Annotated in this window: 56 protein-coding genes and 1 tRNA gene (2 of these 57 running past the window's edge); 28 read left to right on the top strand and 29 right to left on the bottom strand. The window is 57.2% G+C overall.

Features of this window, described 5'->3' with window-relative positions:
* The 6 genes from ACR0AY_RS04245 to ACR0AY_RS04220 all read left to right on the top strand — a co-directional run.
* Positions 1-697: the 3' portion of an N-acetylmuramoyl-L-alanine amidase gene (locus ACR0AY_RS04245; protein WP_170512067.1), read on the top strand. The gene continues 524 nt to the left of window position 1, outside the view; the window shows 697 of its 1,221 coding nt (coding positions 525-1,221); its start codon lies beyond the left edge, outside the window; it ends in the stop codon at positions 695-697.
* A gap of 95 nt (positions 698-792) precedes the next feature.
* Complete coding sequence (locus ACR0AY_RS04240; protein ID WP_170396564.1) at positions 793-3,279, top strand: PBP1A family penicillin-binding protein; 2,487 nt, start codon at positions 793-795, stop codon at positions 3,277-3,279.
* Between the two features lie 89 nt (positions 3,280-3,368).
* Complete coding sequence (gene prfB / locus ACR0AY_RS04235) at positions 3,369-4,496, top strand: peptide chain release factor 2 (RefSeq protein ID WP_170396566.1); 1,128 nt, start codon at positions 3,369-3,371, stop codon at positions 4,494-4,496.
* Positions 4,497-5,204 carry a M50 family metallopeptidase gene (locus ACR0AY_RS04230; protein WP_480453750.1) on the top strand — a complete coding sequence of 236 codons (708 nt, stop codon included), beginning with the start codon at positions 4,497-4,499 and terminating at the stop codon, positions 5,202-5,204. It begins immediately after the preceding gene.
* Between the two features lie 118 nt (positions 5,205-5,322).
* Positions 5,323-6,720: an amidase gene (locus ACR0AY_RS04225; protein ID WP_170512975.1), complete on the top strand. Its 1,398-nt coding sequence runs from the start codon at positions 5,323-5,325 to the stop codon at positions 6,718-6,720.
* 28 nt (positions 6,721-6,748) lie between these two features.
* Positions 6,749-7,546 (top strand): DUF2189 domain-containing protein, encoded by a 798-nt coding sequence (locus ACR0AY_RS04220; RefSeq protein ID WP_170396570.1) that lies wholly within the window; start codon positions 6,749-6,751, stop codon positions 7,544-7,546.
* On the opposite strand, the gene ACR0AY_RS04215 is transcribed toward ACR0AY_RS04220, so the two are convergent.
* From ACR0AY_RS04215 to ACR0AY_RS04200, 4 genes are all read right to left on the bottom strand, one after another.
* Positions 7,543-8,238 carry a helix-turn-helix domain-containing protein gene (locus tag ACR0AY_RS04215; protein WP_170513057.1) on the bottom strand — a complete coding sequence of 232 codons (696 nt, stop codon included), beginning with the start codon at positions 8,236-8,238 and terminating at the stop codon, positions 7,543-7,545. The genes ACR0AY_RS04220 and ACR0AY_RS04215 overlap by 4 nt on opposite strands.
* A gap of 340 nt (positions 8,239-8,578) precedes the next feature.
* The gene (gene ilvN / locus ACR0AY_RS04210) at positions 8,579-9,139 is read right to left on the bottom strand and encodes an acetolactate synthase small subunit (RefSeq protein ID WP_170396580.1); all 561 of its coding nucleotides are present in this window, start codon (positions 9,137-9,139) and stop codon (positions 8,579-8,581) included.
* Complete coding sequence (locus tag ACR0AY_RS04205) at positions 9,136-10,407, bottom strand: glycosyltransferase family 87 protein (RefSeq protein ID WP_480453748.1); 1,272 nt, start codon at positions 10,405-10,407, stop codon at positions 9,136-9,138. Before ACR0AY_RS04205 ends, ilvN begins: the two co-directional genes overlap by 4 nt.
* Positions 10,408-10,480: 73 nt before the next feature.
* Positions 10,481-12,232, bottom strand: coding sequence for an acetolactate synthase 3 large subunit (locus ACR0AY_RS04200; RefSeq protein ID WP_170512979.1), 1,752 nt, complete (start codon positions 12,230-12,232; stop codon positions 10,481-10,483).
* Positions 12,233-12,657: 425 nt separating this feature from the next.
* Between ACR0AY_RS04200 and ACR0AY_RS04195 the strand changes: the two genes are divergently transcribed.
* Together ACR0AY_RS04195 and ACR0AY_RS04190 are read left to right on the top strand one after the other, a co-directional pair.
* Positions 12,658-13,503: a HalD/BesD family halogenase gene (locus ACR0AY_RS04195; protein ID WP_170512981.1), complete on the top strand. Its 846-nt coding sequence runs from the start codon at positions 12,658-12,660 to the stop codon at positions 13,501-13,503.
* A gap of 43 nt (positions 13,504-13,546) precedes the next feature.
* On the top strand, positions 13,547-13,933 hold the full coding sequence (locus ACR0AY_RS04190; RefSeq protein ID WP_255612071.1) for a bleomycin resistance protein: 387 nt from the start codon (positions 13,547-13,549) through the stop codon (positions 13,931-13,933).
* A 74-nt stretch (positions 13,934-14,007) separates the two neighbouring features.
* Here ACR0AY_RS04190 and ACR0AY_RS04185 read toward each other — a convergent pair whose 3' ends face one another.
* Together ACR0AY_RS04185 and ACR0AY_RS04180 are read right to left on the bottom strand one after the other, a co-directional pair.
* Positions 14,008-14,655: a response regulator transcription factor gene (locus ACR0AY_RS04185; protein ID WP_170512983.1), complete on the bottom strand. Its 648-nt coding sequence runs from the start codon at positions 14,653-14,655 to the stop codon at positions 14,008-14,010.
* On the bottom strand, positions 14,655-16,088 hold the full coding sequence (locus ACR0AY_RS04180) for a cache domain-containing protein (RefSeq protein WP_170396592.1): 1,434 nt from the start codon (positions 16,086-16,088) through the stop codon (positions 14,655-14,657). The genes ACR0AY_RS04185 and ACR0AY_RS04180 overlap by 1 nt, the downstream gene beginning before the upstream one ends.
* A gap of 246 nt (positions 16,089-16,334) precedes the next feature.
* On the opposite strand from ACR0AY_RS04180, the gene ACR0AY_RS04175 reads away from it, so the two are divergent.
* The 3 genes from ACR0AY_RS04175 (at position 16,335) to ACR0AY_RS04165 (ending at position 20,833) form a co-directional block, all read left to right on the top strand.
* Positions 16,335-17,417 carry a TRAP transporter substrate-binding protein gene (locus tag ACR0AY_RS04175; RefSeq protein WP_170396967.1) on the top strand — a complete coding sequence of 361 codons (1,083 nt, stop codon included), beginning with the start codon at positions 16,335-16,337 and terminating at the stop codon, positions 17,415-17,417.
* 117 nt (positions 17,418-17,534) lie between these two features.
* Positions 17,535-18,461: a TRAP transporter small permease subunit gene (locus ACR0AY_RS04170; RefSeq protein WP_170396594.1), complete on the top strand. Its 927-nt coding sequence runs from the start codon at positions 17,535-17,537 to the stop codon at positions 18,459-18,461.
* 17 nt (positions 18,462-18,478) lie between these two features.
* Positions 18,479-20,833, top strand: a complete 2,355-nt coding sequence (locus ACR0AY_RS04165; protein WP_170512985.1) for a TRAP transporter large permease subunit — start codon at positions 18,479-18,481, stop codon at positions 20,831-20,833.
* A gap of 53 nt (positions 20,834-20,886) precedes the next feature.
* Here ACR0AY_RS04165 and ACR0AY_RS04160 read toward each other — a convergent pair whose 3' ends face one another.
* The 5 genes from ACR0AY_RS04160 to ACR0AY_RS04140 form a co-directional block, all read right to left on the bottom strand.
* Positions 20,887-22,245: a dicarboxylate/amino acid:cation symporter gene (locus tag ACR0AY_RS04160; protein ID WP_170512987.1), complete on the bottom strand. Its 1,359-nt coding sequence runs from the start codon at positions 22,243-22,245 to the stop codon at positions 20,887-20,889.
* 244 nt (positions 22,246-22,489) lie between these two features.
* The gene (locus tag ACR0AY_RS04155; RefSeq protein WP_170396600.1) at positions 22,490-22,897 is read right to left on the bottom strand and encodes a VOC family protein; all 408 of its coding nucleotides are present in this window, start codon (positions 22,895-22,897) and stop codon (positions 22,490-22,492) included.
* A 6-nt stretch (positions 22,898-22,903) separates the two neighbouring features.
* Entirely contained in the window at positions 22,904-23,728 is an 825-nt protein-coding gene (locus ACR0AY_RS04150; RefSeq protein WP_170396602.1) for an arginyltransferase, read from the bottom strand.
* A 74-nt stretch (positions 23,729-23,802) separates the two neighbouring features.
* Complete coding sequence (locus ACR0AY_RS04145; protein ID WP_170402989.1) at positions 23,803-24,234, bottom strand: RDD family protein; 432 nt, start codon at positions 24,232-24,234, stop codon at positions 23,803-23,805.
* A gap of 65 nt (positions 24,235-24,299) precedes the next feature.
* Positions 24,300-24,722 carry a DUF2852 domain-containing protein gene (locus tag ACR0AY_RS04140; RefSeq protein ID WP_170396606.1) on the bottom strand — a complete coding sequence of 141 codons (423 nt, stop codon included), beginning with the start codon at positions 24,720-24,722 and terminating at the stop codon, positions 24,300-24,302.
* A 347-nt stretch (positions 24,723-25,069) separates the two neighbouring features.
* Here ACR0AY_RS04140 and ACR0AY_RS04135 point away from each other — a divergent pair, with 347 nt between their 5' ends.
* The 6 genes from ACR0AY_RS04135 to ACR0AY_RS04110 all read left to right on the top strand — a co-directional run bounded on the left by ACR0AY_RS04135 (position 25,070) and on the right by ACR0AY_RS04110 (position 31,326).
* Entirely contained in the window at positions 25,070-25,993 is a 924-nt protein-coding gene (locus ACR0AY_RS04135; protein WP_170512989.1) for a hypothetical protein, read from the top strand.
* Positions 25,994-26,105: 112 nt separating this feature from the next.
* Positions 26,106-26,495 carry a nuclear transport factor 2 family protein gene (locus ACR0AY_RS04130; RefSeq protein ID WP_170512991.1) on the top strand — a complete coding sequence of 130 codons (390 nt, stop codon included), beginning with the start codon at positions 26,106-26,108 and terminating at the stop codon, positions 26,493-26,495.
* The gene (locus ACR0AY_RS04125) at positions 26,492-29,284 is read left to right on the top strand and encodes a [protein-PII] uridylyltransferase family protein (protein ID WP_170513001.1); all 2,793 of its coding nucleotides are present in this window, start codon (positions 26,492-26,494) and stop codon (positions 29,282-29,284) included. The genes ACR0AY_RS04130 and ACR0AY_RS04125 overlap by 4 nt, the downstream gene beginning before the upstream one ends.
* Entirely contained in the window at positions 29,271-29,543 is a 273-nt protein-coding gene (locus tag ACR0AY_RS04120) for a hypothetical protein (RefSeq protein ID WP_170513003.1), read from the top strand. Before ACR0AY_RS04125 ends, ACR0AY_RS04120 begins: the two co-directional genes overlap by 14 nt.
* A gap of 41 nt (positions 29,544-29,584) precedes the next feature.
* A complete protein-coding gene (locus ACR0AY_RS04115) occupies positions 29,585-30,787 on the top strand; it encodes an RSP_2647 family RNA methyltransferase (RefSeq protein WP_170402977.1) in 1,203 nt (400 codons plus the stop codon).
* Complete coding sequence (locus ACR0AY_RS04110; RefSeq protein WP_170513005.1) at positions 30,784-31,326, top strand: RSP_2648 family PIN domain-containing protein; 543 nt, start codon at positions 30,784-30,786, stop codon at positions 31,324-31,326. The genes ACR0AY_RS04115 and ACR0AY_RS04110 overlap by 4 nt, the downstream gene beginning before the upstream one ends.
* Positions 31,327-31,394: 68 nt before the next feature.
* Here the strand turns inward: ACR0AY_RS04110 and ACR0AY_RS04105 are convergent, their stop codons facing one another.
* The 7 genes from ACR0AY_RS04105 to ACR0AY_RS04075 all read right to left on the bottom strand — a co-directional run bounded on the left by ACR0AY_RS04105 (position 31,395) and on the right by ACR0AY_RS04075 (position 38,242).
* The gene (locus tag ACR0AY_RS04105) at positions 31,395-32,084 is read right to left on the bottom strand and encodes a M48 family metallopeptidase (protein ID WP_170396642.1); all 690 of its coding nucleotides are present in this window, start codon (positions 32,082-32,084) and stop codon (positions 31,395-31,397) included.
* A gap of 84 nt (positions 32,085-32,168) precedes the next feature.
* Positions 32,169-33,971: a hypothetical protein gene (locus tag ACR0AY_RS04100; protein ID WP_480453746.1), complete on the bottom strand. Its 1,803-nt coding sequence runs from the start codon at positions 33,969-33,971 to the stop codon at positions 32,169-32,171.
* Between the two features lie 161 nt (positions 33,972-34,132).
* Positions 34,133-35,317 (bottom strand): vWA domain-containing protein, encoded by a 1,185-nt coding sequence (locus ACR0AY_RS04095; protein ID WP_170509378.1) that lies wholly within the window; start codon positions 35,315-35,317, stop codon positions 34,133-34,135.
* Positions 35,318-35,321: 4 nt separating this feature from the next.
* Positions 35,322-35,489 carry a hypothetical protein gene (locus ACR0AY_RS04090; protein WP_170396648.1) on the bottom strand — a complete coding sequence of 56 codons (168 nt, stop codon included), beginning with the start codon at positions 35,487-35,489 and terminating at the stop codon, positions 35,322-35,324.
* A gap of 6 nt (positions 35,490-35,495) precedes the next feature.
* On the bottom strand, positions 35,496-36,860 hold the full coding sequence (locus tag ACR0AY_RS04085) for a DUF2927 domain-containing protein (RefSeq protein ID WP_170509381.1): 1,365 nt from the start codon (positions 36,858-36,860) through the stop codon (positions 35,496-35,498).
* On the bottom strand, positions 36,857-37,306 hold the full coding sequence (locus ACR0AY_RS04080) for a GNAT family N-acetyltransferase (RefSeq protein WP_170509383.1): 450 nt from the start codon (positions 37,304-37,306) through the stop codon (positions 36,857-36,859). Before ACR0AY_RS04080 ends, ACR0AY_RS04085 begins: the two co-directional genes overlap by 4 nt.
* A 90-nt stretch (positions 37,307-37,396) precedes the next feature.
* Complete coding sequence (locus ACR0AY_RS04075) at positions 37,397-38,242, bottom strand: AAA family ATPase (protein WP_170406386.1); 846 nt, start codon at positions 38,240-38,242, stop codon at positions 37,397-37,399.
* Between the two features lie 385 nt (positions 38,243-38,627).
* Here ACR0AY_RS04075 and dksA point away from each other — a divergent pair, with 385 nt between their 5' ends.
* Both dksA and ACR0AY_RS04065 read left to right on the top strand, forming a co-directional pair.
* On the top strand, positions 38,628-39,050 hold the full coding sequence (gene dksA / locus ACR0AY_RS04070) for an RNA polymerase-binding protein DksA (RefSeq protein ID WP_074736317.1): 423 nt from the start codon (positions 38,628-38,630) through the stop codon (positions 39,048-39,050).
* Positions 39,051-39,122: 72 nt separating this feature from the next.
* On the top strand, positions 39,123-40,274 hold the full coding sequence (locus ACR0AY_RS04065) for an FAD-dependent monooxygenase (RefSeq protein WP_170509385.1): 1,152 nt from the start codon (positions 39,123-39,125) through the stop codon (positions 40,272-40,274).
* A 4-nt stretch (positions 40,275-40,278) separates the two neighbouring features.
* On the opposite strand, the gene xth is transcribed toward ACR0AY_RS04065, so the two are convergent.
* Positions 40,279-41,058, bottom strand: a complete 780-nt coding sequence (gene xth / locus ACR0AY_RS04060; protein WP_170406381.1) for an exodeoxyribonuclease III — start codon at positions 41,056-41,058, stop codon at positions 40,279-40,281.
* A 280-nt stretch (positions 41,059-41,338) separates the two neighbouring features.
* A complete protein-coding gene (locus ACR0AY_RS04055; protein WP_170509389.1) occupies positions 41,339-41,662 on the bottom strand; it encodes a HesB/IscA family protein in 324 nt (107 codons plus the stop codon).
* A gap of 76 nt (positions 41,663-41,738) precedes the next feature.
* Here ACR0AY_RS04055 and ACR0AY_RS04050 point away from each other — a divergent pair, with 76 nt between their 5' ends.
* Positions 41,739-42,896 carry a deoxyguanosinetriphosphate triphosphohydrolase gene (locus tag ACR0AY_RS04050; protein ID WP_170509391.1) on the top strand — a complete coding sequence of 386 codons (1,158 nt, stop codon included), beginning with the start codon at positions 41,739-41,741 and terminating at the stop codon, positions 42,894-42,896.
* Here the strand turns inward: ACR0AY_RS04050 and ACR0AY_RS04045 are convergent.
* On the bottom strand, positions 42,878-43,429 hold the full coding sequence (locus tag ACR0AY_RS04045) for a molybdopterin-binding protein (protein ID WP_170509393.1): 552 nt from the start codon (positions 43,427-43,429) through the stop codon (positions 42,878-42,880). The genes ACR0AY_RS04050 and ACR0AY_RS04045 overlap by 19 nt on opposite strands.
* Before the next feature lie 130 nt (positions 43,430-43,559).
* On the opposite strand from ACR0AY_RS04045, the gene argS reads away from it, so the two are divergent.
* The 6 genes from argS (at position 43,560) to ACR0AY_RS04015 (ending at position 49,172) form a co-directional block, all read left to right on the top strand.
* Positions 43,560-45,305 carry an arginine--tRNA ligase gene (argS, locus tag ACR0AY_RS04040; protein WP_170509396.1) on the top strand — a complete coding sequence of 582 codons (1,746 nt, stop codon included), beginning with the start codon at positions 43,560-43,562 and terminating at the stop codon, positions 45,303-45,305.
* A 39-nt stretch (positions 45,306-45,344) separates the two neighbouring features.
* Complete coding sequence (locus tag ACR0AY_RS04035) at positions 45,345-46,436, top strand: SPOR domain-containing protein (protein WP_480453744.1); 1,092 nt, start codon at positions 45,345-45,347, stop codon at positions 46,434-46,436.
* On the top strand, positions 46,433-47,440 hold the full coding sequence (nagZ, locus tag ACR0AY_RS04030) for a beta-N-acetylhexosaminidase (protein ID WP_170509400.1): 1,008 nt from the start codon (positions 46,433-46,435) through the stop codon (positions 47,438-47,440). Before ACR0AY_RS04035 ends, nagZ begins: the two co-directional genes overlap by 4 nt.
* Positions 47,430-48,224 carry a segregation and condensation protein A gene (locus ACR0AY_RS04025; protein ID WP_170509402.1) on the top strand — a complete coding sequence of 265 codons (795 nt, stop codon included), beginning with the start codon at positions 47,430-47,432 and terminating at the stop codon, positions 48,222-48,224. Before nagZ ends, ACR0AY_RS04025 begins: the two co-directional genes overlap by 11 nt.
* Positions 48,217-48,867, top strand: a complete 651-nt coding sequence (gene scpB / locus ACR0AY_RS04020; RefSeq protein WP_170396671.1) for an SMC-Scp complex subunit ScpB — start codon at positions 48,217-48,219, stop codon at positions 48,865-48,867. Before ACR0AY_RS04025 ends, scpB begins: the two co-directional genes overlap by 8 nt.
* Before the next feature lie 65 nt (positions 48,868-48,932).
* Entirely contained in the window at positions 48,933-49,172 is a 240-nt protein-coding gene (locus ACR0AY_RS04015; RefSeq protein WP_170396673.1) for a hypothetical protein, read from the top strand.
* A 3-nt stretch (positions 49,173-49,175) separates the two neighbouring features.
* On the opposite strand, the gene ACR0AY_RS04010 is transcribed toward ACR0AY_RS04015, so the two are convergent.
* The 8 genes from ACR0AY_RS04010 to ACR0AY_RS03975 form a co-directional block, all read right to left on the bottom strand.
* Positions 49,176-50,255, bottom strand: a complete 1,080-nt coding sequence (locus ACR0AY_RS04010) for a 2'-deoxycytidine 5'-triphosphate deaminase (RefSeq protein ID WP_170509404.1) — start codon at positions 50,253-50,255, stop codon at positions 49,176-49,178.
* Between the two features lie 61 nt (positions 50,256-50,316).
* A tRNA-Pro gene (locus ACR0AY_RS04005) sits at positions 50,317-50,393 on the bottom strand.
* Between the two features lie 61 nt (positions 50,394-50,454).
* Positions 50,455-51,045 carry a MerR family transcriptional regulator gene (locus ACR0AY_RS04000; protein WP_170509407.1) on the bottom strand — a complete coding sequence of 197 codons (591 nt, stop codon included), beginning with the start codon at positions 51,043-51,045 and terminating at the stop codon, positions 50,455-50,457.
* An 18-nt stretch (positions 51,046-51,063) separates the two neighbouring features.
* Positions 51,064-51,366, bottom strand: a complete 303-nt coding sequence (gene ihfA, locus ACR0AY_RS03995; RefSeq protein WP_008755922.1) for an integration host factor subunit alpha — start codon at positions 51,364-51,366, stop codon at positions 51,064-51,066.
* A gap of 96 nt (positions 51,367-51,462) precedes the next feature.
* Positions 51,463-52,434, bottom strand: coding sequence for a beta-ketoacyl-ACP synthase III (locus tag ACR0AY_RS03990; RefSeq protein ID WP_170509411.1), 972 nt, complete (start codon positions 52,432-52,434; stop codon positions 51,463-51,465).
* 24 nt (positions 52,435-52,458) lie between these two features.
* Complete coding sequence (gene plsX / locus ACR0AY_RS03985) at positions 52,459-53,544, bottom strand: phosphate acyltransferase PlsX (RefSeq protein ID WP_170396680.1); 1,086 nt, start codon at positions 53,542-53,544, stop codon at positions 52,459-52,461.
* Positions 53,545-53,568: 24 nt separating this feature from the next.
* On the bottom strand, positions 53,569-53,775 hold the full coding sequence (rpmF, locus tag ACR0AY_RS03980) for a 50S ribosomal protein L32 (protein ID WP_008756996.1): 207 nt from the start codon (positions 53,773-53,775) through the stop codon (positions 53,569-53,571).
* A gap of 205 nt (positions 53,776-53,980) precedes the next feature.
* Positions 53,981-54,517: a DUF177 domain-containing protein gene (locus tag ACR0AY_RS03975; RefSeq protein WP_170509414.1), complete on the bottom strand. Its 537-nt coding sequence runs from the start codon at positions 54,515-54,517 to the stop codon at positions 53,981-53,983.
* An 84-nt stretch (positions 54,518-54,601) separates the two neighbouring features.
* On the opposite strand from ACR0AY_RS03975, the gene ACR0AY_RS03970 reads away from it, so the two are divergent.
* Both ACR0AY_RS03970 and ACR0AY_RS03965 read left to right on the top strand, forming a co-directional pair.
* Entirely contained in the window at positions 54,602-55,078 is a 477-nt protein-coding gene (locus tag ACR0AY_RS03970) for an outer membrane protein assembly factor BamE (RefSeq protein WP_170509417.1), read from the top strand.
* A 98-nt stretch (positions 55,079-55,176) separates the two neighbouring features.
* Positions 55,177-55,866 carry the 5' portion of a GNAT family N-acyltransferase gene (locus ACR0AY_RS03965; RefSeq protein ID WP_170510766.1) on the top strand. It continues 45 nt past the right edge of the window, so only the first 690 of its 735 coding nucleotides appear in the window; it begins with the start codon at positions 55,177-55,179; its stop codon lies beyond the right edge, outside the window.

The raw sequence follows: 55,866 nt of genomic DNA, 5'->3' as shown, positions 1-55,866 counted from the left end.
ACGGGTCATGCTGGATCCCGGGCATGGCGGCATTGATCCCGGGGCAGAATTCGCTGATACCAATGAGAAAACACTGATGCTGACCTTCGCGCGAGAGCTGCGAGAGGCGCTGCTGCGTACCGGCGGTTTCGAAGTGGTGATGACGCGTGTTGACGATCAATTCGTCTCGCTCGAACGCCGTATCTCGCTGGCACATCAGGCCGGGGCCGACGTGTTTATCTCACTGCATGCGGATTCGCTTTCCGAAGGGCTGGCGCATGGGTCGGTCGTGTACACTCTTTCAGAGGAAGCTTCAGACGTTGCCAGTCAAAAGCTGGCCGAACGGCATGACCGGAGTGATTTGATCGCAGGTATTGATCTCAGCGGTGCAGACGATCAGGTCGCTGATGTGTTGCTGGATCTGGCTCGGCAAGAGACTGTGCCACGCAGTAGCGCACTGGCGCGCTCGCTGGTGGATGGAATGACGCAGCAGGGAGGCCCGATGAATCGTCGTCCGCTACGTTCTTCGTCGTTTTCGGTGTTGAAGGCAGCCGATATCCCATCGGTTCTGGTTGAGTTGGGTTTTTTGTCCAGCCCGCGCGATTTCAAGAACATCTCTGATCCAAACTGGCGCGCATCCATGGCGCATGGGCTTGTGCAGGGGCTTGAGAACTGGCGTCGGGACGATCTGGTGAAGCGATCTCTGATCGGACAATGACGCAGCGGCGCAAAACAGCCATTGTAGCCTTTCGTGTTTTGACCCTGCGCGGAGGCGACACTATATAGGCGTCATCGCGAGTAAAAGGCAGTAACGTGATCCGGTTCATTCTTTCGTTTTTCGGGGCGATTTTCAGCCTCGTGACCTTGGGTATTTTTATGGCCGCGCTGGTCGTTGGCGCGGTGTTCTGGATGTATGGCCGAGACCTGCCCAGTCATGAATCATTGGCACAATACAAACCACCGACGATCAGCCGGATTTACTCGGGTGAGGGCCAGCTGATCGACGAATTTGCGCAGGAGCGCCGCCTGTTTACGCCGTCCGAGGAAATTCCCGATCTGGTAAAACAGGCCTTTATCTCGGCGGAAGATAAAAACTTCTATACTCATCAGGGTTATGACCCGCGTGGGATCATTGCTGCCGGGGTCGAGGCAGTGCGCACTAAAGGCGAAACCGTTCGTGGTGCGTCAACCATCACGCAGCAGGTGATGAAGAACTTCCTTTTGTCCGGTGATCGCCGGGCCGAGCGCAAGATCAAGGAAATTATCCTCGCCACCCGGCTTGAGGATACCTTGGACAAGGAACAGATCCTCGAGTTGTATATGAACGAGATCTTTTTGGGCCAGAACTCTTATGGTGTGACCGCTGCTGCGCAGACCTATTTCAACAAAACTCTGCAGGAACTGGCCCCGCATGAAGCCGCGATGCTGGCGGCGATGCCCAAGGCACCATCGGACTACCATCCTGTGCGGCAGAAAGAACGTTTGCTGAACCGCCGCAACTATGTGCTGCGCGAGATGCAGCAGAACGGCTATATCGATCAGGCCACCTATGAGACCGAAGTCGAGATGCCTTTGCGTTCGGTTCAGAACGGGGATTTTGAAAGCTTCCGCACTGCACTGCCGCCGCGTGACTATTTCACCGACGAAATCCGTCGCCAGTTGAGCGAGGATTTTGGCGAGGGTGAGTTCTTCACTGGCGGTTTCACCGTACGCGCCTCGGTGGATGAGGAAATGCAGGTCGAAGCGGCGAAAGCCCTGCGCACGGCGCTGCAGAAATACGACCGCTCTCGTGGGCGGTGGCGCGGCACAGGCGAGGTCATCGCCGAGGAGAAGCTGGCGGATGAAGCACAGTGGCGCGAGGCGCTGGCGATCATGGAAATCCCCCGCGACGTGGTGCTGCCGACGCAGTGGTATCCTGCCGTTGTTCTGAACGTGGCCGACCAATCCCTGACCGTCGGGATCGAAGATGGCCCAGCAGATGGCACCGTCCCGCGCGAAGACATCAAATGGATGCAGGGCAACTTCCAGGACAATTTCAAACGCGGCGATGTCATTCTGGTAATGGCTGGCGAAGAGGGGCAGTGGTCTGCCCGTCAGGTGCCAGAAGTGCAGGGCGGCTTTGTCGCGATGGACGTGAATTCGGGCCGTGTTCTGGCGATGCAGGGTGGGTTCTCGTATCAGGACACGGTGTTCAACCGCGCCACTCAGGCGCAGCGCCAGCCCGGGTCCAGCTTCAAGCCATTCGTTTATGCCGCTGCTCTGGATAGCGGATACAGCCCCGCGACGATCGTTGTGGATGCGCCGATCGAGGTGAATACACCGCAGGGCCTGTGGCGTCCCAAAAACTCGACGAACAAGTTTTATGGTCCGACCCCGTTGCGTACCGGGATCGAACAGTCGCGGAACCTGATGACCATCCGTCTGGCGCAAGAAGTCACCATGCCCGTTGTTGCGGGCTATGCCGAGCGGTTTGGCGTCTATGATCGGATGGGGGCGTTCCTTGCGAACTCGCTGGGGTCAGAAGAGACGACGCTGTATAAGATGGTTGCTGCTTATGCGATGTTCGCCAATGGTGGTGAACGGGTCGAACCAACGTTGGTCGACCGTATTCAGGACCGGTTCGGCAAGACCATCTATCGCCATGACGATCGCCAGTGCGTCGATTGTAACTCTAGCTGGCTTGAGCCTGATGAGTCGCCCACGATCCTCACCGATCGCAGCCAGGTCATGGATGCCATCACCGCCTACCAGTTGACGTCGATGATGAAGGGCGTGGTTGATCGCGGCACTGCATCACGTGTTGTGAACCTGCCCGTGCCCACAGCGGGCAAGACCGGCACCACGAACGAATCCAAGGATGCGTGGTTCATCGGTTTCACCTCAAATATCGTGGCCGGTTGCTACATCGGTTATGACCGCCCGCGCCCGATGGGCCGGGGGGCCTACGGCGGCACCTTGTGCGGTCCTGTGTTCCAAAGCTTTATGGAAAAAGCAGTCGAGAAATACGGCGGTGGCCCGTTCGAGGTGCCTCCGGGTGGCCATTTCATCAAGATTGACCGTTTCAGCGGCGCGCGCCTGCCAGAAGACGCGAGTGGAGAATATGTGGTCGCCGAGTATTTCCGTGATGGCGTGGATGGTTTTATCGATCGCGTCTATGACGGTGGCTTCGCGATGGGATCTGACCTACCGTTGTTTGAAGAGGCAAGTTCGGGCCGTCAGGTGACCACCTCAACCGGGGATACGATCACGGTTGGCCCCAATGCCAGCCAGGGCGATCTGCAGGGCGGCGGGCTTTACTGATCCGCCCAAGTTTCCCGGCTCAGTCGTCTTGTGGTGCCTTGCACCTCTTGCTATCACGCACACCTGATTGAGCAAGTTGGGATCTGACCATGCGCGCCGAAACCCAGAATATTGTGGCGGAAATCGAAAAGTCGCTGGAGCTGCTGGCGCAGCGCATGGACTATGAAACAGCGCCGCACCGGTTGGAGGAATTCAACGCGCGTGTTGAAGATCCGAACCTGTGGGACAATCCTGAGAACGCGCAGAAATTGATGCGCGAACGGCAGTTGCTGGTCGACGCCATCGAGACCTACGAATCCATCAAGACTGATCTCAGCGACAATATTGAGCTGATCGAATTGGGCGAGATGGAAGAGGACGAAGAGGTCGTGACCGACGCCGAAGAAGCGATCAAAAAGCTGCAGACCAAGGCCGCAAAGAAAGAGCTTGAGGCGCTGCTTGATGGCGAGGCGGACGGCAATGATACCTTCCTTGAGATCAACTCGGGCGCGGGCGGTACGGAAAGCTGCGACTGGGCCTCGATGCTGGCGCGGATGTATGTCCGCTGGGCCGAGAAAAAAGGCTATACGGTCGAACTGCAATCCGAGACAGCGGGGGAAGAGGCGGGGATCAAGTCCGCCGCCTACAAGATCACTGGCCACAACGCCTATGGCTGGCTTAAATCGGAAAGTGGCGTGCACCGTTTGGTGCGTATCTCTCCGTTCGACTCGGCGGCCAAGCGGCATACCTCGTTCAGTTCGGTCTGGGTTTATCCTGTGGTGGACGACAATATCGAGATCGAGGTGAACCCATCGGATATCCGCGTTGATACCTACCGGTCCTCGGGCGCGGGTGGTCAGCACGTGAACACGACGGACTCGGCGGTTCGGATTACGCATATTCCGACCGGAATCGTAGTCACCAGTTCCGAGAAATCGCAGCACCAGAACCGCGATATTGCCATGAAAGCGCTGAAATCACGGCTGTACCAGCAAGAGCTGGATCGCAGAAACGCCGAGATCAACGCCGCCCACGAAGCCAAGGGTGATGCGGGCTGGGGCAACCAGATCCGGTCTTATGTGCTGCAGCCCTATCAGATGGTCAAAGACTTGCGGACCAATCATGAAACATCCGACACCAAAGGTGTGCTGGATGGCGATCTGGATGGTTTCATGGCGGCGACACTGGCCCTGAATGTCTCGGGCAAAAGCCGGTCCGAGGCACAGGGCGAGGGCTAATTGCGGCAGTCCCTGACCTCGGCTGTGAACCTGATCAAGGGCCACTGGCAATTGATCGCAATTGTCGCGTTGGTGTTTGTGTTCTGGAACACGATGCTGGTGCTTCCGTTGAAAATCCTGGTTGTGTTCCTGCATGAGCTTTCGCATGCCGGTGCCATTATCCTGACCGGTGGTTCGGTTGAAAGTTTCTCGGTCTCTCCACAACAAGGTGGTCTGGTTATTGGCCGAGGAGGCAATCGGTTTGTCAGTCTGTCAGCGGGATATCTTGGGTCCTTGATGCTTGGGATGGGCCTGCTGATGATCGCCCTGCGCACCAATGCCGATCGGGCTGCGCTTGGTCTCTTTGGGGGAGTCATGCTGATTATTGCGCTCCTGTATATCCGGGAACCGTTTGCCATGGCGTTCAGCGCGGGCTGTGGAGCGGTGATGCTGGCCACCGCGTGGTTCCTGAACCGCAACCTGTGTGATCTGATTCTACGGGTCATCGGGCTGACCAGCATGATCTACGTTCCGTTTGACATTTTCGATGACACGATCCGACGCGCGGGATTGCGATCAGATGCATATATGCTGGCTGAAGAATTCGGCGGAACCACCATGATGTGGGGCGGGTTGTGGCTGGTGCTTAGTCTGGTGATGATCGTCTTTGGTCTGAAGAATGTGCTGGGCCGCAATAGCAATGTGCGGATCGACCTCAGGATCAGATGATGCGCGCTCTTGCGCCGCTCTTCTTCGCGAAATTCTAAAAAGATACATTTAAACAGTGGCTTTAAATGGTCCGAGCACGTCGCTAGGCTGATGACGAGCAGCCAAAGGACCAACCCGCATGGATTTGACCAGAGCATCCGCGACGGACATTCTTGACGCCTTGTCCCGCCGACAGCTTTCAGCTGCAGAACTGATGCGCGCGACGCTGGATCGGATCGCCCAGGTGAACGGTGAGGTAAACGCGATTGTCGCGCTGCGGGATGAATACGCTTTGATGGCCGAGGCGCGGGCGGCGGATGCCGCGTCACCTCGCGGCGCGCTGCACGGGTTGCCGATAGCGGTGAAAGATCTGGCAAATGTGGCAGGGATCACTTCGACGCAGGGTTCGCCATTGTTCAAGGATCATGTGCCGCAAACTGACGATCTGCTGGCCGCCCGGCTAAGGGCTGCTGGGGCAATTCTGATCGGTAAGACCAACACGCCGGAATTCGGACTGGGTTCGCACACCTTCAATCCTGTCTATGGTGCAACACGCAACCCTTATGATCCCACGAAAACCTGTGGAGGTTCGTCGGGCGGTGCAGCAGTGGCGTTGGCGACTGGAATGCTGGCGCTGGCAGACGGCTCGGACATGATGGGCAGCCTGCGCAACCCGGCCGCATGGAACAACGTATACGGGTTCAGGCCAAGTTGGGGGCGCGTTCCGTCTGAGCCAGTTGGGGACGGTTATCTGCATCAGCTTTCAACTCTGGGGCCTATGGCGCGCAGCCCTGAAGACATCGGGCTATTGCTTGACGTCATATCCGGCCCCGATCCAAGGATGCCATTAAGCACAGAGGTCGAGCGCGTGTCGCCCGTTCAAGCGGCTGATCTGACAGGGATGCGCATAGGCTGGTTGGGCGACTGGGGCGGGGCGTTTCCGTGCGAAGAGGGTATCCTCGCGCTATGCCGCGATGCGTTGCACGTTTTCGAAGAACGCGGTGCGCGAGTTGAGGCGCTTGCACCCCCGTTTGACGCGGACCTGATCTGGGACAGTTGGATTACTCTGCGCTCCTGGTCAGTGGCCGCAGGGTTGGAGCCTTTGGCCAAGAAGAAATCATCACTCAAAGACACCGCGCAATGGGAGTTGGAGCGCGGCCTGGCGCTCAGCGCGATGGATGTGCACCGGGCCAGTGTGAACCGGTCTGACTGGCACAAGCGGGCGTTGGAGCTTTTCGAAGACTATGACGCCTTGGTGTTGCCCGCAGCGCAGGTCTGGCCGTTCGAGCTCGAAACGCCGTACCCAACCGAAATCAAGGGGCAGGGGATGGATACCTACCATCGCTGGATGCAGGTCGTGACACCCGTCAGCCTTTTGGGGTTGCCCTGTCTGGGTGCGCCTGTCGGTTTTGGAGCACAAGGGCTGCCGATGGGAATGCAGCTGTTCGGTCCGCGTGGTGCAGATGCGCGGATCTTGTCGATTGGGGCGGCATATCATTCTGCAACGCTTTGGCCTCAGAAACGACCCGCCATGTAGAACAACCGCCCGGGAGGAGAAAACAAGAATGGACAAACCCTTTGGTGTGCCGACGCTGAAACCCGTTGATACCGCGATGCTGAAAGAAGCGTTACGCCGAGCTTGGCAGGATTATCGCCGCGCTCCGCTTTTCGGACTTCTGTTCGCAGGCTTCTACGTGCTGGCCGGGTGGCTGATGGCGTGGGTCACGCTGCAGACGGGAACGTCGTTCTGGCTGGTTTTGGCCGCGATCGGCTTTCCCCTGATCGGGCCGTTTGCTGCCGTGGGATTATATGAGGTCTCGCACCGGCTGGAACAGGGAGAGCCGTTGAATCCCGGTGCGATCTTCGGCGTGGTCATACAGCAAAGCCGAAGGCAACTGCCGTCGATCTGCGCCATTATCGTGGTGATCTTTCTGTTCTGGTTCTTTCTGGGCCACATGATCTTTGCCCTGTTCATGGGGCTGTCGACGATGACCAATATTTCAACATCATTTGAGGTGTTCCTGACCCCGAATGGGCTGAGCATGTTGGTACTGGGCACACTGGTCGGGGCCGTATTTGCAATCATTCTGTACATGATCACCGTGCTGTCGATTCCTATGCTGCTGGATCGTGAGCTGGATTTTGTGACCGCGATGATCACCAGCTTTGCCTATGTCAAAGCGAACATGGGTGTGATGCTGGCGTGGGGGGCCTTCATCGCGATCATCACTTTTTTGGCGATGATCCCTTGGTTCCTGGGCCTGTTTATCGTCCTGCCTTTGCTGGGGCATGCCAGCTGGCATCTTTATCGCTTGATCTTGGACAACGATCCCTCCGGGGCTGCTCAGCCGACACCCTCTTAAATCTGTCCGTTTAAGTCAGGCCCTGATGAATTGTGCGCCTTTCGGGCCGATTGCAGTGCTGCGGACAAATCATGCCCAAGGTGATGCAGCGTAAGCCGTCTTACATCGGATCCACTGCCACCGGCCAACCGATACACATAACCCGACCATTCCTGAGGTGCCCATTCAGGCGGAAGGTTCAGAACCATCATTCTGCAATCCTGTGCGCCGGGCCGGGACATCAATGCGCAGATTTGTCCGCCGATGTGAGAAACGATGCCCTGAACCTCACGCATGGGCGCGGAGCATTTCGGCATATGCGACAAGGGTTCATAGCTGCGCAGCAAGGTGCAATGCCGAATGCGGCGCATAAACAGTAGCCGGTGAAGTGTTGGTTCGCGTCGGTTTGGTGAGGCCTCAGCGGCGTGATAAAATCCGGTCGCCATAGTTTTTTCTGACCCGGTGACGAGAAATCGATCGATGATTTCTGATGCGGGATGAGCGGCGACCGGTTCTATTTCATCCAAAGGTTTCAGCAGGATACGCGCGTCGATATCGAAGAATCGACACATCCGGTCCAGCACATCCGGCCTGGGAAAACTTTCACCTGACAGATAGCGATTAAACTGAGTTCGATTGATACCCAATTGGCGGCAAAGCTCTGAAACCGACCGATAACTGTTTGCGAGCTGCCTGAGGTTGGCTCCGAACATGCTGCGCAATTCTGCGGGGCTGCGGTTGATGTCGGTCACTTCTGTCCCAGATTTCCGTTTGTATCTTCAGCAAAAACAGGTCTGCGGCGGCACAGCGGCCGCGCAGTATTCAGAAATCGTAAAGTTGACCCCAACGGGCGCTGCAAAGCGCCGCGCTACGCGTCACAGGCTAGTCTGATGATAAGCAAAATCAATAGGCTTTCAGCCTATTTGCATGATCTTTTTCATGCTGTTGCTCATATTTGATGAACGCATTAAGCCTTTTTGAGGTTAGCAGGGCACAATGGCCAAGCAGGCCGCTGCCCTGAGAATGAATTCAGTCCCAGGGCGGAAATGGGGCTTAGTCACCGCGCAACAGGGCTGCAACTCCGGTACGGGCGATTTCAATCAAGCCAAGAGGGCGCATCAGATCGGCAAAGGCATCGATCTTGTCCGGTGCACCGGTGATCTCGAAGATGAACGAATTCAGCGTACTATCGACGACATTGGCCCGGAAAATGTCGGCCAGTCGCAGGGCTTCGACCCGTTTGTCGCCTTCACCCACAACCTTTATGATCGCCAACTCGCGCTCGACCGAAGCACCTTCGACTGTCAGATCATGCACGTCACGGACCGACACGATGCGTCCAAGCTGCGCCTTGATCTGCTCAATCACTTGCGGGGTGCCGGTGGTGACGATGGTAATTCGGCTGAGATGCCCGGTGTGGTCAACCTCAGCAACCGTTAGACTTTCAATATTATAGCCACGACCCGAGAACAGACCAATTACGCGGGCCAGAACCCCCGGTTCGTTTTCAACCAGCACCGCGATCGTGTGTTGTTCCTGCACGTCCGAGAATGTCGGGCGTAGGTTATATGCAGAATGGCGGGTGGAGCCTTTGACGATGTTTAGCGGAGTCATTGATAGACCTCATCTTGGAAATAAGTTTCTTCGGGCTTTCGTAGCGCAGAGATCAGCGCTTGGAGGCAAACTACGCAAGCCAGTATTAGGATCGGGGCAAACACGAGGCGCAAAGACAATATCTCGGTCATCTTGAAAAGCACCATATGTGTTGCTGGTCCTATACCGATCCACATTGCGGCGGCCAGTACCAGACGCCATGGAGAAGTTGTCAGGACGCCAGCTCGAAGCAGGAACAGTGCAACGATTGCAAGCAGCCCAGATTCATAGAACCAGAAGTACGGTGTAGACATGGAAATACCTAGAAAGAGCACCGCTACCCGCAAGTCAAAACCTACTCTTGGGCTGCGCCATGCAACGAAGACTGCAATTCCAGACAACACTGTCAGAGTCCATTGCATCGCAAGCGCGAGCGTTTCTGGCACACCGATGCTGGCCAACAAGGAATAAGGGCTAAGCATCAGCGTATTGAGATGGATGGATTCTCGTATCTCTTCAAAGTGGACGCCCATCATGTTGCGCATTTCGGTCCAATATTCGACGCCAACGACCAGGGTGGCCAGAACGGACAAGACCACCGTCGTGACCGTTGCTGATATGATCGTTTTCCACGCACCGCTTGCCAAAAGCGCAAGCGGTATGAGCAGGCCGAGTTGGGGTTTAAGCGTCAGCAATCCAATAAAGATCCCTGCCAGCACGAAGCGGTCGTTCTTTAGCGCCGTTAGTGCGGCCAGAAGGCCTGCTGCCCAAAGGGTTGTGGTCTGCCCCATATACAAGTTTGGCAACATGGCGGGGGAGAGTGCAAAAGCAAACCAAACCGGTACAATTCCGCAGGAAAACGGTCGCACAACAAGAAGCATTGCGACAATTGAGATCGCCGTGAAAATTGCCCAAGCAGGAGAAAACGACAATGCCCCGAGTGGTTGGAGTGCGACAAGGAATGAGGGAGGATAAGACCAAGGCATCCAATCGTCTTCCTTGGACGCTTCGTGTATTTCCGACAATCTGTCGATATCAAATGCCGCAAGCGGTTCGCCTAAATGCGCGAGGTGACCTGCAGCCCAGAACACCTTGAAATCAACGGATAACGCCATTTTTCCTTGATCAACAACGGCATACCAGCCTGTGCCGACCCAGAACAATATCAACGCTAGAACGAAGAGTGGTACCATGAGCCCCACTTGCCAACCGCGACGGCCGGCGAATATCGACAAATTCTCTTCCGGGCTCGAAGCTCTGGCTGAGAACTGACTGCTGAGATCACACATGATCTAACCCTTTTTCATGTCACGTGCGGTGACCTTAGCTCCGGCATTTGACCTAGATGTGGCAAAGCGGTGCTCAAACAAGCACAGCTCCACCAGCTTGGATAACACCTTGCGTTTCGGCTTCGCCCAGCAGCATCTCATTGTGGGCCTTGCCCGATGGGATCATCGGGAAGCAATTCTCGTGCTTTTCGACCACGCAGTCGAAGATGACCGGACCGTCGTAATTGATCATCTCCATGATCGCGTCGTCCAGATCAGCTGGGTCGGAACAAAGAATACCCTTTGCGCCGAAAGCTTCTGCGAGTTTAACGAAATCTGGCAGGGCCTCGGACCACGAATGCGAATAGCGTTCGCCGTGCAGCAGCTCTTGCCATTGGCGCACCATTCCAAGCCGCTCGTTATTCAGAATGAATTGTTTCACGGGCAGCCGGTACTGCGCGGCCGTGCCCATTTCTTGCATGTTCATCAGCCACGAGGCCTCACCAGCGACGTTGATGACCAGCGCATCGGGATGTGCCATTTGCACACCGATTGAGGCGGGGAAACCATAGCCCATGGTGCCCAGCCCGCCTGATGTCATCCAGCGGTTGGGGTCCTCAAAGCCCAAGTATTGCGCCGCCCACATCTGGTGTTGCCCAACCTCGGTCGTGACATAGCGGTCATATTTCTTCGTCAGCTCTTCAAGCCGTTGCAGCGCGTATTGCGGCTTGATGGTCTTCTCGCTGTTTGTGAAGGCAAGGCAGTTGACCTTGCGCCATTCGTTGATCTGGTCCTGCCACTGTTTGACATTCGCCGCGTCGGTTTTGCGTCCGCGGGCTTTCCAGACCTTCAGAATATCCTCAAGCACATGGGCAACGTCGCCGACAATCGGGATATCCACTCGGATCACCTTGTTGATCGAAGACGGATCGATATCCACATGCGCCTTGATCGAATTCGGCGAGAACGCATCAATCCGGCCAGTGATGCGGTCGTCAAACCGAGCACCGATATTGATCATCAAATCGCAGCCGTGCATGGCCATGTTGGCCTCGTACAGCCCGTGCATTCCCAGCATACCGATCCAGTTCTCACCTGAGGCTGGATAAGCCCCAAGCCCCATCAGAGTCGACGTAACTGGAAAACCCGTTGAGTCCACCAGCTCGCGCAGCAACTGGCTGGCTGCTGGGCCAGAGTTGATAACGCCACCGCCCGTGTAGAAAACCGGTTTCTTCGCGTTTTCCATGGCCGCGACCAATTCCGTGATCTCTTCCAGATCGCCCTTCACAACGGGCTGATAATGTGATGTCGACGGCTTGGGGCCGCTATAGTCACCCGTGGCAAACTGAACGTCCTTGGGGATGTCGACCAGAACCGGGCCGGGGCGGCCCGAAGTCGCAACATGGAAGGCCTCGTGCAGGGTGCCCGACAACGAGTCGGTGTCCTTGACCAGCCAATTGTGCTTGGTGCAAGGACGTGTGATCCCAACGGTGTCGGCCTCTTGAAAGGCGTCCGAACCGATCATGAATGTGGGCACTTGTCCGGTCAGGACGATGATCGGGATGGAATCCATCAGCGCATCGGTCAGGCCGGTGACTGCGTTGGTGGCGCCGGGCCCCGAGGTCACAAGCGCAACACCAGGTTTGCCGGTTGAACGTGCATAGCCTTCGGCTGCGTGAACCGCACCTTGTTCATGCCGTACCAGAATGTGACGAATGTCGTTCTGCAGAAAGATCTCATCATAGATCGGTAGGACGGCGCCACCGGGGTATCCAAATACCGTGTCCACACCCTGATCCTTGAGGGCCTGAACCACCATCTTTGCGCCGGTCATCTCACGTGTCATCTGCTTTGCTCCGTTCGCGACATGTGTCTTGCGTGTTGCCAAAAAAAAGCCCCCGAGATTTTCGGAGGCGCATGGGTTCGATTATGGTTTACCGTTACCGGCCCATGCGCGTGTTTCCTACGATTACGACTAGCGCTTTCATCGCCAGAGGCTCCTTCTTTGCGTGCAGGGACATTATGGTTGAGGGGAAGGGGCGTCAACAGGCAAATACAAAAATATTGTAAGTCTGGGCTTGTGGGATTCGATATTTTGTTGCGCAAAATGACGCAGGTCGAGAAATATCCGCGAAAATTCGCCGCAAATTGGTGGGCGATCGGGTGATCAACAGTGGTCTGATTGCGTCAGGCCCATGTCTGAAACAGACCAGAGCAGCGCCCGATGCTGAGGCAGGCTGGTGAAAACAGCGCTAAATCGGGAGGTCAGACATGCTGCACGATCTTGTGGATCTGGGGCGCTATCCGATCGATCGGCCTGATTCATACGGGTACAGGCAGCTGATCGCGGACCTGAGGCGGGACCTGGAAGTTGATGGATGCGCGGTCCTCCCCGGCTTTGTGCACGAAGATGGCCTTGGGAAAATGATCGCTGAGGCCGATCACGTCGCTCCCAAAGCCCATCGATCGTTCAATCGCACGAATGCCTATTTTACGCAGGATGATCCCAGTTACGGGATCGGTCATCCAATCCGACGTTTTTATGACCGATCAAACGCCTTTGTTCCGGCTGACAACTTCCCTGTCACAAGCCCGCTGCGGCGTATTTATCAGTATGAAGGTTTCATGCCTTTCATCCGCATGGCTTTGAACGAGCCGGAGGATCGGTTCTTCCGATATGATGACCCGTTGGCGGATGTGATCATCAATGTGGTCGAGAAGGGAGGCGGCTTTCCGTGGCATTTTGACACCAATAATTACACCGTGACGCTGGCAATCCAGAATGGCGAGGAGGGCGGTGCATTCGAATACGCACCCAATCTGCGGACCAGTGAAGACGAGAATTTCAAAGGCGTCGCTGCGATTTTGGATGGCAGCAGGAGGGGCGTACACCAACTGGAACTGCAACCGGGCGACCTGCAGATATTCAAGGGGCGCTATGCCTTGCACCGGGTAGCGCCGGTTGAAGGACAACGGAAACGCTATGTTGGTATCTTTTCGTTTGTCGAAACCGAAGGCATGTGTGGTGGGGTGGAGCGGACCCGTCAACTCTATGGCCGTGTGCTGCCGCATCATTATGAGCGTGAAGGGTTGCGGGGTGATCAACTGCTTGACTGATTTGTGCTAGTCTCGGGCCCGAGGTTGGAAGAAGGCTGTTTTGATGCAGATATTACAACTTACACCATTTGTCCTTTGTTCTTCTTTGGACGCGCAGATTGAGTTCTACACTCAGCGGCTTGGGTTTTCCTGCACATTCAGGCAGGACAATTATGCCTTTTTGCGCCGTGATCCTGTGGCGATCCGATTATTGGAATGTCCACCGCGTCAGGATGGGCGCGCATTGGGGGATGAGCAGTCGTTCTATGTTGACGTCAAAGGAATCGACAGCCTGTTCGAAAGCCTGCGCCCCGGGTTGGAGGAACTGCCTGAAGGGCGGGTGCGCCCGCCATTCGATCAGCCCTATCAGCAGCGCGAATTTCATGTCCTCGATGAAGACGGGACTTTGGTGTTCTTTGGTGAAGATATCAGTGAACGCGGCAGCGGGTAGTGCTCCCGCCCGACTTCAATGTGCCGTTGGCACATCTCCTTCGGTTGGGCCGGGCAGCGCGTTTCGCGCTGCGGTCATAGCCCGGGGCTGGTGCCCTGCAGGACGCCATGCTCCAGGGCATAGCGGGTCAAGCCGGCGGTGGAGGAGATGCCAAGTTTGCGCTTGATGTTCTTGCGATGCGTCTCAACTGTGCGCACCGAAATGTCCAGCGCCAGTGCCACCTCTTTGTTGGATTTACCCTGCGCCAATTCCAGCAGGATTGTCTGTTCCCGGCCGGTCAGCGCCTCGCGCGTGTTGCCGGCCTTGGGCTCCAGCGAGCCGCTGGCCCCGGTACAAAGATACCGCTCGCCCCGCATCACTGCATCGATGGCTTGCTTGATCTCTTCGGTGGGAACGTCCTTGAGGATATAGCCTTTGGCGCCGTGGCTGAGCGCGGTTGAGATGTATTCGGGACTGTCATGCATCGACAGGATCAGAACGCGGGTTTTGGGCAGGCGCTCTAAAATGATCTCGGTGGCGTTCAACCCGCTCAGGCCGGGCATGTTGAGATCCATCAGGATCACGTCCGGCTGCAGGTGGGTTGCTCGATCGACAGCTTCTTGTCCGTTGGAAAGTGTGCCGACAACTTCGATCTCATCATAGCTTTCCAGCAGAGACTGAATGCCTTCGGCGACCATGGGATGATCGTCGACAATAAGGACTCGGATGATTGAGTCGGACATCAGATACCGGCCTTTCGTTTTGGCGTTGGGTCTTCCTGTGGTGGCAGCATATGACTGAGCGGCAAGCTGACCTCAATCACGGTGCCGCTGCGCCCGCCGCGCGATGAGAGGATGCGTAAAGTGCCGTCAAGCTGTTCGATCCGTTCCTGCATGTTGCGTAGCCCGATCCCGGTGCTGACATGGCCTGGTTCGTTCCGCAACCCGCGACCATTGTCTGTAATCCGCATCGTGGCGCCTTTCTTGTGACCCCGCAGGTCAATGGTAACACGGGTTGCTCCCGAGTGGCGCTCGATATTGGTCAGGGCTTCCTGCGCAATACGGTAGAGGGCGATCTTGCTGTCTTGATCCAATCGGTTTCGGAACACCACGGTCGAGAAATCGGTTTCAATCCCCGTGCGTTCACTGAAATCGTCGGTCAAAGCCTTGAGCGCTGGCCCAAGCCCAAGATCATCCAGAACACCAGGACGCAGGTCGCGGCTGATGCGGCGAACCTCGGTGATGGCGGTGGCCAGATTGTCGATACCTGTTTGCAATGGTTCCTGCGCCGACTCGTCATCCCCGCGGATCAGACGTCGTCGGGCGTTGTCCAGTGCATAGCGTACGCCAACCAGAATCTGGCTGATGCCGTCATGCAATTCGCGGGCGACGCGCCCGCGCTCTTCTTCCTGAGCGTCCAATACCCGCTGTGTCAGTTCCTTAAGCTTGGCATCAGCCAGCCGCCGTTCGCGGAAGTTCAGCAACATGCCCGAGGCAAAGACGATCAGAACAGCGGCCAGAACAATGCCTCCGATATAAAGGAATGTGCGCTGCACGCGCGCCTCAACCTCAGCACGGGCATTGGCGACGGTGGCGACGATGTCATCGATGAACACACCCGTGCCCACCACCCAGCGCCAGTCCTGCAGGCCAACAACATAGGCGATCATCTGAGCCTCTTCACCGGTCGATGGTTTTTGCCACATAAAGCTGTGCCAGCCCGCGCCCTGTCGGGCGAGCGTGATAAACTCATCCACAATCGGGGTGCCATCGCTGTCGGTCAGATCGGCCCAGTTGCGATTGATGAATTCAGTCTGGCGCGGGCTGACGAGGTTGTTGCCGTCATAGTCATAGACAAAGAAGAACCCGTCCTTGCCGTAAATCATCGCCGACAGAATCTGGGTCACGAGGTTTTTTGCGATTTCGTCATCCGGGGAGGCGCGACCGTAAATATAGGCAAACCCATTCCGCGCCTGGGTCACGTAATTACGCAGCTCTTCTTTTTTGGCTTCGATCAGGCGGCGCTCGAGGGCCTGTATCTCACTCTCGGCGGTCGCGCGGGATTCATAAGCGACCACCATTGCAATGGCCGCAACCGCTGCGATCAGCGGGATTGCGGCAACCAGCGACAGTTTTTGCGCATAGGTTAGCGAGATTAGGTTCCGGATTCCTCCCATGTTCGAATCGATACGCAAGCTGCCGGGAAATTGCAAAAAATTTGGAAGAACACAGTGCTCGGCCACAGTGATTTGGGCGTGAGCGGGTAAAATCAACCGGATTTGTGCTTTTGAATGTGGAAAAACCCGACTGGCTACGTAGTAGTAGGTATTCACATTCATGTGTGTGGAACTAGGCTAACGCGCACTAGAAACGATCGACCCGGCATCACCCGGGGAATGAATATGAAGGGGAGGATCACTCATATGGATCGTCGTAAGTTTCTGAAAACATCAGCACTGGGCGGCTCGGCCGCTGCAGCCACCACGCTGGCAGCGCCCGCCTATGCGCAAGGCAAGCGCACGCTGACTATGGTCACCTCGTGGGGCCGTGGCCTCGCAGGTGTGTTCGACAGCGCGCAACGTTGCGCCGACAGCATTACCACAATGTCGGATGGCGACCTGAACGTTGAAATCAAAGCCGCTGGTGAACTGGTTGGTGCCTTTGAGGTGTTTGACGCGGTATCGTCCGGTCAGGCCGATATGTACCACGCGGCAGACTACTACTTTGTGGGTCAGCACCCGGGCTATGCGTTCTTCACCGCTGTTCCATTTGGCATGACCGCGCAGGAACTGGTGAACTGGTACTACCATGCCGGCGGCATGGAGCTGCATGATGAGCTGGGCGAAATCTTCGGCCTGAAATCCTTCCTGGCCGGTAACACTGGCGCGCAGGCAGGTGGCTGGTACTCGAAAGAGATCAACAGCCCCGAAGACTTTAATGGCCTGAAATTCCGTATGCCGGGTCTGGGTGGCAAGGCGCTGGGCAAACTGGGCGCATCCGTTCAGAACATTCCGGGTTCGGAAGTGTATCAGGCGCTGTCGTCCGGTGCTATTGACGGAACCGAGTGGATCGGTCCCTGGGCTGATGAAAAAGCGGGCTTCCAGGAAATCACCAAAACCTACTACACCGCGGGCTTCCACGAGCCGGGTGCGGGTCTGTCGCTGGCCACCAACCGCGAGGTTTATGACAGCCTGTCCGCCGCGCAGCAGAAGATCATCGAGATCGCAGCTGCCGAGTGCCACCAGTGGAACCTGGCACAATTCCTGGCCAACAACGGTGCAGCGCTGCAGCGTCTGCAGGCCGGTGGTGTCAAAGTCATGGAATTCCCGGACAGCGTTTGGGACGCGTTTGGCGCAGCCAGCCAGGAAGTTCTGGATGAAAACATGGGTGATGAGCTGTTCAAGCGCATTCACGACAGCGCTATGGAGTCGATGGCAGCATCGTCGGCATGGAACAACCTGTCGTCGGGTGTCTACACCTCGCAGCGTGACCGCGTACGCGGCTAAGCAATCCGCTCAATGCAATCGGTTCCCCCGTCAGCGGGGGAGCCTTTCCTGTTGCACATAAGCGGCCCGGACATGCCGTCATAACCAAACGTGCAACCGATGCGACCTGGGGACAACATGCAGGACGAAAACGGTATCTCGTTCTTCGGCGCCCTGTGGAATGGACTGGTCTGGTTCATTCAGAACATTGCCGAAGCCTTCTATAATTTCGGATACGCCATCACGCATCCGCAGCTCTGGCTGGACTGGTCGAACAAAGAAGCAATCATGCGCTTTGTTTATTATGGCGGGTCTGTCGAGTTCTTCTTCGTGATCTTCGCGCTGTTTCTAGTGCTGACGGCCATTGGTCTTTACTATCGGAACTTCATGTGGGGAATGGTGCGCGGGCTCGAGGGCTTCGCCAATACCACTGGCCGCTTCTTTGCGTGGGCGGGATTGCTGATGGTAATTCAGCAGATCGTTATCGTATTCATGCAGCGGGTGTTCACACGGCCGGATATGTCCTTTGGGCTGGGTATCCCTTTTCAAATGGATATCAGTTGGTTCGCCGAAGAACTTAAACTCTACAACGCCATGGTTGTGTGCCTTTGCTGCACCTACACATTCGTGCAGGGCGGCCATGTGCGCGTTGACTTGATTTATGCGGGCATCAGTCACAAGGCCAAACGCGTCGTTGATATGTGCGGGGCGGTTCTGTTCATGATGCCCATGGCCGTTCTGACCTGGATGTATGGATGGTACTTCATGTGGCGGCACCTGATCGTGCCGAAACCCTCGGCCAGTGACACGCTGGATAGGCTTGTGGCCAAGTCCCGAGCGCTGCGTTGGAACGTGGAAACCATCGGGTTTAGTCCCAACGGGTTCAACGCCTACTTCCTGTTCAAAATCCTGCTGGTGGCCTTTGCCGCCATGGTGTTCCTGCACGCGATTGCGTTCCTGTATCGCTCGTATCTGGAATACGTGGAAGGGCCGGAAAGTGAAGGAAAATACCTCGACAAGGACAGCCTTGGCGAGGGTGAAGAAGCCTACGAAGGCGCGCATTAGGGACGGAGAACCAGACAATGCTATTCGGACTTGATGGCGTCGAGATAGGCCTCATTATCGTATTTTTCTGCCTCTTCGGAGGCATTCTTTCGGGTTTCCCCGTGGCCTTTGCCATCGGTGGGGCCGGGGTGATTTCCTTCGGGATTATCGCTGCATTGGATAGTGCCGGCCTGTTGATCCACCAGGCGATCGACACCGGTTCGCAAGCCTACCGCGAAGTGGTGAATTCTGGCGTCAAACCTGACGTGATATCCGTGTTCCGATACCCGGATTTGCCAAGGATCGCCGAGCCGGTCTTTGTACAAGGCTGGGAAACCGCGCTGGACCGGAATGTTTCCTTCATCGTGAACCGCATGAACGAACGTGTTCTGGCCGGGCAGTCGATCGAGACGCTGCTGGCGGTGCTGATGTTCGTTCTGATGGGCATCACGCTGGAGCGTTCAAAAATTGCAAACGACCTGCTGACCACGATGGCGCGCGTCTTTGGCCCGCTGCCCGGTGGCCTTGCGGTCTCGATTGTGGTCGTGGGCGCGTTCCTTGCTGCCTCGACCGGAATCGTCGGCGCGACCGTTGTTACCATGGGACTGTTGGCCCTGCCGACCATGCTGCGGAACAACTATTCGCCGGAATTGGCGACAGGTGTGATCGCGGCCTCGGGTACGTTGGGGCAGATCATTCCACCCTCCATCGTGATCGTTCTGCTGGGTACACTGGCTGGTGACCTCTATTCGACCGCGCAGGAAACGCGCGCGGTTGAAGCCGGGTGCACCGATGCGCTGACCTATCTGGGCGAACCAGCGGTTGTTTCGGTGGGTACATTGTTCCAGGCGGCGTTGCTGCCTGGGATCATGTTGGCGCTGCTCTATGCGCTCTATGCCTTTGGCTATGCGCTGTTGAACCCGGAAAAGGCCCCGGCTGTTGAATTGTCGGGAGGCTCGGGTGAAACCATCACGCGCTCGGAAGGGCTGACCTGGCTGCTGGGTGCTCCGGTTGCTCTGATTGTTGGCGCGGTGCTTTTGGGAAGCGCGGGAGTGATTGGCAGCCAGAACATCTCGGTCTCGGCATTTACGGATATCGGGCAGGGCGCCTCGCTGCGCACGAACGTGTCCGAAGAGTGTAAGGCTTCGATGATCGAACTGCATGGGCAATCAGCCTGGGATCAGGCCGTGGCCGAGCAGGAAGCGATTGACGAAGCAGGTGGTTCGTCCGAAGCGCAGCGTCTGAGCGAAGAGGAACTGGCTGCTGCGCAAGAGGCCAAGATCGCCGCTGCAGCGCCAATCGGCAACGGCGTCGCCGTTATTGTGGTGCTGTTGGGTCTGACGCTGGTGCTGGGTCGCGGGATTGCACCGTCGCACGCGCCGCAGCCTCTGATCGTCGGAGCGATTGGCCTGTTGCTGATGTTGTTGGTCGACGTGTTGCTGATCGCGCCAACGACTTCGTCCGGGGCTACGTTCCTGATACTCGCCATACCTTTTGCGCTCGCAATGCATGGGTGCAAAGAAGCTGCCGCCCGTTGCGCGACCAATGATCTGATCCGTGTGGTCTTCCCACCGCTGGTGCTGATCATCGCGGTGTTGGGTTCGATCCTTGGCGGTGTCACCAACCCTACGCCGGCTGCGGCACTGGGGGCGGGTGGAGCGATCATGCTAGCGGCCTATCGGAAACTTCAGGATCAGAACCGGTCGGGCAAAGTGATCATCTGGTCAACCTTTGCAGTGATCATCGCACTGGTGATGGGAGTGAACTTTGATCTGCGCATCAATCAGGGCAATGTTTCAGTTGAAAGCTGGATCGCGTTCATCATCGCCTATTCGGCCTACCTCTATGCGCTGTTCGGCTTGATCTACGGCTGCTGGGTGCTGTTCTCAAGCGGGGTTCTGACACCGGTGGTGCGTGAGACAGCGAAGGTGACGTCGATGGTCTTCACCATCCTGATCGGATCGCAACTGCTTAACCTGGTGGTGATTTCCTTTGGTGGAGAGCACTATATCCAGCAGTTCCTGCGCAGCTTTGATAATGAATTCACGGTCTTCCTGATCGTGATGCTGGTGCTGTTCATTCTTGGCTTTGTGCTGGATTTCCTTGAGATCATCTACATTGTGATCCCGATCGTGGGCCCCGTGATCTATGGCGGATCGTTTGATCCGAAATGGGTGACCATCATGGTGGCGGTGAACCTGCAGACCTCGTTCCTGACGCCTCCGTTCGGATTTGCGCTGTTCTATCTCAGGGGTGTTGCGCCGAAAGAGGTCACCACTGGCCACATCTATCGCGGCATCATACCGTTCGTGATCATTCAGGTTGTGGGCATCGCAATCCTGTGGTTCTTCCCGTCGATTGTAACCATCGTTCCTGACCTGATCCCGAACTGATCTGTCGCATAGACTGACGAATACGGAGGCCCATTAGGGCCTCCGTTTGTTTTTCAGGAATTCGGCTGTGGGTGTGTCAGCCTTTCAAACTCCGCTTCAGTGGCATGATCGATTGCAAGGTCTGTGGTCTCGACAAGTCCGGCATTGGGATTGTCGAACGTGGCCTTGTCCAGCTTGCCGACCGTTTGCCCGACAATGGTGGTCACCACCGCATCGCCAGTGACATTCACAACCGTCCGCATCATATCGAGGATCCGGTCGACGGCCAGAATGATGCCGATGCCTTCCAGCGGCATACCCAACTGGTTCAGAACCATCGCCAGCATCACTATCCCCACACCGGGCACACCTGCCGTGCCGATTGAGGCCAGAACCGAGATTGAAATCACGGTCAGATAACCGCTTAGCCCCAGATCAATGCCATAGGCATTAGCCAGAAAAACGGTCGCCACTCCATGCATGATTGCGGTGCCATCCATGTTGATCGTCGCCCCTAGGGGAATACCGAACGACGCCACGGAACGGTCAACGCCGACTCTCTGAGTCACGCATTGTAAGCTGGCCGGAATTGTCGCGTTCGAGCTTGAGGTCGAGAACGCAAACACCTGCGCCGAGCGCATCTTGCGCAGGAATACCCGAGGGCTCAGCCCGGTCGTAAAATACAGCAGCGCCATCAACGTGACACACAGATGGAATACCAGCGTCAGGCTGATCGTGGTCAGATAGCCGATCACCGGTCCGAACAGGCCAAAGCCCTCCATCGCAAAGGTCTTGGCGATCAGGCTGAAGACGCCGATGGGGGCGAAGGCCATGACGATATTGACGATCTTCATCGCCAGTTCATTCATGAACTCGCAGCCTTCCACAAAGGCCTTGGCGCGGCTGCCCATCATTAGCACTGCAATACCAACGACCATTACGTAGAAGATGATCTGCAGCATCTCACCATTGGCCAACGCGTTGATCGGGTTCTTGGGAATGATGTTTGCCAGTATTTCCCAAGTGGTCCGTGGGTTGGCGACGCTTACGCTGTCACCGGCCAGATGCAGGCTCGTGAATCCTGTGCCCGGCGCAATGAGGCCCGCAAAGATCAAGGCAGTTGTCACGGCCAAGGCCGTGGTGGCCAGATAGGTGACGAAGGTCAGCCCTCCGACACGGCCCAGCAATTTAACATCGCCAATGCCGACAACGCCGCACAGCAGTGAGAACACAACCAGCGGCACAACAAGCATCTGAAGTGCATTAAGGAACATTTGCCCAAACATGGACAGCACACCCTGCACAAGTGTTGCGTTGAGCGCAGCGATATCGAGATAGTTCAAGACCAGACCAAAGATCGAGCCCAAGGCGAGCGCGACCAGGATCTGGGTCGTCAGCGTGGCCGAAACCAGTCGGCGTGCGGCATATGTCATTTTCCCCCTCCTTCAGAACCTCTGCGACAGGGTGGGAGGCCTGCCGTAGCGACAATAAAGCCAGCCCGGTCAGCGTCTGATTGAGCTGCGGGTTTCAGGTTTGGGCTGGACGTTTAGAAGTGCGGCTAATTTGGTGACCTAGCGTCAACTTTCAATCGCACGGGCGGGGGAAGGTCGATTAAGATTGCTTAACAATTGGGCGCAGCATGGCGGAAGGTAGTTTAACGTGATGAAAAAAATGTATTTATTTTGTCGATACAGGTGCTGAAAATTCGATCAAATCCCAACGATTTCCGAAAGGATCCCGCCAGACGGCGACAATTCCATAGGGTTCATGGCGCGGGCGCTCTTCAAACCCTACGCCTGCTTCCAGCATCGCTGCGTGATCGCGGTAGAAATCATCTGTTTCGAGGAAAAAGCCAACGCGCCCACCGGTTTGATTGCCGACCGATGCGATCTGTTCCGCGCCCACCGCCTTGGCCAGCAACAACGAAGCACCATCCGAGCCCGGAGGCGTGATCCGCACCCAGCGTTTACCATCGCCCAGATCAATATCCTGCGTCAGAGTAAAGCACAGCACTTTGGTGTAGAACGCGATCGCTGCGTCATAATCCGGGACGACCAGCGTCACCGCATGAAGGCTCTGACGCATGATAGATTAACCTTTGGTGGGGTGGCGGTCAGGCAGTTGGATGTTGGCCACCTGCTCGGCAATCGGGGCCGACGAAAGGGGGTGGTGGGCCGTATGGTCACACTGCTCGGGATTTTTAATTCGCTGCCATTCACCCTGCATATAGACCTGCAAGCCCGCGAATTTGGCCTTGTACCCCATCTTGGGGCTGCCGGGCACCCAATAGCCCAGATAAATATAGGGCAACCCAGCCTCGCGCGCGATCTCGATATGGTCGAGAATCATGTAAGTGCCCAGCGAGCTTTGCTGGAACTCTGGATCGTAGAATGAGTAAACCATGCTCAGCCCGTCATCCAGTACATCGGTCAAACTGACGGCGATCAGCTCGCCGGTTTCGGGATCGGCATATTCTACGACTCGGCTGCGGATCGGGGTTTCCTCGATCATCGCGGCGAATTCGAAGACATCCATATCGGCCATGCCGCCATCCGCATGGCGCGCGTCCAGATACCGACGGAACAGGTCGAACTGTTCATCCGTTGCCCAGGGCGATGTTGCACGTCGGATCAAGTAGGAATTGCGTTTGTGGGCCCGTTTTTGGCTTTTGCTTGGCTGAAAGGCTGACACATCGATACGAGCAGACAGACAGGCGGCGCAGTCGGTGCAGGACGGGCGATACAGAACGTTCTGCGAGCGGCGAAATCCTTGTTGCGAAAGGCAATTGTTCAATTGATCCGCACCTTCCCCCTGTAGGGCGGTGAACAGTTTGCGCTCCATCCTGCCCTCAAGGTAAGGGCAGGGCTGGGGTGCCGTCACATAGAATTGTGGCGCAATTGGCAGCGTGTGTCGCATGAAGGTCCCGCATTTCCTCGGAACCGATGATAGCAACGGTTTTTGGCGCAGCCAAGTGTTTCACTCAGGTGTTTTTAGGCGCGCTGGTTGATCATCACGGTGCCGAGGAAGGCATCGGTCAGGCCCTGACAGCGGGCGCTGGTCATCATCATGATGACCGAAATGATCTGTAGTACCGGGATCGCCATGCTGACGAAATACCCTGCCGTATGTGCAATGGCTTTCCCCGTATCCATTCGGGCGCCAAAGGCGTCACGCAACTCTATCCCCATGAAGCGCATCCCCAGTGTGGCCGAGCCGTTGGCGATGGTAACAACGCGATAGACAAAGCTGATGACTGCGTAGATCAGCGCCAATATGAAGAAGCCCATGCCAAAGGTCAGCAGAATCGCAACTGTACAGAGCAATGAGATAAAGGCGATGTCGAACAGCCAGGCAAAAAAGCGCTTGGTCGCTACGGATTGGTAGAATTCGGGTTGGCTGTCAGGGTCAGGCAGATGAGGCATAGATTGTAATCCGGGTATTGTGCAGAAACACCCTGTCCCGATGGGCGGGACAGGGCAAGCCACGATTAGGCAGGTTGTTCGCCGTTTTCGTCATCACGATTATCGCGGGCGCGTTCATCCATGAACTCGTCGAACTCGGCCTTGTCCTTGGCTTCACGCAGGCGGTGCAGGAACGCCTCAAAGTCTTTCTGTTCACGCTCCAAACGCGCCAGTGTGTCGGCCTTGTAGGCGTCGAACGCGCTGTTGCCCGAAGGTTTCATGGCGCTCATGTGGCTGTTCCACGACGAACGGCGGCTGCAGGATTTGCTGAACATGCGTTTGCTCCAGATCATATAGGCAAGAAAGGCCAGGCCGATGGGCCAGAAGAAGATAAAGCCAAGGACCATTGCGGCGATCCAGGCGCCTTTGCCCTTGCTATCAAGCCAGGCTTCGCTTCGGTGCAGCCATCCCGGATTTTGGGGAACGGCGTGGTCGGACAATGCGGTCATGTGCTCTCTCCAGTTAGGATGTAAATGCTTTTCACATTACCAAGATGGGAGGGGGGATAGGTGGTTGCAAGGGGGTATGTGAAAAAGATTTACATTTTTCCGAATCCAGCGTCTGACCGGGCGGATCAATCAGCGGGGTAAGGCGGATTTGCGTCTCAGTATTTCAGGCCGAGCGACGCAGCCCATCGATTAAACGTTTCATTAAGAAGGCTTAATAATCAAACGCTTCCATAGGGTTTGCACAATGGCTGCATACATAGTTTTCCGAGGAGTAATCAAGGGAGGTCGCTGAAATGGTTGTTGTGAACACAACTCATTGGCCGTTCGGGTCAGAGGAGAGTTTCATCTTGTCGACCGAACCAGGCCCAGCTTCGCAAGGCGGCGTATCTAGTTGGATTGATCAAGTCGATTTGCCTTTTTTGAACCTCGATCCCCATGATCTCGAAGGGAAAGAAGATCTGCCGGATATCGAATTGCGCGGGTTTTGGGACGGGGTGATCGACAGCACGGTCAGCGCGTATCAAGGTGCTGGGTCTCACGAGGTTGAGTTCAATCTTTCGATGGTGAACCACGAGATCGCGACACGCGGAAGCGCCACGCTCATTTCCGAGCTGTACCATACACAGCAATTCGCGCTTGAAACCATAAGCATGAATGGAACGGACATACCTGTTTCTTATGAGGCCCGGTCAGCCTTTGGATTTGAGGGCGTTCACATTAGTCAGGCAGCACAGTTTCAGCATCTGTCTATAGCCAGCGAACAGGGGGAGATGTTCGATGTGCATGGGTTCGATACAAATGGCGATCTGGTTTTGGCGTCATACGGCTATTACGAGGTCGTCGAGATCGCAGGCAAGCTTCACCAAAACGGAATTTCTGATTTTGCACTTAGTTTCGAGGTGTCGTTCGAGCTCGAAATGAATGAGACCGGTCTTTATGAAGTATTTGCTGCGGTCTCGTTCGATGGCCAAATTGACTTTAACGACGGAATGTCGCGCTACTTTCAGTTTGAAGAGGATATGTATTTCCCGGCTCGCGATCTGGGGAGTGTGGAATTTGGCCCTTTGCCAGATGGCTTGTTCCAACAACTGGCGATGTTCCAGGCTCATATGGGTGACGCCTGGGACGAGTTGGTGAGTTTGAACGATCAGCTTGAGGCGGTGTTCTTGCAGCTTCGTGAAGACGAGCACTATGATGAGTGGGATTTGGCTGGGCAGGGAATTGAAAATCCGTTCACTTTCGATTTGCCGCCAGTGGATCAGTGGCTATAACGATTTGGACATTCGGCTCTTTCTGCTGTTCAATCGGACAGGGCTAAGCCAACTCTGTCCGATCATGTGCGCTGGCCGCATCTGATTTTCGGCCGTCACAAGTCATAGGCAAATGGAAGATATTGAAAACACCAGCCCACCGTCACCGGATCAGATCCTCTCGCTGGAAAAACAGGTATGGACTGCGCTGGTTGAAGGCAATGCACAGGCCGACCGGGCGCTGCTGAGCCCCGATTTTCTGGGCGTGTATCCAACGGGTTTTGCCAATCGCGACGATCATGTTGGCCAGTTCGCCGATGCGCCTACGATGGCGCAATATGAACTCAGCGATACCAGGTTGCGCGTTTTATCGGCGGATTTGGTTTTACTCTCATACAGGGCAGATTATCTGCGACCCGAAGCACAGGAATGGGAGGCGATGCTGATCTCATCCCTGTGGGAGCGGCGTCACGATGTCTGGATCAACAGTTTCAGCCAGGACACACCACTGGAACGGTCATGAGCCAGCCTCTTGTTATCAACCGCTTGCCGCGCTCTTTTCATACCGATCTGGGTGACGAAACACGCGCGGCGCTGCCCGATTTGACTGCCGAGCAGGGGGAGTTGATCGCGGGAACTGCGGGCTCTAGCCCCTACCTGAAAGGGTTGATTGACCAAGAAAGGAACTGGTTGCCACACGCGTTGCAGCAACCGGACCAGGCATTGTCGGAAGTGATGGACGCGGCGCGCGCGCTGCCGTCGGATCAGTTGAAACCCGGTTTGCGGCAAGCGAAGAGGCGCATGGCCTTGCTAACGGCGCTGGCCGATCTGGCGGGTGCGTGGCCGTTGGAAAAGGTAACTGCCGTGCTGACCGACTTTGGCGCTTTGGCCGCAGATGTGGCAGCGAAGGCCGAAATTGCTGCGTTGATCCGGCGCGGCAAGCTGCCGGGTATGACCGAGAATGATGTCGAAACCGCCGCTGGTATGGTCATTCTGGCGATGGGCAAAATGGGCGCACATGAGCTGAACTACAGCTCGGATATCGATCTGATCGTGCTGTTCGACGAAACCCGTTTCGATCCCGATGATTTCTATGAAGCCCGTCAGGGAATAGTGCGCGCCACGCGGAATTTCTGTGCCACGCTCAGCGATAAGACGGCGGATGGCTATGTATTCCGCACCGATCTGCGATTGCGCCCCGACCCTGCAGTCACGCCCGTCTGTCTGGCGATGGAAGCGGCCGAGCGGTATTACGAAAGTCTTGGGCGCACGTGGGAACGTGCGGCCTATATCAAGGCACGCCCTTGCGCCGGGGATATCGCGGCAGGACAAAGATTTCTTGATGCATTACGCCCGTTCGTTTGGCGGCGGCATCTGGATTTTGCCGCCATTCAAGACGCTCATGACATGCGACTGCGTATACGCGAGAACAAGGGAACGGGCGGAAGCCTCTCGATTCCCGGCCACGATATGAAGCTGGGGCAGGGCGGTATTCGAGAGATCGAGTTCTTCACCCAGACCCGCCAATTAATCGCGGGCGGACGTGATCCAGACCTTCGCGTCCGGGGCACCGTTCCCGGTCTGGCGGCGCTGGCCTCAAAAGGCTGGGTGCCCGAAGATGTCGCCGAGAAGCTGACCGATCATTACCGTGCCCACCGCGAGGTCGAGCATCGAATCCAGATGGTGCATGACGCGCAGACCCATAAGGTGCCAAATTCAGAGGACGGTTTCGAACGGGTCGCGTGCCTGATGGGGATCAGCAGCGCCGAACTGACCGCTGATCTGACCCGCCGCCTGACCGAAGTGCATGAACTGACCGAAGGGTTCTTTGCCCCCGGACCGGGCTCAGCACCCGCGCCTCTACAGGAGGTCGAGTTCGACAAGGGCGTGCTGGCCCGCTGGCCGACCTATCCGGCGCTTCGATCACAGCGTGGCGCACGGATTTTCGAACGCCTCAAGCCCGAGCTTTTGTCGCGTCTGGCAAAGACTGCGAAACCCGATGAAGCGCTATTGGCACTGGATGGATTTCTGGCGGGATTACCCGCCGGAGTGCAGCTGTTTTCCCTGTTCGAAGCGAATCCGCATCTGATCGATCTGCTGGTCGATATCGTCGGGACATCGCACGCGCTTGCCACCCATCTGTCGCGCAACGCTGCAGTATTCGACGCGGTAATCGGCGGCAGCTTTTTCAGCGATTGGCCGGGGCAGGCCGCGTTGCAGACCGATCTTACACAGGCGTTGTCGGATGAAAGCGACTATGAAACTCAGCTCGATTTCGCACGTCGCTGGTGCAAGGAATGGCATTTCCGCATCGGCGTTCATCATCTGCGCGGATTGATCGATGGAGCGCAGGCCGGGAAGCAATATGCGGAACTAGCACAGGCCGTGATTGCGGCGGTTCTGCCCTGCGTTGTCGACCAGTTCTCCAAAAAGCATGGACCGGCGCCCGGGCGCGGCGCCGCGGTTTTGGGCATGGGGTCACTTGGGGCAGGGCGCATCAACTCGCAATCCGATCTGGACATGATTGTCATCTACGATCCTCAGGATCAGGACATGTCCGATGGCCCTCGCCCGCTGGCAACGCGGACATACTACGCTCGTTTCACCCAGGCTCTGATCACGGCGCTCAGCGCGCCAATGTCGCAGGGACGGCTTTATGAGGTCGACATGCGTCTGCGCCCGTCGGGCAATCAGGGGCCGGTGGCTACAAGCTGGGTCAGCTTCACCAACTATCAGCAGAATGAGGCCTGGGTGTGGGAACACCTTGCTTTGACCCGCGCCCATGTGGTCGCAGGCGACGCCGGTCTGGCCGAGGATATCGAAAACTTCCGCGCTGAATTCCTGTCGCAAACGCGCGACCGCCAGAAGGTGCTGAAAGAAGTCGCCGAGATGCGCGAAAGACTGGCCGCAGCCAAAGCACCAGCGGGCGTTTGGGACGCAAAAAATGGGCCGGGTCGCATGATGGATATCGAACTGATGGCAGAGACGGGCGCATTGCTGGCCGGATTGCCCCAGCGCGATGTACACTCGGGTCTGGACGGGGCGGTCGCTGTCGGGCTGCTGGATGTCGCGCAGGCGCAAACCCTGAAGGGTTGTTACGATTTATGCTGGTCGGTGCAATGTGCGGCGCGTCTGCTGTCGGGAAAGGTGATCGAGGCCGACAAGATCGGTGAAGGCGGTACGGCCTTTCTGTGTCGGGCGACCGGGTTCGATCAGGTCGAACAGCTGCAATCCGCGTTGCAAGACAATTACAGCACTGCGGCCTCGTTGATTGGCGCAGTTGTCGGAGGGGTTGAAGATGGCACGCAGTGATGATCCGAATGACCACAAAGGCCTGATCCGCGAGGCGTATCGCATTGAAGGCATCACCTTGCCCGAGTGTCGCAGCATCTTTCTGGATTGGGCGCTGAGCCTGCCTGGAGAGCTTGACCAAAATCAGGCTCTGACCAACCTGCACGCAGTCTATTCGGAACAGGCTGCTGATCATCCGATGACGCAGGTCCTGACCGAGGGTTTGCAGGCGGCCCATGCCCCCAAGCGTCGTGGCGGCTGGCGCAAGCGCAACCGTTAACGGGGCTTTCACCCACGCGCATTCACGATTATGAGGGCGCCATGACAACCACAGCTGATCGCCCCCGTATCCGTTTGAAACCCAAGGCCAATGCGCGTGGCCTGCGCCACGGGTTTCCCTGGGTCTACGCCAATGACATCGTCACCGACCGCCGGACTCGCAAGATCGGGCCGGGGTCCTTGGCTGTGCTGGAAGACGAGAAGCGTGCGCCAATCGCTCTGGTCGCAGTGAATCCGGTCTCGAAGATCATGTGCCGGGTATTGGATCGCGATATCGGCGCGCAGTTGGATGCGGACTGGTTTGAAACCCGTCTGCGCCGCGCGCTTGAGATGCGCGAGCGACTGTTCGATGCGCCGTACTACCGCCTGATCCATGCCGAGGCGGATGGGTTTCCCGGGGTGATCATCGACCGGTTCGGCGACGCCTGCGTGATCCAACCCAACGCAGCCTGGGCTGAGGCACATCTTGAATCACTGACCGACGCGCTGGTCAAGGTGACCGGGGTCGACACAGTGCTGAAGAACGCCTCGGGGCGCACGCGTGTGCTCGAGGGGTTGGACGACACCAATCTGACCTTGCGTGGAACTGTGCCTTATGAGCCTCTGCCAGTGCCAATGAATGGCGCAACCTACATGGCTGACCTGACTGGTGGGCAGAAAACCGGCCTGTTCTATGACCAACGCCCCAATCACGCGTTTGCCGCCAAGTTGGTTCACCCCGAGGCGCAGGTGCTGGATGTATTCAGCCACGTCGGAGGCTTTGGTCTGGCCATGTTGGCGGGCGGAGCAGCACAGGCATTATCCGTTGACGGCTCGGCAGCGGCGCTCGAACTGGCGGCGAAGGGCGCTGAAGCCTCAGGATTTTCTGCCCGTTTCCAGACCCGACAAGGCGACGCCTTTGATATACTGACCAAACTCGGCGAAGAGGACGCGTTGTTCGACGTCGTCATCTGTGATCCCCCGGCTTTTGCACCTTCGAAACAGGCGTTGGATGCAGGTTTGCGCGCCTATGAGCGTACCGCACGTCTGGCGGCTCCGCTGGTCAAACCGGGCGGGTATCTTGGCCTCTGCTCCTGTTCTCATGCCGCTGATCTGGGCCGTTTCCGCGATGCCTCATCCCGTGGGATCGGACGGGCAGGACGACAGGCCCAACTGATCCGAACTGGCTTTGCCGGGCCGGACCATCCACAACTGCCGCAGCTGGCAGAAAGCGGCTACCTCAAAGCCGTGTTTTACCGTCTGTGAAGGCGGTTCTTGATACCTGCGTCATCTATCCCACGGTGATGCGAGAGATGCTGTTGGGCGCAGCGAGGCTTGGTTATTTCACGCCCGTCTGGTCTGCACGTATCCTCGAAGAATGGGCTCGTGCCGCCCGCAAACTCGGCCCCGAGGGCGAGGCGCAGGCGCGCGCCGAAATCGCGCTGGTTCAGGCCCATTGGCCAAATGCCGAGCGACCTGCCAACCTCGGTGTTGAACAGCGCCTATGGTTGCCGGATGCCGCCGACATCCACGTTCTCGCAACGGCGGTCACAAGCTCGGCAGATGTCATTGTCACCGTCAATGCCAAAGACTTTCCCAAGAATATGTTGGCCGACGAAGGGCTTGAGCGGCGCGATCCGGACGGGCTGCTGCATGAACTCTGGCTGTCCGACCCCGAAGGCATAACGCAGGTTTCCAAAGCGGTCCTTGCTGAAGCCAACCGGCTATCCGGTGCTCAATGGACCTTGCGCAGCTTAATGAAAAAAGCCCGCCTGCCGCGCCTTGGCAAAGCCCTGAGAACTTAATTCGGGATCCCATTCATCTGGCCAAAAATATCTCGGGGAGCGCGAGGGGCTGGCCCCTCGCTCCTATCCTAAACTCCCACGCCCCACTTTTGTTCAAGTACTTCCAGAGCTGCGATCCGCTCATCCGTCTTTGGATGACTCATTAACCAAGCGGGCACAACGCCCGCGCGCTGCTGTGTCAGATCCTCAAGCTTGTGGAACAAAGACTTCTGTGGACCAATCCCGATCCCGGCTTTTGTCAAAAGCGCGGCCGCATATTCATCCGCCTCATATTCATCACTCCGCGACAGGCGGGAGGCCAGCAAATGAGTCAGCATATTTGCAATCCAGGCTCCAATGAACGGGATGAAGCGGTTCAATAGCATCATCAGCGCAGCACGCAGGGCGTTTTGACCCGAGAAATCAATCATCCGCCGCCGGGCGTGGCCAAGGGCGACATGGCCCAATTCATGCGCGATTACGCTTGCCATTTCTTCCGCTGATACTTCGCCGTTGCCAAATTTGCGATAAAAACCGCGAGTGATGAAAATACGCCCATCCGGCGCGGCCAGCCCGTTCACCGGATCGATCTCGTAGATGTAGACTGGGACCCGATCAATCTCCAAGGCTGCAGCCAGCCGGTCCGTCATGCGTTTTAGCGCAGGATCGGCCAGTTCGGTGGACTTCGCATCCAACTCACGATGCGTGCGCCAGACGGATATCCGGTACATCACAACGGCATAGGCTATGGCCAGCAGGATGGGTGTTAAGCGAAGCATGAGTTAGATATGGGCGGCCCACCCCGAGGAGGCAAGCGGTAACTCGCCCTTCACGTCCGATCAGTTATGCGGCTCAATCCAGCCTTACCTGCCTGGCGAGGGCAGGTGCAGGTTCGAATGAAACTCGGCAAGGGACTGCTTGATTAAGACCTCGCCCTTCGAAGCCTCAAAAAATGCGCGTTCAGCTTCCTTTTCTGCGACCAGAGCATCAACTCTCAGGTCCCTCACATCCGCGCGCAGAGCGTCGCGCGCCTCCTCGTAGGTTTCAGCATCGCGCAGCTCATCCTCAAGCGCACTCAGCTTGTCATCATAGTCCGGGTCCGCAGGATCAAGTGCGGCGATATCATCGGCGATGTCTTCGCTGCTGCGGCCATCGTAGTCTTCGTTCAGATCACGCAGTTCACGGCGCGCCTCATAGAGGTCACCGCGTAAGTCGTAATAGGTTTCCGCCGCCGCCTGGTAGGTCGCGATTTTGCCGACATTGCTGTTGGGTGAAGCATTGCGGAACGCCGGGGCCGCTGCCTTAGACGCATTCAGGTTACGCAGCTTGTCCGAGCCATAGGGATCGGTGATCGCTGCAACAAGCGGGTCGCGGTAATAGCGGTAGCGGTCCTTCTTGCGATCGGAATATGGCTTTTCGTAGCGCAGTCGATAGTCGGTTTCATCATAGATCTTCTTATCGTCCGAATAGCGGTAGCCGTCAGGATCGTAAGGCACCGGCTGGATCGTTGCCCAGTCCTTGTGCCGGTGGTTTGGCTGTGGCAGATCGAGATTGCCGTGGAACTCGCCCAGCGTCGCTTTGGTCAATGTACGCCCTTTCGAAGCGTCATAAAAGGCAGCCTCCGCATCTTGCAACGCGTCGCGGGTTTCGTATTTCAGATCCCTCAGATCAGCGCGCAGATCGTCGCGCGCCTCCTCATAGGTTTCTGCATCGCGCAATTCATCCTCAAGCGCACTCAGCTTGTCATCGTAGTTCGGGTCCGCAGGATCAAGCGCGGCGATATCATCGGCGATGTCTTCGCTGCTGCGGCCATCGTAGTCTTCGTTCAGATCACGCAGTTCACGGCGCGCCTCATAGAGGTCACCGCGCAGGTCGTAATAGGTTTCTGCCGCCGCCTGATAGGTCGCGATCTTGCCGACATTGCTGTTGGGTGAAGCATTGCGGAACGCCGGGGCTGCTGCCTTAGACGCATTCAGGTTACGCAGCTTGTCCGCGCCATCGGGATCGGTGATCGCTGCAACAAGCGGGTCGCGATAGCGACGCTTGCTGGGCTTCTTACTGTCATAGTGCTTGGATTTATAATCCGTGCGAGCAACAGGTCGCGGGGAATACTCAACAGGAGCAACCGACGCCTTGCGATACGTTTTCGTTACGCGGTTCGCGCTTGACTTGGTTTTTACCGGCGAACGCTTGCCAAATAGTTGCTCGACATCGCGTTTAAACTCTCTTCCAAAGCCCGCCAGTGTGGTCTTTTGTACCTTGCCGTTCCGTCCCTTAGCTTTAGCAGAGGTTTTGGCTGACCGGTGGTGTTTTGCCTTTTGCTTCTTGTTAAACCCGAAAGCCTTTTCCACGCGGTGCGTTTTGGAGTTGGCCTTGCCGGCATGTTTACCCGCGCTTTTGGAACCCTTAGCTTTGCCGGATTTTCCCTTTTCGCCGCCTTTGTTGCCGTCGGAGCCCTTTCCGGACTTTCCTTTGCCTTTGTTGCCGTCGTTGCTTTTTCCAGAACTACCTTTGCCGCCGCCGCGGCCCTTTCCATTGCCATTATCATTCTTGGCATAAGCGGCGTCAGGGGAAAGTACCAATGTCGCGGTCGCACCCGATGCAATTGCGAACGCTGTAATGGTCAAAACAGATGTCAGGATATTTCGTAGTTTTGAAATGGTCATCTCAGCCCCCCAGCTTCAATCCCTTTGTCGTATATCACGAATTCGAGAGAGGCAGGGAATTTTGCCGAGATTGTTTCTTTGATGGTTCTTTTGACGCGAATATCTCTGAAAAATGGGCCTATTGTTTCCGGTTTCTGAAACAACAAGGACTTCGACGGTGACTATCGCGTCAGTTCCCGCATACCTTGTTCTAAACCCGCCAGCGTCATGGGTACCATGCGATCTTCGAATATCTCACGGATCATGCCGATCGAATGGGTGTATTCCCAATACTTCTCGGGGATTGGGTTGATCCAAAGGTTCGATGTCCACTGTTCGCGTGCACGGCCCAGCCAGACTTGGCCGGCCTCCTGGTTCCAATGCTCATTTGCACCGCCGGGATAAGCGATCTCGTAAGGACTCATTGAGGCATCGCCGACAAAGATGCACTTGTAGTCCGGCCCGTATGTGCGCAAGACCTCGTGCGTCGGAGTTTGCTGATCCCAGCGGCGGCGATTGTCGCGCCAGACGCCTTCATAGAGGCAGTTGTGGAAGTAGTAGTATTCCAGATGTTTGAATTCGGTTCGGGCCGCTGAGAACAGTTCTTCCACAACCTTGATATGCGGATCCATCGACCCGCCCACGTCCAGAAACAGAAGCACTTTGACGGCGTTGTGACGTTCGGGACGGGTTTTGACATCCAGATATCCGTGTTCAGCCGTAGCTCTGATCGTTCCATCCAGATCAAGCTCTTCCGCTGCACCTTCACGCGCCCAGCGGCGCAGGCGTTTCAAGGCAACCTTGATGTTCCGGGTGCCCAGTTCAACAGTGTCATCTAAGTTCTTGAATTCGCGCTTGTCCCAGACCTTTACGGCACGCTGATGGCGGCTTTCTTTCTGGCCGATGCGCACGCCTTCGGGGTTGTAGCCATAGGCGCCGAAAGGTGAGGTGCCCGCGGTGCCGATCCACTTGTTACCGCCCTGATGGCGACCCTGTTGGTCCTTGAGGCGCTCGCGTAGCGTCTCCATCAGCTTCTCAAAGCCACCAAGTGCCTCGATCTCGGCTTTTTCTTCATCCGACAGGTGCTTTTCGGCCATCTTTGCAAGCCACTCGGCAGGAATATCGACCGCCTCGAGTACTTGATCGAAACTGATTTCACCCAACCCTTCGAAACTGGCGGCAAAGGCACGGTCGAACTTGTCGATGTTGCGCTCGTCTTTCACCATCGAAACGCGGGCGAGATAGTAAAACGCCTCGACATCGTATGTCGCCAAGCCCTTTTTCATCCCTTCCAGAAACGTCAGGTACTCGCGCAGAGATACGGGAATGCCAGCGTTTCGGAGGTTTTCGAAGAAGGGCAGGAACATCGTTCTATACCAGACGGACAATGACCAGTGAAATCACCAGCCCGACCAACGCAAAGGCAATGCCGTAGCCCGCAGCGTATTGCGCCATATCCGCACCGCTTCCGTTACGTTTGCGTGCTGTCAACGCGCCCAGAATCGCGCCCAGAATAGCCATGCCCAGAACCACTATCATGTGACGTTATCCACCCGTGCTTGTGGCGGCTGACTGCGCGATGTCTTGTGTGACCGAGCGCACCACCAAATCCGAGCCGAAGCCGTAACGTGCCCATCCGATACTGTCCAGCCGAACGCGACGTGCCTGATCTAGTTGACCGGACTGCCGCAGTGCCTCGGATTTGAGCAGCAGCAGAGTGGCCAGAAGGGCGGCGTTCTCGGCCTTGGTCATGACATTGATTGCTTTGTTCAATTCGGGCAGGGCCTCGGTGCCCTGACCCTGTGCCAAAGCAAAGGCTGCGGTTTGTGCCGTGATATGAGCGCGCTGAATTTCCGTTCCCGGGGTGGCATTCAGGTATTTCAGGGCAATTTCATATTGCTGCTGCGCCGCCTCGGGGTCGTCGAATTGACCCATGCGCCCCAGCAGATAATGCGGATAGGCGCGGCGGTGGTCGGTCCAGCCTTGCTGTTGACCAATTCGCGCTGCCTCGTTCGCAGCGTTGACGCGTTTGGCCGTTCCAGCGCCAGCCCCCAAAGCGCGTTGAACTGCGTTAATCCACGCCCGAGGTGTCTCAGTAACCTGTTGTGGCGCAACCCGATCCCCTCTGGGGTTCAGCCGGCTGAGTACGCCGGGCAGAACCGCTGCCACCTGTTCGCGTGTCATGCCATTTTGCAGCTCAGGCGCATAGGCTGCGCGCAGGATCAACATGTCGAATCCGGTCAGAACCGTGTGGAAATTGTCGTCGTTGAATACTGAATCGGTTAGGCGATAGAGGTCGTTCAGAGGTCCAAGGGCCTGAGCCAATTCTTCATGCAGGCAGTCCCGAATTTCCTGTGGGCTGGCATCGTAGGGGATGAATATCCCGATCCGTTCACGTTTTCGCAGTTCGGTCCAGTTGCTTTTGCTTTTACGCCTGTCACGGCGGTATTCTTCCAGACTTGAAGAGTTGGGCACGACGAAACAGGCGGCCTGCGGCAGGATGCGGCGGATCTGTTTCTGGCTTACAGCCTCGATCGTGATGTTCGCCTGATCCTCTGGAATCTGCCGGATGTCGATCTTCGCCTCACGTTGCAACCGGGTCAGTAGCCGGCTCAGGTCGGTCTGCATCGTTGGTGGCGGTGTCCCAGTCAGACGCACCGTGATGGGTCCATCAAACCGGGTGAAAACGGGCAACTCTGCGCCGCTCTCAAGTGCGAAATGCAGCGATAGGAAATCTGCGGCGATGTTCTTGTTTGAGCGGGCAGGCGGGCTTGGACGAGCAGCACCGAAGGATTTAGACGGCGGCAGCGAAGCTTCAATCACCTGGGTACGGGTCGGCGTCTCGATCCGGTCGACCGTGGTGCAGGCAGACAGCGCCGCCAGAAGTAGGGTTGCGCCTAAAAGCCTCATGGTCGCTGATACTTCAGGAACGGCGACAACTTGCCGATGCGGTCATAGAGTTTGCGTGCGGTATGGTTGTTTTCCTGCGTCAGCCAATAGACTGAGGGGGCTTTCTGCCTGTCCGCTTCTTCATAGACGGCCTCAATCAGGGCGCGTCCAACTCCGGTGCCTCTCGCTTCTGGGCGGGCATAGAGATCCTGCAGATAGCAGACACTTTCTTCCTTCCAGGCGTGGCGATGAAACAGGTAGTGGGTCAGTCCAAGCAGTTGCCCATCCAAATCCGCGACAAAACAGGAAAAGTCATTCGGATCATCACCTAAGAGCCGCGCAAAGGTGCTTTGGAAAGTCGAATCCGGCGCTTCGGTTTCATAAAATGCCAGGTAGTCACGCCACATTTCGGCCCATTGATCCCGGTCTTCTGGTCGCAAGGGGCGAATTGTGAGGGCGTTAGTCATTTTATTATTTCCTGCTCTGGAGGCCCGATTGGCGCGGGGTCTTTCGTTGATGTAATGCTGACACCCGACCGTACCGATGACAAGCTGTGATCACCGCTTGCTACGCGCCATAAAGGCCAGCCGTTCAAACAGGTGTACGTCCTGCTCATTTTTTAGAAGCGCACCATGCAGCTTGGGCAGTGCATTCACACCGTCGCGTTTAAGGTCCTCAGCGCTCAAGTCCTCAGCCAAGAGCAGTTTCAGCCAGTCCAGCACTTCCGAGGTCGAGGGCTTTTTCTTCAAACCCTGCGTTTCGCGGATTTCGTAGAACTGGGTCAGCGCGGTGGTCAGCAGCGCATCTTTGATGCCGGGGTGATGGACTTCGACGATACGGCGCATCGTGGCTTCGTCTGGAAAGCGGATGTAGTGAAAGAAGCAGCGGCGCAGGAATGCGTCAGGTAGTTCCTTTTCGTTGTTCGACGTGATTATGACGATCGGGCGGTTCTTAGCACGGATCGTCTCGCCGGTCTCGTAGACGTGGAACTCCATCTTATCGAGTTCTTGCAATAAATCGTTGGGAAATTCGATATCAGCCTTGTCAATCTCGTCGATCAGTAGCACGACCTTTTCATCCGCATCGAATGCCTGCCATAGCTTCCCCTTGCGAATATAATTCGAGACATCGTGCACGCGTTCATCACCTAGCTGACTGTCACGTAGACGGCTGACCGCATCGTATTCATACAGTCCCTGCTGCGCGCGCGTTGTGGATTTCACGTTCCACTCAATCATCGTCAGCCCCAGCGCGCCTGCGACCTGTTTCGCCAGCTCGGTTTTGCCGGTTCCGGGTTCGCCCTTGACAAGCAGCGGGCGTTCCAGCGTGACGGCGGCGTTCACGGCAATGTTCAGATCGTCGGTGGCAACATATTCTGCGGTGCCTTGAAAACGTGCGGTCATGGGACCCCTCATGTGGTTTCCGCGGAATGCGGGCTGGGTTTGCTCTGCTCGGGTTACAGAGAGGCAAGGTTATTTACAAGCCGGGCCGCAGCGTCGCGAAAGGATGGGATGGGCTGTAAGTCCAATCTGTTTTGGGCGATTCGTTCGGGGCGGGGTATCGCAGGGGTTGAAGCTGCCTGAAAAACGCCTTGCGAGAACCACAGAAAAACAAAGTTTTGTTGTTACAAGTCTCAATATTAGAGCAGTCGGAGTGACGCGGCGGCGAGGCATACGTTTGTGTAGTGACAATCTCTGCCCCGTCGGATAAACGCTCCGCAGAAGGGGGTGCCGAATGTCAGGTAATACAATCGCAACCGACGTTTCAGGCCATACCGAGGGAGCAAATATGAAGCAGGAAGTTTTTCTGCCGGAAGATTACCGTCCGGCTGAAGATGAACCTTTCATGAATGATCGCCAGCTTGAGTATTTTCGCCGCAAGCTGATGGATTGGAAGACAGAACTACTCGCAGGCAGCCGTGATACGATCGAAGGTCTGCAGGACAACACCCGAAACATTCCCGATGTCGCTGACCGCGCAAGCGAAGAGACCGACCGTGCGTTGGAACTGCGCACCCGGGATCGTCAGCGTAAGCTGGTGGCAAAAATCGACTCGGCCCTGCGCCGGATCGAAGAAGGCGAGTATGGATATTGCGAGAAGACCGGTGATCCGATCTCGCTCAAGCGCCTGGATGCGCGTCCTATCGCGACTATGACGCTTGAGGCGCAAGAGCGTCACGAGCGCCGCGAAAAGGTCCACCGCGACGATTGATCGCTGGGAAATTGCAATAAAACAACAGCGCCGGGGCCTGTCGCCCCGGCGTTTTTGCGTTATGGCAGGCCCATGAATATCAATGGTCTGAATTTCTGCGTCATTGGCGGCGGCATTGGGGGCATGGCCGCGGCACTCGCACTGCGAAGTCAGGGTGCTCAGGTGACGGTTCTGGAGCAGGCCCCAGAACTGACCGAAGTTGGTGCTGGATTGCAAATCAGTGCGAACGGGATGGCGGTACTGCGTGCGCTAGGCGTAGCTGGTAAGGTGCCGGAGGCTGGACAAATCTCGGGTGGGACCGTTCTGCGCGATTACCGTAATGGGCGCGTGATCAGTCGGGTCCCGGTCCCTGCCGCTGGGTCGACTTACTATTATCACCGGGCAGATCTGCTGGACCTGTTGCACAAAGCCGCCTTGCGCTCTGGGGTGGATATTCGGCTGGATGCACCTGTCGCCACGGTTCATAAACACCCAAGCGAAGCCGAGATCGTTCTGGAAAGCGGCGAAAGGCTGCGTGCGGAATGCGCGATCGCTGCAGACGGTGGGCGCAGCACTATCCGTCCGATCTTGAATGGCCCCGAGGTCCCGGTTTTCACCCATCAGGTTGCCTGGCGAGCAACGATCCCCTGGACCCAGCGAGAAGAACTGCCATGCGCGTCCTTGACGATGGGGCCAGGCCGGCACGTGGTAACCTACCCGCTGCGCGATCAACGCCTCGTGAACATCGTGGCCATAGAAGAGCGTTCCGACTGGAAAGAGGAAGGCTGGCGACGTCAGGGTGATCCCGACGACCTGCGAACCCGGTTCGCCGATTTTGGCGGACCGGTTGGTGACATATTGTCAAAGATTGACGAGGTTCACCTTTGGGCGCTGTTTCTGCGCCCCGTGGCGCAAATCTGGCAGAATGGGCGATTGGCCTTACTTGGGGATGCGGCGCACCCGACGTTGCCTTTTATGGCCCAAGGAGCTTGCCTGGCACTGGAAGATGCCTGGGTCCTGACTCGCGCGTTCCAGGACAACTCAGGCGTCGCCCGCGCATTGGCTACCTATGAAGCCACTCGACGACCGCGTGCCAGGCAAGTGGTTGGCGCCGCAGGCGCAAATGCGCGTAATTTCCACCTTCGTGGGCCAATGAGGCTGGCCGCACAGGCCGCCTTAATGGCGGTTGGTCCACGCTTGGCACGGCGCTACGAGTGGATCTATAGCTACGACGCGACCGCGTAAGCGTTCACAGGTCGAGATCAACCCAGACCGGCACATGGTCCGAAGGTTTTTCGTGCCCCCTCACTTCGGCATCGATCCTGCAATCACGCATCAAATCTGCAGCTTGCGGCGTCAGAAGAAAGTGATCGATGCGAATCCCGTCGTTTCTGTTCCACGCGCCGGCTTGATAATCCCAGAATGAGTAATGACCGGGGCCTTGCGTTCGCGCGCGAAAGGCTTCAGTGAAGCCCAGATTCAATACCTTGCGGAATGCAGCGCGACTTTCGGGTCGAAAAAGCGCATCCTCGCGCCAGGCGTCGGGGCGCTTGGCATCTTCGGCCTGCGGGATGATATTGTAATCCCCGGCCATCAACGCGGGTTCCTCTGATGCCATCAAATCGCGGGCACGATCATAGAGGCGCTCCATCCACTCAAGCTTGTAGTCATATTTCGGCCCCGGCACCGGATTGCCATTTGGCAGATACAATCCGCAGATGCGCAGTGCTCTCTTTCCTATGACAGTAGCTTCGATCCAGCGCGCCTGCTCATCACTTTCATCACCGGGCAACCCACGGGAGACATCCTCAAGCGGCAATTTCGAAAGGATTGCAACGCCGTTGAAGCTCTTTTGCCCGTGGGTTTCAACGTTATATCCGCGCTCCTCGAAAATCTCGCGGGGGAAATTCTCATCGATTGATTTGATTTCCTGCAGCAACACGACATCGGGCTGCGCCTCATCCAACCAGCGAGGTAACGCCTCGGCGCGTGCCTTGATACCGTTGATGTTGAATGTGGCGATTTTCATGCGTGATCCTCCGGTGCCATTGGCAACCTATCGCGCAGAATACACGCAACGGCAAGTTGCCGTACAAGTTAGCGAGGCTCTGCCTCGCGCTCCGAGGTATTTTGGGCCAGATGAAGAAACGGATTCTTAACCATATTCGTCAAAACTGAGTATGCGGTACAGGCGGAGGCGCCGATGACCGCGCCAGGTGAAGCTCTCTGACTTTGACTGTCAGAGAGCGGATCCCTCTTCATCTGGCTAAAAATACCTTGGGGGTGTGGGGGCAAAGCCCCCACCGGAGCTACATCGAGAACGATGTGCCGCAGCCGCAGGACGAGGTGGCGTTGGGGTTCTCAATCACGAAGCGCGCGCCGATGAGTTCCTGTGTGAAATCAATTACCGCGTTCTCCAGATACGGCAGAGAGATCGAGTCGACGATGACCTTTTGGCCTTTGCCCTCTAGCACCAAATCGTCCTCTTTCGGCACATCCAGGGCGATCTCGTATTGAAAACCGGAACATCCGCCACCCTCCACAGCGACACGCAGGGCCTGGCCCTGATCTGCGGCACCGATTTCGGCCAGGCGTTCAAAGGCGCGTTCTGTGACTGTTGGGGGCAGATTCATGCCGGTCTCCAAAGGTTTATTTCCTTAGCATCGTACAATATATGGAACCTGACGACAGGCGACAAGGACATGACCTTTGGACAGAGCGGGTTTTGCCTCGGACCCAGGCCGCGCAAGGGGGCGGCTTGTATCTGAGGAGGAAAGCAGTTTTCGGTCATGCTTTCAGCGCGACCGGGACAGGATTATTCACGCTAGCGCATTTCGGCGGCTCAAACACAAAACCCAAGTGTTTGTTGAGCATGAGGGTGACAGTTATCGAACCCGCCTGACGCATTCCATAGAAGTGGCTCAGGTGGCCCGAACGATTGCCGGGGCCTTAGGCCTGAACGGCGAATTGACCGAAGCGGTAGCGTTGGCGCATGACCTCGGGCATACACCGTTTGGTCACACGGGCGAGGACGCTCTGCATGCGTTGATGGAGCCATATGGTGGCTTCGATCACAACGCGCAGGCCATTCGGATCGTAACCAAACTTGAGCGTCACTACGCCGAGTTCGATGGGTGCAACCTGACCTGGGAATGTCTGGAAGGGATAGCCAAGCACAACGGGCCGGTCACTGGTGCATTGCCTTGGGCATTGGCCGAGTGTAATCGGGGCTTTGACCTCGAACTTCACACCCATGCGAGCGCCGAGGCGCAGGTCGCGGCGCTATCGGACGACATTGCCTACAACAACCACGATCTATTTGACGGATTGCGGGCGGGATTGTTCAGAGATGAAGACATTCAGCAGCTTCCCATAATTGATGCCTGTTTCGCCGAAGTGGATGCCAAGTATCCGGGTCTTGACCCTTATCGCCGTCGGCACGAGGCGCTCAGACGGGTATTTGGCGTCATGGTTTCGGATTTGATCGACACCTCACGCGCGTTGATAGCGGCCTCGGGGGCGCAGTCGGTCGAGGATATCCGCCATCTGGGTTATCCGGTCATTCAATTCTCGGATGATCTTTGGGCGAAGCTCAAACAGATCCGCGCCTTCCTGTTTTCGCGCATGTATCGCGCACCGAGCGTGATGGAAGTGCGCGTCAGTGTCAGCAAGGTGGTTGAGGAACTGTTTCCGATTTACCTGTCCGATCCCAAACAGATGCCGCGCCATTGGCACAGCGATATCAAGGCGGCAACAGATGAAACCGCGCTGGCCCGCATCGTCTCAGATTATATCGCGGGCATGACCGACAGGTTTGCGCTGCAAGACCATGCCCGGCTGACCGGAGATCACTCGATCGCAATATAGGCGATGGCCCAGACCTGTTGGCTGGCTTGTGTTTGAGCCAGTTCAGCATCATCCGCGGGCGGGAAAACGATCATCGTGGGGCCGTAACTACCAATGCCCATCGGCACGCCATCCGCGTGGGTGGCCACGATGGGTTGATGTGTCTCGATGCTTTCCCATGGAATTTCAGCCTGATAGCCATCCATAGCCATGGGCAGAGCAGATTTGCCCCTCGCACCTGCCATCGTCATCACGTCAGATAACAGCGGACCAGCGAAGGTATAGTCGCGCTGGTTCTCTGGCGGGCCATAGCGGATGGTTATTTCGATCTGATCCAACCCGTCCAGCATGGCAGCGTCAAAGCCTGCTGCACCGTCATGTGTGACTTCGAGAAAACCCAACAGCCCACCGTCATTCTCAGCGCGTGCGGGCAGATTGGTTTCGGTGATGGCGCCACCGAGCGTCAGCAATACGTGGCCTTGAGGTGAGGGCATCTCGGCCCATGTGGGCAGGGCGGTGGTCAGCAGCAAGGCGAAGGGCAGGGTAAGGCGCATTCAGGGGCTCCGGTCACGGTTTTCCCCGACCTTAGCCCTGATAGCGGTTAATCCAAGCGCAAAATTTAGGCGTCCATTGACCTTGGCGCTTTGCGTGGTAAACCCCGCGGCAAGCAAAAGGACATCCGAAATGAACCTGTTTTCCGAGATCCGCGGCCTGGTACTGGACGCGCTGGCGCAGATGCAGTCCGAAGGCGCGCTGCCTGAGGGGCTGAGCTTTGACAACGTGGCGGTTGAGCCTCCGCGCGATGCGGCGCATGGCGACATGGCGACCAATGCGGCGATGGTACTGGCGAAACCGGCGAAGATGAAGCCGCGGGACATTGCGGATGTGCTGGCAGGCAAGCTATCTGCAGACGACCGGATCACCAGCGCCGAGGTGGCGGGCCCGGGCTTTCTAAACCTGCGGCTTGCGTCTTCGGTTTGGCAGGGCGTGCTGGCTGCGGTGCTGGAAAAGGGCACCGGTTATGGCCGTTCGACCATGGGACATGGTCAGAAGGTGAACGTGGAGTATGTCTCGGCCAACCCGACCGGCCCGCTGCATGTGGGCCACACGCGGGGGGCTGTGTTCGGTGATGCGCTGGCAAGCTTGCTGGCCTATTCGGGCCATGATGTGACTCGCGAATACTACATCAACGATGGCGGCGCGCAGGTGGATGTGCTGGCGCGGTCGGCATATGAACGGTATCGCGAGGCCAACGGAATGAGCCCCGAGATCGCCGAAGGTCTCTATCCCGGCGATTACCTGATCCCGATCGGTCAGGCGCTGAAAGAGAAATACGGCGACAGCCTGATCGACAAGCCAGAAAGCGTATGGCTGGAAGAGCTGCGCGAATTCTCAACCGACGCTATGATGGACCTGATCCGCGCCGACCTGAAGGCGCTGGGTGTTGAGATGGATGTGTTCTTCTCAGAGAAATCGCTTTACGGCACAGGGCGGATCGAGGCTGCGCTTCAATCGCTAACCGACAAGGGCCTGATCTACGAAGGCGTTCTTGAGCCGCCCAAGGGTAAGAAACCCGAGGATTGGGAACCGCGCGAGCAGACCTTGTTCAAGTCGACCGAACACGGGGATGACGTCGACCGCCCGGTCAAGAAATCGGACGGCAGCTGGACCTATTTTGCCCCGGATATCGCTTATCATTATGACAAGGTGAGCCGTGGGTTTGACGCGCTAATCGACGTATTCGGTGCGGACCATGGCGGCTATGTCAAACGGATGAAGGCGGCCGTTTCGGCCCTTTCCGATGGTAAGGTGCCGCTGGATATCAAGCTGACCCAATTGGTGAAGCTGTGGAAGAATGGCGAGCCATTCAAGATGTCCAAGCGGGCAGGGAACTTTGTCACGTTGCGCGATGTAGTCGATCAGGTCGGGCCTGATGTAACCCGTTTCGTGATGCTGACCCGCAAGAACGACGCACCGTTGGATTTCGATTTCGACAAGGTGTTGGAACAAAGCCGCGAAAACCCGGTGTTCTACGTCCAATACGCCCATGCTCGCGTCATGAGTGTGCTGCGCCGCGCCGCTGAGGCCGGGATTTCTGCCGATGATGCTACGCTATCTGGGGCAGATCTGGGCAAGATCGACCACGCCTCTGAGCTGACCGTTGCCAAGAAGCTGGCAGAATGGCCACGTCTGGTTGAAATCGCCGCTCGCACAAATGAACCGCACCGGGTTGCCTTCTATCTCTATGAATTGGCAGGAGATTTCCACGCGCTGTGGAACAAGGGCAATGACGAAACCCAGTTGCGTTTCATTCAGGATGGCGATGTTGCCACAAGCCAATCGAAAATCGCACTGGCCCGGGCTGTTTCTGTTGTGATTTCAGCGGGCTTGGGTATTCTTGGCGTTACCCCGGCGCAGGAGATGCGATAACAAATATCGCCCGAACCGCCGGTCTGAGGCAGACAAGAAATGACCCGCGCGCCACTTTTTACGGCGCAATCGGGCGGTGAGGCGGAAATGGCACGTTACGATTACTCGGGGCAGCATAACCCCGAGCAGATGCATTACTCGAATCAATCGCATCCTGAAGATGCGTATGATTATCCTGATGAAAGCTATAGCTATGATGACGCCCCGCGCGCAGGCGCTGGGCTGGGCCGTATTGTCAACGTGCTTGGGGCGGTTGCGTCTTTGGCGCTGGTCGCCGGAGTCGGCGTTTGGGGCTACCAACTGATCATGCGCGACGTCAGCGGGGTACCGGTCGTGCGCGCCGCCGAAGGACCCATGCGCGTGCAGCCCGAAAATCCCGGCGGGACGCCTGCTGATCATCAGGGCCTAGCGGTGAATGCAGTTGCCGCTGTCGGGACCGCTGCACCGCCGGCAGATCGTCTGATCCTCGCACCGCGCCCCGTGTCTCTGACTGATGAAGACACGCCCATGACCGCGCTTGAGGCCACAAATGCAGTGCAAGTGATTGAGGAACCCGCCACTGATCAGGCGATCGTGAACGCTCTGGCCGAAGGGCTCGCCGCCGAACCTCTGCCCGAACAGGCGCCTGAGCAGGGCGTGCAATTGGCTTCCCTGGTCACGCCCGAGGACGAGCCCGCGATTGATCCGGCTGATTACGCAGCGCAACAGCCCGACCCTAAGATTGCTGCACTGCCTGGTGTGCGCCGGTCGCTGCGTCCGCATGTGCGTCCAGCCCGCGCTACGCCAAGTTCTATTTCGTCCAACAGCGCTACGGAAGCTGCGATCAATGCTGCAGTAAAGGCTGCTGTTGGTCTGGATGTTGATCCCGATAAATTGACCAAAGGCACGCGACTTGCTCAGCTTGGGGCATACGAAAGCGCCGATGTGGCGCAGGCCGAATGGGCTCGTTTGAATGGCCGATTTGGAGAATATATGGATGGAAAACAGCGTGTTATACAGAAGACCTCAAGCGGAGGACGAACCTTCTATCGCCTGCGTGTCATGGGGTTTGATGATCTGAGCGACTCGCGCCAGTTTTGCGCGGCCCTAGTCGCGCAGGGTGCAGACTGTATCCCGGTCGCCGTCCGGTGAGATTTGGCGCGGTTATCACCGATGCCGAAGGGCTGCGCCTGACGCCGGATGAAAAAGCTTTGTTCAAAGAGATGAACCCGTTCGGGTTCATTCTGTTTGCCCGCAACATCGAATCCGCTGACCAGACCCGCGCCTTGTGCGAGGACTTCCGCGAGGCGGTTGGCCGAAATTGCCTAATCACAGTCGATCAGGAGGGGGGCCGCGTACAACGTCTGCGCGCACCTTTAGCCCGTGAATGGTTGCCCCCTTTGGATCATGTCGCGCATGCCGGAGATCAGGCCGAGCGCGCGATGTATCTGCGCTATCGTCTGATCGCGCATGAACTGCTGGGATTGGGCATCGACAGCAATTGTGCGCCGATGGTCGATCTGGCCCGCGAGGGTACTCATGCGTTCCTGAAGAACCGCTGCTATGGGTCTGATCCCGAAAAGGTTTCCGCGATTGGTCGAGCCGTTGCCAACGGACACTTTGATGGCGGAGTGTTGCCGGCAGTAAAGCATATGCCCGGCCACGGTCTGTCGACGCTCGACAGTCATCACGAGTTGCCGCATGTGGATCTTTCTCTAAGTGCACTGGAAGCAGCAGATTTTGCACCATTCCGCGCGCTGAACGACTTGCCGATGGGGATGACGGCGCATTTGGTTTATGACCAGATCGATCCAAGGCCCGCAACGATTTCTGCTGGAATGATGACGATGATTAGGGAGCGCATCGGTTTCGACGGTCTGATTATGACCGACGATATCACGATGAAAGCCCTGAACGGCGCGCCCGCCGACTTGGCCCGACAGGCATTGGACGCCGGATGCGATGCGGCCTTGCACTGCAACGGGGCCTTTGAAGAACGCGCGCAGGTGCTCGAAGCCGCTGGTGAGATGTCGGATGCGGCACAAGCCCGCGCAGATCGGGCGCTGGCCCGGAGACAACCGCCACAGGAACTTGACATCCAAGCCGCCGAGGCGGAACTATCTGCCCTAATGGGCGGGCAGGTATATGCAGGATAACCTTTTCAGCGAAGACCCGGTCTCGGTTGCCGATCGGCTGGCCGCCGAGGCTTTGATTGTGGACGTCGATGGGTTTGAGGGTCCGCTCGATGTGCTTTTGAAACTTTCGCGTACGCAAAAAGTGGACTTGCGCAAAATCTCGGTTCTGGCGTTGGCGCAACAGTATCTGACCTTTGTCGAAAAAGCGCGGCAGTTGCGGATCGAACTGGCCGCCGACTATCTGGTGATGGCCGCTTGGCTAGCTTTCCTCAAATCCCGCTTGCTGCTGCCCCCGGACCCGGATGATGAAGGCCCCTCGGGCGAGGAACTCGCCGCGCACCTCGCATTCCAATTGGAGCGTCTGCAGGCCATGCGCGATGCCGCTGCGCGCCTGATGGCGCGTGATCAATTGGGCCGCGATTTTTTCAAACGTGGGCAGGGTGAGGATGTTACGCGTATCCGCACCGTGACCTATTCCGCCACATTGCTGGACCTGATGCAGGGCTATGCGCGTATCCGCACGCGCGACGAGTTCCGCCCCTTCGTCATGGACCGCGACGCCGTTTTCACCATGGAACAAGCGCTTGAGCGGATGCGACCCCTGATAGGCTTTGCCGGTGCGTGGACGGATATGGAGACCTACCTGCCCGAAGGCTGGGATGCTGATCCGGTGCGGCGACGCTCGGCCACGGCTGCAACCTTCGCAGCCTCGCTTGAGCTGGTGAAAGAAGGACATATGGAGATCAAGCAAAGCGAGACCTTTGCGCCGATCCATCTGCGTAAGAGGACTGAGACACGTGACTGACGCCAACGAAGAGACAGGCACACTGTTCGAAGCGCCGCCCTTGGCGGAACAAGAACGTATGGTCGAGGCCGTGCTGTTTGCCAGCGCCGAGCCAGTGACGATTGGTGATCTTGAAGCGCGGATGCCCCATGGCAGCAATGCCGCGCAAGCTGTTGAATCGCTTCAGAAACGATACGAAGGGCGCGGGGTGCGTGTGGTGCGCGTTGGTGAGGCTTGGGCGATCCGCACAGCCCCCGATCTTGGCTTCCTGATGCAGAAGGAAACGGTTGAGACCCGCAAGCTTAGCCGGGCGGCCATCGAAACGCTGGCGATCGTGGCTTATCACCAGCCCTGCACGCGTGCGGAGATCGAGGAAATCCGGGGCGTGTCCGTTTCGCGCGGCACCATTGACCAACTGCTTGAGATGGAGTGGATCCGACTGGGCCGCCGTCGCATGACACCAGGCCGTCCGGTGACATTCGTCGTAACGCCTGAGTTTCTGGATCATTTCGGGCTGGAAAACGCCCGTGACCTGCCGGGCCTGAAGGAGTTGCGCGCAGCCGGACTGTTGGAGAATCGCCCACCCCCTGGTGCTGTGCCGCTGGGCGAAGGGCAGGGTGATGACGAGGACGAAGATCAAACCGAACTGTTCGAAGAAGAGTGATCGGACAGCCCTTTTATTGCCGCAGATCCCGCCTATCATAGGGTGCAGGAAACGGAGTTGAGCCAATGAATGCCAATCGGATCATCGATATGATCGTGCGCCGGGTGATGCGTCGCCTGGTGAACCACGGTGTGGACAAGGGTATTGATATGGCCAGCAAGGTGGGCCGCAAACCGGGGCAGTCTGATGTTGAGAATGGCCCCGAGGCGGATCGCCAGATGCGCGATGCGACCAAGCGCCAAAATCAAAGCGCAAAGCAGATGCGGCAGGTGTCGCGTCAGATGCGTCGGTTCATGAAGTTCTGAAACTCAGCCCACAGCTTTGAAATGCTTGGACAGTTTCAGGCCTTGACCCTGATAGTTCGAAGCAATACCCGCGCCATATAGTTGCGTCGGCATTTCGGCCATCTTCTCATAAACCAGGCGCCCGACGACTTGTCCGTGTTCCAACACAAATGGCGCTTCGTGGCAGCGCACTTCCAGCACCCCGCGTGATCCGGCACCGCCTGCTTCGGCATGTCCAAAGCCCGGGTCAAAGAATCCGGCGTAATGTACCCGGAACTCGCCGACCATAGCGAGATATGGGGCCATTTCAGCAGCATACATTGGCGGGATATGCACCGCTTCGCGGCTGACGAGAATGTAGAACGCGCCGGGGTCGAGGATGATGCGACCGTCCTTGGTATGCACCTCTTCCCAGTATTCCTGCGGGTCGTATTCGCCGATCCGATCCAGATCGATCACCCCGGTATGGGGCTTGGCGCGATAGCCGACCAGATCGGTATCGGGCAGTTGCAGATCGACCGAAAACCCCAACCCGTCCTGAATGACGGCTGGCCCATCAACCAACGGCGTTTGACCATGCAACGCGGTCAGCTCGGCGTCGCTGAGTACCGCCTGACCTTTGCGGAAACGGATCTGATTCAGACGCATTCCGGGGCGCACCAGAACCGAGAACGATCGCGGGCAGATCTCGGCATAAAGCGGACCTGTGTAGCCTGCGGGAACCCGATCAAACTCAGTTCCGCCATCAGTGATCGTGCGCGTGAGCAAGTCGAGCCGCCCGGTCGAGCTTTTGGCATTGGCCACCGCACTGATGTCATCGGGCAGGGCGAGCGATTCCATCAGCGGCACCAGATAGACACAGCCCTTTTCCAGAACAGCGCCTTCAGTGATGTCGATGCGGTGCATCTCAAACTCGGCCAGCCGGTCTGCGACAGAACGCCCTTCGCCCGCCAGAAAGGACGCGCGCACCCGGTAAGCCACTGCTCCCAAACGTAGATCAAGGCTTGCCGGCTGCACCTGTGCAGGGATGATGTCTGGGCTTGCGGCGATCTCACCGCGTGCAATCATCGCCTCAAGCTGTTGATTTGGGCAAACACCTGTCATCTCGATCCCCTCTGCTGCCAGAGCGGGATCTGGCCTATGTGCCATAAACGTCGGTGTGATTTGGTCGGGCTAGCAGGACTCGAACCTGCGACCTTCCGTCCCCCAGACGGACGCGCTACCAGGCTGCGCCATAGCCCGACGTTGAGGTGTTCATAAAGACTTTCCCGGCGGGGGCAAGAGGAAATCATCGCCTTTTTTGCTATCCCGCCGTGTGGTGTTCGACGCGATCCAGCCACCTGCGCAGGTCCTTGGCGATGGGTGCAATCTGGTGCAACAGCTCATCGTCATACTCGTCACGATTCCATGCCAGCGAGGCAATACCACCCATCAGCGGCGCTGCATCCAGCTCAGCCGGTATCGGTTTGGGTTCGGGGGTTGCGACGGGTCTCGGAGCCTCTGGGGCAGGGGAATGGGCGGGTTCGCCCAAATCCATGTCGATCTGGTTTGCGGATGGTTCCGGCGCTGAAGCGAACGGAACCACAGTATCGTCGATGCTGGGTGCGGGCGCGTTTTCATCCAAATTGGGCGAAAGCGATGCAACATGCGCAACGCCCTGTTCCCGAAGGATACGCTGAACACCTTTGATGGTAATCCCGTCCTCGTGCAGCAGTTTCTTGATACCGCCCAGCAGACGCATATCATTGGGGCGATAATATCGCCGCCCACCGGCGCGTTTGACGGGTTTGACTTGGGTAAACCGGCTTTCCCAGAAACGCAGCACATGAGCCTGAACTCCGAGCCAGTCCGCAACTTCACTTATGGTGCGAAAGGCATCGGGGGACTTACTCATAACCTGGATGTCCTGAACTTACTTGCGGTTCCCTGCGGCGACGCGATCCTTCATCAGGTGCGACGGACGGAATGTCAGTACACGACGGGGCTGGATCGGAACCTCTTCACCGGTTTTAGGGTTGCGACCGATACGGGCAGTTTTGTCCCGAACGCTGAAGGTGCCGAAGGACGAAATCTTGACCTGTTCGCCACGCACCAGCGCGTCAGACATGTGGTTCAGAACGCTTTCGACCAGCTGTGCGCTTTCATTGCGTGACAGGCCAACCTCACGAAAGACGGCCTCGCTCAGATCCATTCGGGTCAGTGTTTTGTCGCCCATGCTTTTTCCCCTGTTGATGTCTGAGCATATGGCTATGCAAAATTCGCTGTCAATATCAATGAATTGCAGGAGGCTCTGTAAGCCGGATTGTGCCGGTCACCAACGCAGTGCGACCGCACCCCAGGCCAGACCGCCACCAATCGCCTCTGTAACGATCAGATCGCCGGTTTTGATCTGGCCGTTTTGCTTGCCCACCGACAGGGCCAGAGGGATTGAGGCTGCCGATGTGTTGCCATGGTCCTGAACGGTGACCACAACGTTATCCATCGGCAGGCCCATTTTCTTGGCGGTACCTTGAATAATGCGGATATTGGCCTGATGCGGCACGATCCAGTCAACATCGTCGCTGGACAAACCGGCTCGTTCAAGCGCGACTTCTGCGGTTCGGGCCAGTTTTTCGACCGCATGACGGAAGACCTGATTGCCCTGCATCCGCAAGTGGCCGGTGGATTGGGTCGAAACCCCGCCATCAACATAGAGAAGGTCTTTGTAGCGTCCGTCCGAATTCAAGTCGGTCGCAAGAATACCGCGATCATCCGAAGTGCCCTGACCCTCTTGCTCTTCCAGAACCAGTGCGCCCGCGCCATCGCCAAATAGCACGCAGGTCGACCGGTCGGTCCAGTCCATGATTCGTGAAAAGGTCTCGGCGCCGATCACCAGTACGCGCTTCGCCTGACCGGACAGGATCAGGGCGTTGGCGTTGCTGAGCGCAAAGACAAACCCTGCGCAGACCGCCTGTACATCGAAGGCAAAACCATTGGTCATACCCAACCGGGCCTGAACCATGGTTGCCGCCGAAGGAAAGGTCAAATCAGCTGTGGAGGTTGCCAGCACAATCGCGTCGATATCATCCGCCGTCAGTCCGGCATCAGCCAGTGCGGCTTCGGCCGCTTTGGTGGCCAGATCGGATGTGGTTTCGTCCTCGGCCGCGAAGTGTCGCCGCTCGATCCCGGACCGGGTGCGAATCCATTCGTCCGTCGTATCCAGCGTTTTCTCGAACTCAGAGTTCGGTACAACGCGCTCTGGCAAATAATGCCCGACACCTACAACAACTGAGCGGCCTGCCATGCTGGGGTACTGCCTTTTTTGTTATTATTCCGATTGAGACACGGAATGGGCCGCATCTTGTGCAAGTGCGGCTGTTGATGCAACCCGTGCCGCCAATTTTTCGGCGAAACCGGATTCAGCCAGAGTGAAGGCCAGCTTAACCGCTGCGGAAACGCCGGTTGCGTCCGCTCCGCCGTGGGATTTCACCACGGTTCCGTTGAGTCCCAGGAACACGCCGCCATTGACGCGGCGCGGGTCTATCCGCTTTTTCAGACGATTCAACGACGTGATTGCCAGGATCGAGGCCAGCCGGGATAGGGGCGAGTATTTGAACGCTTCACGAAGCAAATCACCGATAAGGTTCGCGGTGCCTTCGCCGGTTTTAATGGCGACATTTCCAGTGAAGCCGTCGGTCACGATCACGTCAGCTTTGTCGCCGGGGATATCGCTGCCTTCGACAAAGCCCACGAATTCGAAATTCGCCTGATCGGCAAAGTCCGAGATCATCGCGTGGGCTTCTTTCAGTTCGGCGCGGCCCTTGTGTTCTTCGGTGCCGACATTCAGCAACCCGATCCGAGGGCGGCTGAGCGCCATACCGTTGCGCGCGTATGAAGCCCCCATCAGCGCGTATTGCAAAAGGTCCTTGGCATCAGCGCGCACATCTGCGCCGACGTCCAGCATCACGTTGAACCCATGCGGATTGCGCGAGGGCCACAGGATCGCGATGGCAGGGCGGTTCACGCCGGGCAGCTTGCGCAGCCGCAACATGGACATGGCCATCAGCGCGCCCGTATTGCCGCAGGACACCGCGCCGTGCGCTTCACCTGCACGCACCGCTTCCAGAGCGGACCACATCGACGTGCTCTTGCCGCTGCGGACAACCTGGCTTGGTTTGTCTTCCATCGTGACCACGTCCGGGCAATCACGAAAAACGACGCGCCCATCAAGGACACGCCGTTTGGCAACCAGCTTGCGTAGTTCCTGTTCCTGACCGTGCAGGATGAACCCGATCTTCGGGTTCTTGTCCGCAGATTTTGCAATGCCCGCCACAACGACGGCAGGGCCCGAATCTCCGCCCATAGCGTCAACCGAGATGATGATCCGTCCGGTCTGCGTGGGCTGATCCGTCATGCCTTGGCCTGCGTCCAATCAGGCTTAGGCCGCGTCTTCGTCCAGGTCGATTTCGTCGGCCTGAGCGACGACTTCACGATCGTCATAGTGGCCGCAAGATGCGCAAACGTGGTGTGGGCGCTTCAGCTCGCCGCAGTTCGGGCATTCGTTCGGGTTTGCAGCAACCAGAGCGTCGTGTGCGCGGCGGTTGTTGCGACGCGACTTGGAAACTTTGTTCTGTTGGACGGCCATGGTCTCAACCTTTGTCTGATATGGGCTGACAGATTCGCTGTCAGCCGGGTTACGTACTTTGTTTTCTCGTGGTTTGACGCGCGTTTAAGGGGCTTGCCCCGCAATGTCCAACCCAAATTCCAATGAGCGCGCGAAAATACTGCGATTCTCGTCATGTTCAAGCGGTTTTTCTGACGGCCTGCTATGACAGGAAATCCCTCGCCTGTCACTCGTCTTTTTTCATCGCATCCCGCAGCCCCGCCAAACCAGCGAAGGGTTTTACATCCTCATCTGTGAGGGCCTGTTTGCCCGGTTCAGTATAGTCTATCTGGCCCAGCTCGACTCCATCCTTCCGTGGATATTGGGGCAGGGCCAGCGACAGCGCTTCAACCATGATCAGCGCAGGATCGATCTCGGGGCCAAGCGGTTCGGTCTCGTCATCCTCGGGGATTTCGAACTCGGGCTCCTCCGGATCGCTCCAATCAGCCACAAAGACGCGACTCACCGGGGTGTCGATGCGTGTGGTCACAGGTTCCAGCGTCACGACACAAGGTTGGATCACCGTTGCGCCCAGCTTGCCTGAAAGCGTCCAATCCCGTTTGCCCTGCGCGCGCAATTCGCCGACAAAGCTGAGCTTGCGGAGGCCAAGCAGGCCGAGCTCTTGTTTTATGGCCTCCAGCGCCTCGCCGGTCGGGCGCAACTCAAACGGGGTCGGAGCGTTTTGCGGCAGGTCTGCGACGCGTAAAGATGTCTGGTTGCTCATTCGTGAGGTTTTCCTGTGTTGAACCGGAGCCTTGGTTTCTGTAATCGGATAGGGTCCGCAAGGGGCCATGGCAAGAGGATGTGCATGTTGAAGGGTTTGAACAGGTTGAAACCAGCGTCGAAAACGCTTGTCTTTGCGGCCTGTCTGGCGGTCGTGGGCGCATGTTCACCAATCTTCAAGAATCACGGCTACGTGCCTCCGCCAGAGGATCTGGCCAAAATCAAGGTCGGCGTCGATACCCGCGATAGTGTTGAAGAAACCATCGGCGCGCCCAGCTCGGCGGGCGTGGTGCGGGATTCGGGCTATTACTATGTCGCCTCGCGCGTCCGTCATTATGGGCCCAAACGACCCGAGGTCGTTTCACGTGAACTGGTCGCGATCAGCTTTGATCAGCGCGGTGTCGTTCGCAATATCGAGCGGTTCGGCCTGGAAGACGGCTATGTCATCGTGCTGGATCGTCGCGTGACCGATTCCAACGTGGAAGACAAAGGCTTCCTGCGTCAGCTTCTGGGTAACATCGGCAACTTCAACCCGGCAAATATTCCTGGCGCAAACAACTAAAGCGACCAATTCTCTTGCAGTGGTCACAGGACAGTCACACATTCTGTAGTAAGGACCAGACAGATGTGACCGGTCAGCAACCGCAGGAGGATGCGACCATGGCGGTTTTGTTGGACAAGGGTCGATATCGCGCCCGCTTGGCGCAAACCGAGCAAGACGTGGCGGCGGCGCAGACGCTGAGGATGCTGACCTTTGCTACTGATGGTCAGGATTGTGATGCTTTTGATGCACGCTGCGCCCATGTTCTGGTCGAAGATCTGCAGGCCGGTGGGGCGTTGGTGTGCTGTTTCCGTATGCTGACAATGCAGGGCGGCTTTGAAATCGGACTCAGCTACTCGGCACAGTTCTATGACCTGTCGGCGCTACGCGATTTTACGGGACCGATGGTCGAGATGGGTCGGTTCTGTATTCACCCGGACTACAATGATCCGGATATCTTGCGTGTCGCGTGGGGCGCAATGACGGCGTATGTCGATCAGAACGGGATCGAAATGCTGTTTGGTTGTTCGTCATTCGCTGGAACCGAAACAGCCGAATATCTTGACGCTTTTGCGATGCTCAAACACCGACATCTGGCACCAAGGCGATGGTTGCCGCGAGTCAAGGCGCCGGATGTGTTTCGCTTTGCGGCGCGCTTGCGCAGACGCCCTGATGTAAAACAGGCGATGCTGAGGATGCCGCCCTTGTTGCGCACCTATCTGATGATGGGGGGGTGGGTCAGCGATCATGCGGTGGTGGACAGGCACATGAACACCCTGCATGTGTTCACCGGCCTTGAAATCGGAGCA

Source organism: Ruegeria sp. A5, from assembly GCF_056543005.1.
Note: the sequence above shows the minus strand (reverse complement) of the source record. Positions and strands in the feature narration are given on the sequence as shown.

What these genes read in the sequence shown, in the direction of transcription:
- prfB (WP_170396566.1), top strand. Translation starts at nt 3,369, where the DNA reads ATGCGCGCCGAAACCCAGAATATTGTGGCGGAAATCGAAAAGTCGCTG.
- ACR0AY_RS04225 (WP_170512975.1), top strand. Translation starts at nt 5,323, where the DNA reads ATGGATTTGACCAGAGCATCCGCGACGGACATTCTTGACGCCTTGTCC.
- ACR0AY_RS04220 (WP_170396570.1), top strand. Translation starts at nt 6,749, where the DNA reads ATGGACAAACCCTTTGGTGTGCCGACGCTGAAACCCGTTGATACCGCG.
- ACR0AY_RS04215 (WP_170513057.1), bottom strand. Translation starts at nt 8,238, where the DNA reads ATGTTCGGAGCCAACCTCAGGCAGCTCGCAAACAGTTATCGGTCGGTT.
- ilvN (WP_170396580.1), bottom strand. Translation starts at nt 9,139, where the DNA reads ATGACTCCGCTAAACATCGTCAAAGGCTCCACCCGCCATTCTGCATAT.
- ACR0AY_RS04205 (WP_480453748.1), bottom strand. Translation starts at nt 10,407, where the DNA reads ATGTGTGATCTCAGCAGTCAGTTCTCAGCCAGAGCTTCGAGCCCGGAA.
- ACR0AY_RS04200 (WP_170512979.1), bottom strand. Translation starts at nt 12,232, where the DNA reads ATGACACGTGAGATGACCGGCGCAAAGATGGTGGTTCAGGCCCTCAAG.
- ACR0AY_RS04195 (WP_170512981.1), top strand. Translation starts at nt 12,658, where the DNA reads ATGCTGCACGATCTTGTGGATCTGGGGCGCTATCCGATCGATCGGCCT.
- ACR0AY_RS04190 (WP_255612071.1), top strand. Translation starts at nt 13,547, where the DNA reads ATGCAGATATTACAACTTACACCATTTGTCCTTTGTTCTTCTTTGGAC.
- ACR0AY_RS04185 (WP_170512983.1), bottom strand. Translation starts at nt 14,655, where the DNA reads ATGTCCGACTCAATCATCCGAGTCCTTATTGTCGACGATCATCCCATG.
- ACR0AY_RS04180 (WP_170396592.1), bottom strand. Translation starts at nt 16,088, where the DNA reads ATGGGAGGAATCCGGAACCTAATCTCGCTAACCTATGCGCAAAAACTG.
- ACR0AY_RS04175 (WP_170396967.1), top strand. Translation starts at nt 16,335, where the DNA reads ATGGATCGTCGTAAGTTTCTGAAAACATCAGCACTGGGCGGCTCGGCC.
- ACR0AY_RS04170 (WP_170396594.1), top strand. Translation starts at nt 17,535, where the DNA reads ATGCAGGACGAAAACGGTATCTCGTTCTTCGGCGCCCTGTGGAATGGA.
- ACR0AY_RS04165 (WP_170512985.1), top strand. Translation starts at nt 18,479, where the DNA reads ATGCTATTCGGACTTGATGGCGTCGAGATAGGCCTCATTATCGTATTT.
- ACR0AY_RS04160 (WP_170512987.1), bottom strand. Translation starts at nt 22,245, where the DNA reads ATGACATATGCCGCACGCCGACTGGTTTCGGCCACGCTGACGACCCAG.
- ACR0AY_RS04155 (WP_170396600.1), bottom strand. Translation starts at nt 22,897, where the DNA reads ATGCGTCAGAGCCTTCATGCGGTGACGCTGGTCGTCCCGGATTATGAC.
- ACR0AY_RS04150 (WP_170396602.1), bottom strand. Translation starts at nt 23,728, where the DNA reads ATGCGACACACGCTGCCAATTGCGCCACAATTCTATGTGACGGCACCC.
- ACR0AY_RS04145 (WP_170402989.1), bottom strand. Translation starts at nt 24,234, where the DNA reads ATGCCTCATCTGCCTGACCCTGACAGCCAACCCGAATTCTACCAATCC.
- ACR0AY_RS04140 (WP_170396606.1), bottom strand. Translation starts at nt 24,722, where the DNA reads ATGACCGCATTGTCCGACCACGCCGTTCCCCAAAATCCGGGATGGCTG.
- ACR0AY_RS04130 (WP_170512991.1), top strand. Translation starts at nt 26,106, where the DNA reads ATGGAAGATATTGAAAACACCAGCCCACCGTCACCGGATCAGATCCTC.
- ACR0AY_RS04125 (WP_170513001.1), top strand. Translation starts at nt 26,492, where the DNA reads ATGAGCCAGCCTCTTGTTATCAACCGCTTGCCGCGCTCTTTTCATACC.
- ACR0AY_RS04120 (WP_170513003.1), top strand. Translation starts at nt 29,271, where the DNA reads ATGGCACGCAGTGATGATCCGAATGACCACAAAGGCCTGATCCGCGAG.
- ACR0AY_RS04115 (WP_170402977.1), top strand. Translation starts at nt 29,585, where the DNA reads ATGACAACCACAGCTGATCGCCCCCGTATCCGTTTGAAACCCAAGGCC.
- ACR0AY_RS04105 (WP_170396642.1), bottom strand. Translation starts at nt 32,084, where the DNA reads ATGCTTCGCTTAACACCCATCCTGCTGGCCATAGCCTATGCCGTTGTG.
- ACR0AY_RS04100 (WP_480453746.1), bottom strand. Translation starts at nt 33,971, where the DNA reads ATGACCATTTCAAAACTACGAAATATCCTGACATCTGTTTTGACCATT.
- ACR0AY_RS04095 (WP_170509378.1), bottom strand. Translation starts at nt 35,317, where the DNA reads ATGTTCCTGCCCTTCTTCGAAAACCTCCGAAACGCTGGCATTCCCGTA.
- ACR0AY_RS04090 (WP_170396648.1), bottom strand. Translation starts at nt 35,489, where the DNA reads ATGATAGTGGTTCTGGGCATGGCTATTCTGGGCGCGATTCTGGGCGCG.
- ACR0AY_RS04085 (WP_170509381.1), bottom strand. Translation starts at nt 36,860, where the DNA reads ATGAGGCTTTTAGGCGCAACCCTACTTCTGGCGGCGCTGTCTGCCTGC.
- ACR0AY_RS04080 (WP_170509383.1), bottom strand. Translation starts at nt 37,306, where the DNA reads ATGACTAACGCCCTCACAATTCGCCCCTTGCGACCAGAAGACCGGGAT.
- ACR0AY_RS04075 (WP_170406386.1), bottom strand. Translation starts at nt 38,242, where the DNA reads ATGACCGCACGTTTTCAAGGCACCGCAGAATATGTTGCCACCGACGAT.
- dksA (WP_074736317.1), top strand. Translation starts at nt 38,628, where the DNA reads ATGAAGCAGGAAGTTTTTCTGCCGGAAGATTACCGTCCGGCTGAAGAT.
- ACR0AY_RS04065 (WP_170509385.1), top strand. Translation starts at nt 39,123, where the DNA reads ATGAATATCAATGGTCTGAATTTCTGCGTCATTGGCGGCGGCATTGGG.
- xth (WP_170406381.1), bottom strand. Translation starts at nt 41,058, where the DNA reads ATGAAAATCGCCACATTCAACATCAACGGTATCAAGGCACGCGCCGAG.
- ACR0AY_RS04055 (WP_170509389.1), bottom strand. Translation starts at nt 41,662, where the DNA reads ATGAATCTGCCCCCAACAGTCACAGAACGCGCCTTTGAACGCCTGGCC.
- ACR0AY_RS04045 (WP_170509393.1), bottom strand. Translation starts at nt 43,429, where the DNA reads ATGCGCCTTACCCTGCCCTTCGCCTTGCTGCTGACCACCGCCCTGCCC.
- argS (WP_170509396.1), top strand. Translation starts at nt 43,560, where the DNA reads ATGAACCTGTTTTCCGAGATCCGCGGCCTGGTACTGGACGCGCTGGCG.
- ACR0AY_RS04035 (WP_480453744.1), top strand. Translation starts at nt 45,345, where the DNA reads ATGACCCGCGCGCCACTTTTTACGGCGCAATCGGGCGGTGAGGCGGAA.
- ACR0AY_RS04025 (WP_170509402.1), top strand. Translation starts at nt 47,430, where the DNA reads ATGCAGGATAACCTTTTCAGCGAAGACCCGGTCTCGGTTGCCGATCGG.
- ACR0AY_RS04015 (WP_170396673.1), top strand. Translation starts at nt 48,933, where the DNA reads ATGAATGCCAATCGGATCATCGATATGATCGTGCGCCGGGTGATGCGT.
- ACR0AY_RS04010 (WP_170509404.1), bottom strand. Translation starts at nt 50,255, where the DNA reads ATGACAGGTGTTTGCCCAAATCAACAGCTTGAGGCGATGATTGCACGC.
- ACR0AY_RS04000 (WP_170509407.1), bottom strand. Translation starts at nt 51,045, where the DNA reads ATGAGTAAGTCCCCCGATGCCTTTCGCACCATAAGTGAAGTTGCGGAC.
- ihfA (WP_008755922.1), bottom strand. Translation starts at nt 51,366, where the DNA reads ATGGGCGACAAAACACTGACCCGAATGGATCTGAGCGAGGCCGTCTTT.
- ACR0AY_RS03990 (WP_170509411.1), bottom strand. Translation starts at nt 52,434, where the DNA reads ATGGCAGGCCGCTCAGTTGTTGTAGGTGTCGGGCATTATTTGCCAGAG.
- plsX (WP_170396680.1), bottom strand. Translation starts at nt 53,544, where the DNA reads ATGACGGATCAGCCCACGCAGACCGGACGGATCATCATCTCGGTTGAC.
- rpmF (WP_008756996.1), bottom strand. Translation starts at nt 53,775, where the DNA reads ATGGCCGTCCAACAGAACAAAGTTTCCAAGTCGCGTCGCAACAACCGC.
- ACR0AY_RS03975 (WP_170509414.1), bottom strand. Translation starts at nt 54,517, where the DNA reads ATGAGCAACCAGACATCTTTACGCGTCGCAGACCTGCCGCAAAACGCT.
- ACR0AY_RS03970 (WP_170509417.1), top strand. Translation starts at nt 54,602, where the DNA reads ATGTTGAAGGGTTTGAACAGGTTGAAACCAGCGTCGAAAACGCTTGTC.